The 57671-nt window shown below is 63.6% G+C and carries 48 protein-coding genes, 1 tRNA gene and 1 pseudogene (1 of these 50 cut by a window edge); 19 read left to right on the plus strand and 31 right to left on the minus strand.

What is annotated here, in order from left to right:
• Positions 1–243: 243 nt before the first annotated feature.
• Positions 244–510, plus strand: a complete 267-nt coding sequence (locus GS429_RS18850) for a DUF7520 family protein (RefSeq protein ID WP_328821487.1) — start codon at positions 244–246, stop codon at positions 508–510.
• A 68-nt stretch (positions 511–578) separates the two neighbouring features.
• Here the strand turns inward: GS429_RS18850 and acs are convergent, their stop codons facing one another.
• Positions 579–2699 carry an acetate--CoA ligase gene (acs, locus tag GS429_RS18855; RefSeq protein WP_160067061.1) on the minus strand — a complete coding sequence of 707 codons (2121 nt, stop codon included), beginning with the start codon at positions 2697–2699 and terminating at the stop codon, positions 579–581.
• A gap of 143 nt (positions 2700–2842) precedes the next feature.
• Here acs and GS429_RS18860 point away from each other — a divergent pair, with 143 nt between their 5' ends.
• Positions 2843–3757, plus strand: coding sequence for a hypothetical protein (locus GS429_RS18860; protein WP_160067063.1), 915 nt, complete (start codon positions 2843–2845; stop codon positions 3755–3757).
• A 24-nt stretch (positions 3758–3781) separates the two neighbouring features.
• On the opposite strand, the gene GS429_RS18865 is transcribed toward GS429_RS18860, so the two are convergent.
• From GS429_RS18865 to GS429_RS18940, 16 genes are all read right to left on the minus strand, one after another.
• Entirely contained in the window at positions 3782–4546 is a 765-nt protein-coding gene (locus GS429_RS18865) for an SDR family oxidoreductase (protein WP_160067065.1), read from the minus strand.
• A gap of 103 nt (positions 4547–4649) precedes the next feature.
• A complete protein-coding gene (locus tag GS429_RS18870; protein WP_160067067.1) occupies positions 4650–5456 on the minus strand; it encodes a CBS domain-containing protein in 807 nt (268 codons plus the stop codon).
• A 138-nt stretch (positions 5457–5594) separates the two neighbouring features.
• Complete coding sequence (locus tag GS429_RS18875) at positions 5595–7139, minus strand: DHH family phosphoesterase (RefSeq protein ID WP_160067069.1); 1545 nt, start codon at positions 7137–7139, stop codon at positions 5595–5597.
• A gap of 55 nt (positions 7140–7194) precedes the next feature.
• On the minus strand, positions 7195–8730 hold the full coding sequence (locus GS429_RS18880; protein WP_160067071.1) for an NADH-quinone oxidoreductase subunit N: 1536 nt from the start codon (positions 8728–8730) through the stop codon (positions 7195–7197).
• Positions 8730–10256, minus strand: coding sequence for a complex I subunit 4 family protein (locus tag GS429_RS18885; protein ID WP_160067073.1), 1527 nt, complete (start codon positions 10254–10256; stop codon positions 8730–8732). Before GS429_RS18885 ends, GS429_RS18880 begins: the two co-directional genes overlap by 1 nt.
• Positions 10253–12289: an NADH-quinone oxidoreductase subunit L gene (gene nuoL, locus GS429_RS18890; protein ID WP_160067075.1), complete on the minus strand. Its 2037-nt coding sequence runs from the start codon at positions 12287–12289 to the stop codon at positions 10253–10255. Before nuoL ends, GS429_RS18885 begins: the two co-directional genes overlap by 4 nt.
• A 1-nt stretch (position 12290) precedes the next feature.
• Positions 12291–12596: an NADH-quinone oxidoreductase subunit NuoK gene (nuoK, locus tag GS429_RS18895; protein WP_160067077.1), complete on the minus strand. Its 306-nt coding sequence runs from the start codon at positions 12594–12596 to the stop codon at positions 12291–12293.
• A complete protein-coding gene (locus GS429_RS18900; RefSeq protein WP_160067079.1) occupies positions 12593–13171 on the minus strand; it encodes a hypothetical protein in 579 nt (192 codons plus the stop codon). The genes nuoK and GS429_RS18900 overlap by 4 nt, the downstream gene beginning before the upstream one ends.
• A complete protein-coding gene (locus GS429_RS18905; protein WP_160067081.1) occupies positions 13168–13437 on the minus strand; it encodes an NADH-quinone oxidoreductase subunit J in 270 nt (89 codons plus the stop codon). Before GS429_RS18905 ends, GS429_RS18900 begins: the two co-directional genes overlap by 4 nt.
• Before the next feature lie 2 nt (positions 13438–13439).
• On the minus strand, positions 13440–13901 hold the full coding sequence (locus GS429_RS18910) for a NuoI/complex I 23 kDa subunit family protein (protein ID WP_160067083.1): 462 nt from the start codon (positions 13899–13901) through the stop codon (positions 13440–13442).
• Positions 13898–14992, minus strand: coding sequence for a complex I subunit 1/NuoH family protein (locus GS429_RS18915; RefSeq protein WP_160067085.1), 1095 nt, complete (start codon positions 14990–14992; stop codon positions 13898–13900). The genes GS429_RS18910 and GS429_RS18915 overlap by 4 nt, the downstream gene beginning before the upstream one ends.
• Before the next feature lie 2 nt (positions 14993–14994).
• Positions 14995–16653, minus strand: a complete 1659-nt coding sequence (locus tag GS429_RS18920) for an NADH-quinone oxidoreductase subunit D (RefSeq protein WP_160067087.1) — start codon at positions 16651–16653, stop codon at positions 14995–14997.
• Positions 16650–17357 (minus strand): NADH-quinone oxidoreductase subunit B, encoded by a 708-nt coding sequence (locus tag GS429_RS18925; RefSeq protein ID WP_160067089.1) that lies wholly within the window; start codon positions 17355–17357, stop codon positions 16650–16652. Before GS429_RS18925 ends, GS429_RS18920 begins: the two co-directional genes overlap by 4 nt.
• Entirely contained in the window at positions 17354–17767 is a 414-nt protein-coding gene (locus tag GS429_RS18930; RefSeq protein WP_160067091.1) for an NADH-quinone oxidoreductase subunit A, read from the minus strand. The genes GS429_RS18925 and GS429_RS18930 overlap by 4 nt, the downstream gene beginning before the upstream one ends.
• Before the next feature lie 306 nt (positions 17768–18073).
• Positions 18074–18706 carry an AIR carboxylase family protein gene (locus GS429_RS18935; RefSeq protein ID WP_160067093.1) on the minus strand — a complete coding sequence of 211 codons (633 nt, stop codon included), beginning with the start codon at positions 18704–18706 and terminating at the stop codon, positions 18074–18076.
• 55 nt (positions 18707–18761) lie between these two features.
• Positions 18762–19928, minus strand: a complete 1167-nt coding sequence (locus GS429_RS18940) for a 5-(carboxyamino)imidazole ribonucleotide synthase (RefSeq protein ID WP_160067095.1) — start codon at positions 19926–19928, stop codon at positions 18762–18764.
• A 232-nt stretch (positions 19929–20160) separates the two neighbouring features.
• On the opposite strand from GS429_RS18940, the gene ribH reads away from it, so the two are divergent.
• The 7 genes from ribH to GS429_RS18975 all read left to right on the plus strand — a co-directional run bounded on the left by ribH (position 20161) and on the right by GS429_RS18975 (position 27891).
• Positions 20161–20586 (plus strand): 6,7-dimethyl-8-ribityllumazine synthase, encoded by a 426-nt coding sequence (ribH, locus tag GS429_RS18945; RefSeq protein ID WP_160067298.1) that lies wholly within the window; start codon positions 20161–20163, stop codon positions 20584–20586.
• 2 nt (positions 20587–20588) lie between these two features.
• Positions 20589–21737, plus strand: coding sequence for a pyridoxal phosphate-dependent aminotransferase (locus GS429_RS18950; RefSeq protein WP_160067097.1), 1149 nt, complete (start codon positions 20589–20591; stop codon positions 21735–21737).
• A 212-nt stretch (positions 21738–21949) separates the two neighbouring features.
• Positions 21950–22696 carry an HNH endonuclease gene (locus GS429_RS18955; RefSeq protein WP_160067099.1) on the plus strand — a complete coding sequence of 249 codons (747 nt, stop codon included), beginning with the start codon at positions 21950–21952 and terminating at the stop codon, positions 22694–22696.
• 33 nt (positions 22697–22729) lie between these two features.
• Positions 22730–22802, plus strand: a tRNA-Gln gene (locus GS429_RS18960).
• A 757-nt stretch (positions 22803–23559) separates the two neighbouring features.
• Positions 23560–24222: a helix-turn-helix domain-containing protein gene (locus GS429_RS18965; RefSeq protein WP_160067101.1), complete on the plus strand. Its 663-nt coding sequence runs from the start codon at positions 23560–23562 to the stop codon at positions 24220–24222.
• A gap of 368 nt (positions 24223–24590) precedes the next feature.
• Positions 24591–26099: a right-handed parallel beta-helix repeat-containing protein gene (locus tag GS429_RS18970; RefSeq protein ID WP_328821488.1), complete on the plus strand. Its 1509-nt coding sequence runs from the start codon at positions 24591–24593 to the stop codon at positions 26097–26099.
• Between the two features lie 169 nt (positions 26100–26268).
• A complete protein-coding gene (locus GS429_RS18975; RefSeq protein WP_328821489.1) occupies positions 26269–27891 on the plus strand; it encodes an oligosaccharide flippase family protein in 1623 nt (540 codons plus the stop codon).
• 363 nt (positions 27892–28254) lie between these two features.
• Here GS429_RS18975 and GS429_RS18980 read toward each other — a convergent pair whose 3' ends face one another.
• Together GS429_RS18980 and GS429_RS18985 are read right to left on the minus strand one after the other, a co-directional pair.
• The gene (locus GS429_RS18980) at positions 28255–29313 is read right to left on the minus strand and encodes a glycosyltransferase family 2 protein (protein ID WP_160067105.1); all 1059 of its coding nucleotides are present in this window, start codon (positions 29311–29313) and stop codon (positions 28255–28257) included.
• Positions 29313–30586: pseudogene (locus GS429_RS18985) on the minus strand (polysaccharide deacetylase family protein). Before GS429_RS18985 ends, GS429_RS18980 begins: the two are co-directional and overlap by 1 nt.
• A gap of 187 nt (positions 30587–30773) precedes the next feature.
• Between GS429_RS18985 and GS429_RS18990 the strand changes: the two are divergent.
• The 3 genes from GS429_RS18990 to GS429_RS19000 all read left to right on the plus strand — a co-directional run bounded on the left by GS429_RS18990 (position 30774) and on the right by GS429_RS19000 (position 33646).
• Positions 30774–31763 (plus strand): glycosyltransferase family 2 protein, encoded by a 990-nt coding sequence (locus GS429_RS18990; RefSeq protein ID WP_160067107.1) that lies wholly within the window; start codon positions 30774–30776, stop codon positions 31761–31763.
• Between the two features lie 237 nt (positions 31764–32000).
• Entirely contained in the window at positions 32001–32219 is a 219-nt protein-coding gene (locus GS429_RS18995) for a hypothetical protein (RefSeq protein ID WP_160067109.1), read from the plus strand.
• A gap of 200 nt (positions 32220–32419) precedes the next feature.
• Entirely contained in the window at positions 32420–33646 is a 1227-nt protein-coding gene (locus GS429_RS19000; RefSeq protein WP_160067302.1) for a PKD domain-containing protein, read from the plus strand.
• A 248-nt stretch (positions 33647–33894) separates the two neighbouring features.
• Here GS429_RS19000 and GS429_RS19005 read toward each other — a convergent pair whose 3' ends face one another.
• Positions 33895–35220, minus strand: a complete 1326-nt coding sequence (locus tag GS429_RS19005; RefSeq protein WP_160067111.1) for a polysaccharide deacetylase family protein — start codon at positions 35218–35220, stop codon at positions 33895–33897.
• A 248-nt stretch (positions 35221–35468) separates the two neighbouring features.
• Between GS429_RS19005 and GS429_RS19010 the strand changes: the two genes are divergently transcribed.
• Complete coding sequence (locus tag GS429_RS19010; RefSeq protein WP_160067113.1) at positions 35469–37169, plus strand: asparagine synthase-related protein; 1701 nt, start codon at positions 35469–35471, stop codon at positions 37167–37169.
• A 331-nt stretch (positions 37170–37500) separates the two neighbouring features.
• Complete coding sequence (locus tag GS429_RS19015; RefSeq protein ID WP_160067115.1) at positions 37501–38028, plus strand: hypothetical protein; 528 nt, start codon at positions 37501–37503, stop codon at positions 38026–38028.
• Between the two features lie 38 nt (positions 38029–38066).
• On the opposite strand, the gene GS429_RS19020 is transcribed toward GS429_RS19015, so the two are convergent.
• Positions 38067–38654, minus strand: coding sequence for a DUF7344 domain-containing protein (locus GS429_RS19020; RefSeq protein WP_160067117.1), 588 nt, complete (start codon positions 38652–38654; stop codon positions 38067–38069).
• A 389-nt stretch (positions 38655–39043) separates the two neighbouring features.
• Here GS429_RS19020 and GS429_RS19025 point away from each other — a divergent pair, with 389 nt between their 5' ends.
• Positions 39044–40030, plus strand: a complete 987-nt coding sequence (locus tag GS429_RS19025) for a DUF1616 domain-containing protein (protein ID WP_160067119.1) — start codon at positions 39044–39046, stop codon at positions 40028–40030.
• A 379-nt stretch (positions 40031–40409) separates the two neighbouring features.
• On the opposite strand, the gene GS429_RS19030 is transcribed toward GS429_RS19025, so the two are convergent.
• From GS429_RS19030 to GS429_RS19045, 4 genes are all read right to left on the minus strand, one after another.
• Positions 40410–42389 (minus strand): glycosyltransferase family protein, encoded by a 1980-nt coding sequence (locus GS429_RS19030; protein WP_160067121.1) that lies wholly within the window; start codon positions 42387–42389, stop codon positions 40410–40412.
• Positions 42379–43341, minus strand: a complete 963-nt coding sequence (locus GS429_RS19035) for a glycosyltransferase (protein WP_160067123.1) — start codon at positions 43339–43341, stop codon at positions 42379–42381. Before GS429_RS19035 ends, GS429_RS19030 begins: the two co-directional genes overlap by 11 nt.
• The gene (locus GS429_RS19040) at positions 43338–44411 is read right to left on the minus strand and encodes a DUF354 domain-containing protein (protein WP_328821490.1); all 1074 of its coding nucleotides are present in this window, start codon (positions 44409–44411) and stop codon (positions 43338–43340) included. The genes GS429_RS19035 and GS429_RS19040 overlap by 4 nt, the downstream gene beginning before the upstream one ends.
• Before the next feature lie 199 nt (positions 44412–44610).
• Entirely contained in the window at positions 44611–46011 is a 1401-nt protein-coding gene (locus GS429_RS19045) for a nucleotide sugar dehydrogenase (protein ID WP_160067125.1), read from the minus strand.
• 343 nt (positions 46012–46354) lie between these two features.
• Between GS429_RS19045 and GS429_RS19050 the strand changes: the two genes are divergently transcribed.
• Both GS429_RS19050 and glmS read left to right on the plus strand, forming a co-directional pair.
• Positions 46355–47014 (plus strand): helix-turn-helix transcriptional regulator, encoded by a 660-nt coding sequence (locus GS429_RS19050; RefSeq protein WP_160067127.1) that lies wholly within the window; start codon positions 46355–46357, stop codon positions 47012–47014.
• Between the two features lie 474 nt (positions 47015–47488).
• Entirely contained in the window at positions 47489–49297 is a 1809-nt protein-coding gene (gene glmS, locus GS429_RS19055) for a glutamine--fructose-6-phosphate transaminase (isomerizing) (RefSeq protein WP_160067129.1), read from the plus strand.
• Positions 49298–50196: 899 nt separating this feature from the next.
• On the opposite strand, the gene GS429_RS19060 is transcribed toward glmS, so the two are convergent.
• Both GS429_RS19060 and GS429_RS19065 read right to left on the minus strand, forming a co-directional pair.
• Positions 50197–51093 (minus strand): carboxypeptidase-like regulatory domain-containing protein, encoded by an 897-nt coding sequence (locus GS429_RS19060; RefSeq protein ID WP_160067131.1) that lies wholly within the window; start codon positions 51091–51093, stop codon positions 50197–50199.
• A 516-nt stretch (positions 51094–51609) separates the two neighbouring features.
• The gene (locus tag GS429_RS19065) at positions 51610–52596 is read right to left on the minus strand and encodes a glycosyltransferase family 2 protein (protein ID WP_160067133.1); all 987 of its coding nucleotides are present in this window, start codon (positions 52594–52596) and stop codon (positions 51610–51612) included.
• Between the two features lie 316 nt (positions 52597–52912).
• Between GS429_RS19065 and GS429_RS19070 the strand changes: the two genes are divergently transcribed.
• Positions 52913–53869 (plus strand): glycosyltransferase family 2 protein, encoded by a 957-nt coding sequence (locus GS429_RS19070; protein WP_160067135.1) that lies wholly within the window; start codon positions 52913–52915, stop codon positions 53867–53869.
• On the opposite strand, the gene GS429_RS19075 is transcribed toward GS429_RS19070, so the two are convergent.
• The 4 genes from GS429_RS19075 to GS429_RS19090 all read right to left on the minus strand — a co-directional run bounded on the left by GS429_RS19075 (position 53852) and on the right by GS429_RS19090 (position 57245).
• Positions 53852–54028 carry a hypothetical protein gene (locus GS429_RS19075; RefSeq protein WP_160067137.1) on the minus strand — a complete coding sequence of 59 codons (177 nt, stop codon included), beginning with the start codon at positions 54026–54028 and terminating at the stop codon, positions 53852–53854. The two genes, GS429_RS19070 and GS429_RS19075, sit on opposite strands and share 18 nt — an antisense overlap.
• Before the next feature lie 274 nt (positions 54029–54302).
• Positions 54303–55358, minus strand: coding sequence for an FkbM family methyltransferase (locus GS429_RS19080; RefSeq protein WP_160067139.1), 1056 nt, complete (start codon positions 55356–55358; stop codon positions 54303–54305).
• 300 nt (positions 55359–55658) lie between these two features.
• Positions 55659–56552, minus strand: coding sequence for an SDR family oxidoreductase (locus GS429_RS19085; protein WP_160067141.1), 894 nt, complete (start codon positions 56550–56552; stop codon positions 55659–55661).
• Between the two features lie 81 nt (positions 56553–56633).
• Complete coding sequence (locus GS429_RS19090; protein WP_160067143.1) at positions 56634–57245, minus strand: hypothetical protein; 612 nt, start codon at positions 57243–57245, stop codon at positions 56634–56636.
• A 260-nt stretch (positions 57246–57505) separates the two neighbouring features.
• On the opposite strand from GS429_RS19090, the gene GS429_RS19095 reads away from it, so the two are divergent.
• Positions 57506–57671, plus strand: the 5' portion of a protein-coding gene (locus tag GS429_RS19095; RefSeq protein ID WP_160067145.1) for a leucine--tRNA ligase. Its footprint extends 2597 nt past the window's final position; 166 of the gene's 2763 nt are visible here — the first part of the coding sequence; its start codon is at positions 57506–57508; its stop codon lies beyond the right edge, outside the window.

Below are 57671 nucleotides of genomic sequence, written 5' to 3' on the forward strand. Positions count from 1 at the left end.
GGGGGGGGGGGGGGGGGGGGGGGGGGGGGGGGGAGGCAACGGCAGAGTAGCGGTCCGGTACCGACCGTCCTGCCGTATTCATTCATACGGAGACATCGTGGATACGACTGTCTCCAAACAAATTTGGGTTTATACCGGGCGAGAGGTCGATCGTGATACTGAGCGGTCGGTACGGCCCGAGCCAACAACACAGGCCGACACGAAAACGCAACACCCTCGTTCACGGACAGTGAACAGTTCCCTGTGATCGCTGCTCGAGAACTCGGCGGTCGACGCGTCGTCGTCGGCCTCGTCCTCGCACTGATCGTCGTGACCGCCGCCTTCGGTGCCGTCCTCGGCTTCGTCTTTCCCGCGCAGATGGGGATCGAGGAGATCAGTATTATCGATCTAACGGTACCGATTTCGCCGGTGTCGCTGGCCCTTTACGGCGGCGTGACGGTCGGCGTCTTTCTGGTGACGTTTCTGTTCGTAGTCGAGATCATTTCGCGGTTCGACGACGATGCGCTGTAGGCCGTTCGGTGCCGTTTGGAACGGCCCGAACCTCAGAATCGGTCAACAGGAATTCGGTGCCGATCCGGTCAGTCCGAGTCAGCGTCGCTGTCTTCGTCGGCGCCGTCCGAATCGGTGTCCGCGTCCTCCCCGGTCGCCTCCGAGGCCGTGCCGGACTCCGAGTCGGTATCGGCGGCCGCCGCTTCGTTCGCATCCGAAGTATCGACAGCGGCCCGCTCGGCGATTTCGTCGACGATCTCAGGATTCCGCAGCGTCGAGGTATCGCCCAACTCGTCGCCGCTCGCGATGTTCTCGAGCAGGCGGCGCATGATCTTGCCCGACCGGGTCTTCGGGAGTTCGGACGTGAAGACGACCGCTTCGGGGCGGGCGATCGGTCCGATGGCGTCTTCGACACCCTCGACGATCCGCTCGCGCATTTCGTCGGTTGGCTCGGAACCGTCCTCGAGGATGACGTAGGCGTAGACGGCTTCGCCTTTGACCTCGTGGTCGCCACCGACGACGGCGGCTTCGGCGACGCCGCCGATGCCGACGATCGCGGACTCGATCTCCATCGTGCCGAGGCGGTGGCCGGAGACGTTGAGCACGTCGTCGACGCGGCCGAGGACGGTCACGTAGCCGTCGTCGTCGATTTTCGCGCCGTCTTCAGGGAAGTAGACCCACTCGTCGGAGTCCTCGTCCGAGTACTCCTGCCAGTACTCCTGGATGAACCGTTCGTCGTTGTTGTACAGCGTTCGGAGCATCCCGGGCCACGGGTTATTGACCGTGAGATAGCCGGCGTTTCCGGGGTCGACGGTTTCGCCCTCGGAATCGACGATCCGAGCGTCGATACCCGGCAGGGGCGGCCCCGCAGAGCCGGGTTTCATCTCGTTGATCCCCGGCAGCGTGGTGATCATCATGCCACCGGTTTCGGTTTGCCACCAGGTGTCAACGATGGGACACTCCTCGTTGCCGATGTGTTTGTAGTACCACTTCCAAGCCCGCGGATTGATCGGTTCGCCGACCGTGCCGAGCAGACGCAGCGAGGAGAGGTCGTGGCGGTCCGGATACGTCTCGCCCCACTTCATGAACGAGCGAATGGCCGTCGGCGCGGTGTAGAACGTGTCGACTCTGTTGCGCTCGATGAGTTCCCAGAGTCGGTCCTTCTCGGGGTAGTCCGGCGTTCCCTCGTACATCATCGTCGTCGTCCCCAGCGCGAGCGGGCCGTAGACGATATAGGAGTGGCCGGTAATCCAGCCGATGTCGGCCGCACACCAGTAGGTGTCCTCGGGCTTGACGTCCAGAACCGCGCGGGAGGTCCAGGCCGTGTAGGCGAGGTAGCCCCCCGTCGTGTGTTTGACCCCTTTCGGTTCGCCCGTCGTTCCCGAGGTGTACATCAGGAACAACATGTCCTCGGCGTCCCGGGAAACCGGCTCGACGCTCGCCCCCTCGTGTTCCGCGACGAGTTCGCCGTAGTCGTAGGCGTCGTTGCCGAGGAAGTGCGTCAGTTCGTCGCCGAGTCGGTCGACGACGACGGTCTGAACGCCGTGCTCGACGCCGCGGAGTCCCTTGTCGGCCTTCTGTTTGTGATTCAGGGCGTCGCCGCGACGGTAGTAGCCGTCACAGGTGACCAGATACTCGCTCTCGGCCGAATTCATCCGAGTCGCGAGCGCGTCGGCCGAGAAGCCGGCGAAGACGACACTGTGTGGCGCGCCGATGCGGGCACACGCCAGCATGGCGATCGGTAACTCCGGAATCATCGGCATGTAGAGGGTGACGACGTCGTCCTCTTCGACGCCGAGATCCCGCAACGACGCGGCGAAGGCCTCGACCTCGTTGAGCAGTTCGTTGTAGGTGTAGGTCCGCGTCTCGCCGAGTTCGCCCTCCCATTTGATCGCGGCCCGATTCTTCGCCCCCTCCTCGACGTGGCGGTCGAGACAGTTGTACGACGCGTTCAGTTTTCCGTCGGGGAACCACTCGTAGAACGGCGCGTTTTCGTCATTGAGGACTGTGCCGTACGCCTCGTTCCACGAGAGCAGGTCGGCGGCGCGCTCCCAGCACTCCGGCCAGTCCTCCTCGAACTCCTCGTAGATCCCCGGATCCGTGACGTTCGCTTGCTCGACGAACGACTCGGGCGGTTCGAATGTCTCCTGCTCCTCGAGGCGCGCCTCGAGTTCGACCTCGACCTCGGGCTCGCCGGATTCGTCGCTCATAATCACCGATACTATCGGCGAAGATCGGGATAAACGTTCGGTGTGTCGGTGTTCGGTTTCGCCTCGAACCCCCGACCGTATCGACGACGGTCCGGCGGCCGAGTGTCGCGGGAATTATCCTCACCCGCACGCAACGGTTCAGCATGCCGCCAACGGACGTGATTCTCACCGGAGTCGTCGCGCTGTTCGGACTCGCGTTTCTCGGCGCCGGACTCTACGTCGCGTCTATCGGCGTCAGTCGAATTCAGGTCGCTCGAGGACTCCGTGCGGCCGGCCCGATCCCGCTGTCCGAGGTCGCCGACTCGAGCGGCCTCGTCGAATTCGAAGGCACTGCGCGGGCGACCGACGAAGGAACGCTCGAGGGACCGCTCTCCGGCGCGGACTGTCTGGCGTACACGGTGTCTGCGCGGCGTCGAGACGGCGACGGGTCTTCGGGTACGGGCGGGGATGGGGGTGCGGGTTCGAAAGGTATCAGCGGGCCCGATTCGGACGGTTCGGACGGCCCAAGCGGCCCGACCAGCCTGGAAGACACGGACGGCTCGGGCGAGTCCTGGCAACTCGACGGGCGGGCGTCGGCCAGCACCCCGTTCGCGGTCGAAGACGGGGCCGCCCGCGTCGCGGTCGACCCCACGAACGCCGTTCTGTCGCTCGACGACTGGGAGACGACACAGACGCCGTGGCTCGCTGCCGCCGACCTCGAGGCCGGCGCGCACGATCGATTGGATGCGATCGGCCTCTCCGAACTGGAGCGCGACGCGACCGCCGAGTCTTCGAACGCAACGGCTACCGTTCGTCAGTACCGCGAGCAGCGGCTCGAGCCCGGCGGCGACGTCCACGTCTTCGGCGGCTCGGTCGTCGACTCGGGCGATTCGACTCGCCCCGTCACCGTCGCCGGTGACGACTGGTTCGAGGTTTCGGTCGGCGATCGGTCGTCGGTGCTCCCGGAGCGGCGCAGATCCGGCTCCATGTACGTCGTCTTCGGCGGACTGATCGCGGTACCGGGCGCGGGGTTGACGATCGCGGGAATCGTCGGACTGGTCTCTACGCTCCTGTTGTAGGAGAGTCAACCGCCAGTACGCGCTTCAAGAGTGCAGTCGGTCCTGTTCCGTCCACTCGAGTCCGTCCAGTCGCTCGAACTCCCAGCCGACGTTGACGAGGTTTCGCGGCGTGTCAGTCAGCCCGTCGCGGCTGACGACCTCGAAGGTGCGGTTTCGCGCATCCGCGGTAAACGGTGCTGCGGCCATCAGGCGCGCGACGTCGGCTCGCGGGATCGATCCCGACACGGAGTTGCCGCCCTCGCCGACGACCGGTTCCTCGCTGGGCGGCGCGTTCGTGAGTTTTCCGGGCCGGATGATCGTGTAGTTCAGTCCCGACCGACGCAACGCGGTCTCCGCGTCTTGCTTGGCCCGCAGCGATCCTCGAATCATGAGTCGGGCCGGCAGCGAGAGTCGGGCCTTCGAACTCCCGACGCCGATCGCGCTCTCGAGAACGAAATGCGAAGCGTCAGCGCCCATCGCGGCCGTCACGAGATTGATGACGCCGGTCCGGTCAACCAGTTTGCCGCCGATCATGTGGGCCAGACCCGGCGGCGTACCGAGCGCACAGTAGACGAGATCACAGCCCTCGACGGCGGCGACCGCGTCGGCGGGTTCGAAGAAATCGGCGACGACGACCTCGTCAGCGCCGAGTCGCTCGAGGGTGTCGACGGCCGCGTACGATCGGGTGGTCGCGCGAACGGTGAGGTCGGTCGGCCGCAGGGCGGACAACAGTTCGTGTCCAGTGTCCCCGCTCGCTCCAGCGATGAGTACACGGTCGGCCGTCGACGGTCTGGATCGAGTTCCTGCCATCGACCGAGGTACCGTCCGGGTACGGATAATCTTCACCAGTATACAGCAGGCCGGACAGTCGCACTCGCCGAACGTTCGGTCCCGGACGAACGGTGCGGTCCGTCTACCCGTCCGACTGCAGCCGTTTCGTCGTCTGGACGAGCGGATGCCGTGCGTAGTCGACGACGTCGATGTCGTCGATTCGCTCTAACTCCTCTTTCGCCGCCGTGCGGGCCATCCCGAGATCGATCGTCTCGTCGATGACGATGACGTAGGCATCCATCTCGTCGATTTCCAGCCGATCCGCCGCGAGCACGCGATGGTGGCCGTCCGCGAGCAAGAGCGTTCCCGCGTTGTCGATAACCACCAGCGGTTCGGCCAGTCCGTGCTCGAGTTCGTACCGTCGCCCCTCGAGTTCGTCCGCGTAGACTCGCCCCTGCGTCGGCGTCAGCGCAGACAGCGAGACCGTGCGTCGCTCCTGTTCGAGTTCGATATCGTGAATCTGCTCGAGCGTTCGCATCAGCTTCCCCACTTTCTCGGGGGTCGCCCGCTCGATCTGGCTGCGGATGACGTCGGCGTTGGAGATGATCCCGACGAGGTTGCCGGCGTCGTCGACCACGGGAAGTTTCTGGATTCCCGACCGGAGGATAACGCGGGCCGCGTCGGTTACTTTCATATCCGGGTGTGCGACGAGCAGATCCGTCGTCATCACCTTGAAAATCGGTTCGTCGTTGTCGGCTAGCAACAGGTCGCGAGCACTGACAAAGCCTTCCACGCGCCGCCGCTCACAGACGGGAAAGCCGCTGTGTTCGTCGCTCTCGGCGATCCGGGTCGCGACGTCGCCGACGGTCGCGTCGGGGGCTACCGTCACCACGTCACGCGTCATGTACTCCTTGACCTGGGGTTTGGTTCTGTCCGACGCAACCTCCATGGCCGAGATAACGGTCTCCGCGCGCAAAAGCGTGTCCTCCTGTCCGCTCGCCTGCGAGACGGTTGTTGGTACTGGTAGTCGAGTATGTGAACTACCGAACCACCACAACTAACCGAACGCGCCTGCAGCTCCACCCCGTCAGCTGGGCAGTTCGTCGTCGTCCTCGGATTGAGCGGAACCGCTCGCGGACCGAACGGCCTCGTCATCGACGGTAAACAGCCACTCGCTGGTCTGGGTGTAAGCGCCGACGGGCACCCCCGGTCGGCTGTCGATCGCCTCGAGGAATCGGTTCGTGATCACTTCCTCGACGACACTGACGATCGATTCGACCTCGTCCTCGTCGTCGGCACTGCCCAGGATACCGATCTCGAGCTGTGCACCGGCCATGTCGGCGTGGCCGCCGGCGCTGCCGATCCGGTCGAACGCGTCCCGGAGCGTCTCGCCGAGATCGACGTCGGCCGCTCGCGACCGCGCCGAGAGAAACGCCATTTCGTCCCGGAATCCGAAGACCAGCGTCGTCTCGACGCCCTGCATCGAGAGCAGTTGATCGGCCGCCTGGGGCAACGCATCGCGGTCGTTGATCCGGCCGACGCTCGCCACGGCGACCGAGTCTCGTTGGATGCGGTTCTTGATCGCCCGAGCGATCGTCTCCAGGGTCTCCCCTTCGACCGTCGGCTGCTCGATCTGGCGCAGGACCGACGTGTCGACGTGAGGCCACAGGATCGACGCAGCGTTAAAATCGGCCGGCGACACCTCTCGAGTGAAATCGTTCGTATCGATGCGAATGCCGTACAACAGCGCCGTCGCCGTCGCCCGCCGCGGTTCCAGGCTGAACCGCTTGAGGTACTCGGTCAGGACGGTACTCGTTGCGCCCGCGTGTTCGCGCAGATCGACGAAGTCGCCGGGAACCGGACCGCGGGGCGGGTGATGGTCGATGACGATAGCGACGTGTAACTCCTCCGGCAGTTGATCGTTGACGCCGGGGCGGGAGTGATCGACCAGTGCGAACGCATCGTACCCCTCGAGCGAGTCCTCCGGCGAGAGGTTCCGGAGATCGAGATCGAGCAGATTGACCATCGCTCGGTTCTCCTGATGGGAGATATCGCCGAAGTAGCAGGCGTCGGCGTCGATACCAACCTCCGCGGCGATATCGGTTAGCGCGACGGCGCTCGCGATCGCGTCGGGGTCCGGGTTGTCGTGCATAACGACCGCCAGCCGGCCGTCGATCGCCGTGAGCCGTTTCCGAAGCCCGATCGCCGCGCCGGCAGACGCCCGCACCGACCCCTCGAGCACGTGGTCGACCATCGCGTTCTCGGCGTCGACGACGTGATCGGCAAGTTCGTCGAACCGCGTCCGATCGGCTGCCGTCGCATTCCCGCCGAGATACGCGACGATCGAGGCCAGCGGGAACCGGTCACGGGCGGACTCGAGTGCGGCCCGATTGACGTCGGTGCGATCGCTGCCGACGAAGACGACGTCCGGGGCCTCGAGGTTCGCGAGCACCGACGGATCGGTCGGGTCGGCACATCGGGCGGGGACGCTCCCGTCCCGAAGCGCCTCGACGATGCTCTCGTCGTCGGTAACGACGAGTAAACGGTCGCGTTCATCGCTGTCGCGCTCGGGGAGCTGTTCGGCGACCTGACGGCCGACAGTTCCACAGCCGAGCACGAGCCGGAAAACCATATACCGCGGTTTGCAACCCCGAGCGGGAAAAGTTACCGGGTCGTCGGTCTCGATCTCAGCCGACGATCGCTGTCGCGGCCTCGAGTGCGGTGTCGACGACCGGCCCGAAACCGGGCAGGATGACGACCGTCATCACGGCGGCGACGATGATCGCCGCGTAGAGCCCGGTTGGCTGGGCGAGTCGGTCGCGGGTCGTCGACGGCTCCTCGATCCAGAGGGCCTTGACCAGCCGCGAGTAGTAGTACAGCGAGAGCGCGCTGTTGACCACGAGCGCGGCGGCCACGGCGAGCATCGCCGTGGTCTCAGCAGAGGCCTCGATGGCGCCCATGAACAGGAAGAACTTGCTGAAGAAGCCGCCAAAGGGCGGGATGCCGGCGAGGCTGAACAGGAAGACCGCCATCGCCGCGCAGGCGACCGGCGCCTGCGTCGAGAGACCGTTGTAGTCCTCGAAGGTGCGGCCGACTTCCCAGCGTTCGGCCAGGCCGACGAACAGGAACGCACCCGTGTTCATGAAGCCGTAGACGAGCAGGTGCATCATCGCGGCACCCATGACGAACTCGCCACCGTCGGCGGTAAGCCCCGCCAGTCCGATCAGCGCGTAGCCGGCGTGGCCGATCGACGAGTAGGCGAGCATCCGCTTGACGTTGTCCTGGGTCGCCGCCGCGAAGTTCCCGACCGTCATCGTGACGATCGCGAGGATGATGAACGCGTGGGTCCACTCGACGCCGATGAGGGCGGTCGTTTCGCCAAGCGGGAAGGCGGTCGTGAACACGCGGAACGCGATCACGAAACCGGCCGCCTTCGACGCCGAGGAGAGGAACGCACTAACCGGAGCCGGTGCCCCTTCGTAGGCTTCCGGTGCCCAGAAGTGGAACGGGACGCTCGCGGTCTTGAACGCGAAGCCGCCGATCAGCATGAGGATGCCGAGTCCGAGCAGGCCGCCGTAGCCATCGACGTCGCCGCCGCTGATGACGGCCGCGATGTTCTCGAGTTGCAGGTGGCCCGTCGCACCGTAGACCAGCGAGATGCCGTAGACGAAGATCGCCGACGACAGCGCGCCGATCAGGAAGTACTTCAGGCCGGCCTCGACGCTCCCGCGGTTGTCCTTGAGGATCGCGACGAGGGCGTACGACGGCAGGCTCGCCAACTCGAGCGCGATGAAGATCGTCACGAGGCTGTTCGCGGCAGCCATCAGCGACATCCCGGTCGCGGCGAGGATAATGAGCGAGTAGTACTCTGCCTGATAGGTGTGGTCGACCAGATAGTCGTAGCTCGCGACCGTGATCAGCGCGGTAACGATCGCGACGACGATCATGAAGTACAGCGCCAACTGATCGACGACGAGTTGGCCGCCGAGGATGCTGATTTCGCCGAGACCGCCGTCGACCGTCGGCGTACCGACGCCGGCGAACGTAAACCAGACCGCGACGGCCAGCGAAACGAGCGCGCCGCCGGCCGCGGTGCCAGCGAGCAGCGAGCGGTTGGTCGAGTTCGGCGAGATGCTGTCGAAGACGAACAACACCAGCCCGGTCACCGCCAGAATCAGCGCCGGTGCAAGCGCCGTCCATCCGGGGAGTTCGAACACTGCCATTACAGCTCACCTCCGTTCTCGAGGATCGGATCGACTGCGTCAGTTATCATCTCGAAGATCAGGTCGGGAGCCACGCCGAGGGCGATAATGATCCCCAGCAACACGAACATCGGCGCGATGTCGTGAAGCGGCGCGCGGCTCACTTCGTAGTCGGTTTCGAGTCGGTACGGGCCGAAGACGGCGCGCTGGAGCGCAAACAGCAGGTAGCCGGCGACGAGCACGATGCCGAACATCGCCAGTGCGGTAAACAGCGGCGCGTAGTCGAATCCGGCGCCGAACGCGCCGAAGAAGATGAAGTACTCCGCCGCGAAGCCGGACATGAGTGGCAGTCCCATGTAGCCGAACGCGCCGGCGACCAGAATGCCCACGGCGACGGGCATCCGATCCGCCATCCCGGACATGTCGGTGACGAGCCGGGTGTGGGTCGCGTTGTAGATGACGCCGACGGCCATGAACATCAGCCCCGAAATGAGGCCGTGAGAGACCATCTGGAAGGTCGCGCCGCCGATCCCGAACTGGGTGTAAGCGACCAGTCCGAGGATGACGTAGCCCATCGACGACACTGAAGAGTAGGCGACGATCCGTTTCAGGTCGGTCTGGGCCAGCGCGAGCATCGCGCCGTAGATGACGCTGATGACCGCGATAGCCGCGATCGGCACCGCGTACGTCTCGACCTGATCCGGGAACATCGTGAAGTTGAATCGCAGCAGTGCGTAGGTCCCCATCTTCAGCAGGACGCCGGCCAGCAGCACGGAAGCGGGCGTCGGCGCTTCGACGTGGGCGTCCGGCAGCCACGTGTGGAACGGCACGACCGGCACCTTCACCGCAAAGCCGAGGAACATCGCGACGAACACCACCGAGGCGAGCGTCGTGCCCTCGAGGCCGAACAGTCCGTCCGGACCGCCGTTGAGCATCGCGTTCGCGACTTCGGGGAGTGCGAAACTCGTCACGCCGTCGCCGAGGCCGAGAACGAGCGCGATGAACGCACCGAACATCAGCAGCGACGCCACGTTCGTGTAGACGAAGAACTTGATCGCGGCGTACTTCCGGCGCGGGCCGCCCCAGATCCCGATCAACAGGTACATCGGGATCAGGACGGCCTCCCAGAAAATGAACCAGAGGAAGAAATCGAGCGCCGCGAAGACGCCGATCAGGTTCGCCTCGATGAAGAGGATGAGCCCGTAGAACTGGGACTCGCGGTTGTCGATCGGCGTCCACGAACTCATGATCGCGAGCGACGTGAGGATCGTCGTCAGGACCACGAGCGGCAGGCTGATGCCGTCGAGGCCGACGAACCACGAAATCGTGTAGCTGCCGAGGTCGATCCACTCGACCTGGGACTCGAAGGCGAGCGTGCCGTCGAGCAAGGCGTTACCGCTGCCGTCGAAGGCCGCGAACATCCACAGGCTGAGCGCGGCGGGCACCAGACTGATGGCGAACGCCAGTTTGCCGGCGATGCGATTCGGCGCGACGAACGTGACCAGTGCGCCGACCAGTGCGACTGCGAGCAGTGCTTCGATCATCATAGGAACCACCCTCCGTAGAGTCCGAGGACGAGTAGTAAGCCGATGAACCCGGCCACCAACAGCGCCGCGTAGTTCGTCACGATCCCCGTCTGGAGACGTTTCATCCAGCTACTGCCGAACAGGCTGGCGGTCGAGACGCCGTTGACGGTGCCGTCGATGACCGTCTGATCGAACCGGTCGGCTGCGCGTGCAACCGGTCGCGTGAGGCCGTTCGCGAGCCAGACCTGATACTCGTCCTGATAGTAGTTGGCTTCGGCGGCGTCGCCGACGGTTCCGAGGCGGTCCTTGTACGGAACCGGCTCCGGAACGTTGTACAGTTTCCAGGCCAATCCGGCACCGGAGAACGCGAGCAGCAAGGACAGGCCGGCCGCGATCAGGACGGTCAGCTGTTCGGAGCCGATGACGCCGGTCTCGTAGGCTACGAGTTCACCGTAGGCGCTGTAGGTCAGCCCCTCCACGGCCCCGTACTCGCCGTCGAGCCAGTGCTCGAGGAACGTGATGTCTGCACCCACGATCTTGGCGACCGGCGCGAGATTCGCGACGCCGGCGACGAGCGCGAGAACCCCCAGCGTAATCAGCGGAGCCTTGACGGCCCAGCCGATCGAGTGTGGGTCCTCGGCCGCTTCCGAGCGCGGTTCACCGTGGAAGGTCAGGAAGACCATCCGGAAGGTGTAGAAGCCGGTAAAGAAGACGGCCGCGAGCCCCATCGCGTAGGCCGCGAGAATGACGGGCTCCTCGAGGCCGACGATCATGGCGTCGTACAGGATTTCGTCCTTGGACCAGAAGCCCGAGAACGGAATGATGCCGGCGAGCGCGAGCGCGCCCGCGAGGAACGTGTAGTAGGTGACGGGAGCCTTGTCCTTGAGCCCGCCCATCTTCCACATGTCCTGTTCGTGGTGCATGAGGATGATGACGGCACCGGCACCCAGGAACAACAGCGCCTTGAAGAAGGCGTGGTTCATCAGGTGGAAGACCCCGGCGACGTAGCCGCCGACGCCGAGCCCGAGCATCATGTAGCCGTACTGGCTGATCGTCGAGTACGCCAGGACCTGCTTGATGTCGTCTTTGACGACGCCCATCGTCGCGGCGAACAGTGCGGTAAAGCCGCCGACGAACGCGATGATCGCGAGCGTCGTCGGCGAGAGCGCGTAGTAACCGAACATCCGCGCCACGAGGTAGACGCCCGCCGCGACCATCGTCGCCGCGTGAATAAGCGCGGAGACGGTGGTCGGACCTTCCATCGCGTCCGGCAGCCAGGTGTGGAACGGGAACTGGGCGGATTTACCCAGCACGCCGCCCAGCACGAGCAAGCCGGTGATCGTCACCCACGTCTGAGCGTCGAAGCCGAACAGGGTGTCGCCGTCGTTGATCGCGGTCTCCGCTGCGGCGACAAACGAGTCGTCGCCCGCGAACGCGACTGTCCCGAACGTGGCCGCGATTGCGACGACCCCGATCAGGAAGAAGTAGTCGCCGAATCGGGTGACCAGAAACGCCTTCTTCGCGGCCGAGGGTGCCGAGCGCGTGCGGAACCAGAACCCGATCAGCAGGTACGAACACAGGCCGACGAGTTCGAAGAAGATGAACGCCATCAGCAGGTTGTCCGCGTAGACGAAGGCGAGCATACTGAACGTAAAGAGCCCGAGTCCGGCGTAGTACCGCGGCAGACCGGTCTCGCCCTCGGCGTTCATGTAGCCGAGACTGAACACGTGGACGAGGAACGCGACGAGCGAGACGATGACCAACATCAGCGCCGCGAGCGGGTCGATCAGGATCCCGAAGGTAAAGTCGATGCCCTCGGTACCGACCTCGCTTGCGGCCGCGCCGGCCGTCCACTCGTACAGCGTCTCGTGATACACTTCGCCGCTCGCGACCGCCGCCAGCATCCACAGCGAGAACAGCAGGGAGCCTGCCGTCGCCGCGATGCCCGGAATCGCGCCTTTCTTCGGCAACCACTTGCCGAAGGTAAGCGCGACTACGAAGGCCACGAGGGGGAACGCCGCTATCGCCGGTGCGTAGGAGAATGCCCCTTCCATCTTACCACCTCATCGTCGTCGGTACCGTGACGTCGACGTCACGGAAGTTGCGGTACAACACCAGAATGATCCCGAGCCCGACGGCGACCTCCGCGGCGGCGAGCGCCATGGTAAACAGCGCGAACACCTGCCCCGTGAGATTGCCGTGATAGAACGCGAAGGCGATCAGGTTGATGTTCGCCGCGTTCAGCATGAGTTCGACGGACATCAGGAACATCAGTGCGTTACGACGCGTCAGTACGCCGAACAGGCCGATACAGAACAGGCCCATCGACAGCAACACGTAGTACTCGATTCCGATACTCATCGATCGTCACCTCCCGCCGTCTCGGTTTCGGTGTCGGTGTCGGTATCGGCTGGTCCGTCGTCGGACCCCGTCGACTCTGCGTCGACACCGGAACCAGCGTCACCGTCACTGCCACCGCCACTGCTACTGCCATTACCACCGCCACCGTCCGTCACCGTCGGCTCGGAGTGACCGAAACCGCTCGAGTCGGGTGCCGGACCGGCACCGACACCGGGACCGGAGTCGCCGGGCCCCGTACTCGAGAGCGCGGCGACCGGTTCGCCCTCCTCCTCGCGCTTTGCGAGGACGAGCGAGGCGTCGAGTGCGGCGTCGAGCGTGACCGCGATCAGCAAGAACGCGGCGAGGAACGGCTCGGTTGCACCCATGTTGCCGTCAGTCGAACTCAGCGCATCGAGATCGAACATCGCGTAGCCGATTTCGGACGTGATCGAAATCCCGTCCGGAAAGCCGGCGTCCGCCATCGTGGTCGTGAACGACGTATTCAGGACGACGAGCGCCATTATTCCGAACAGGGCGACGGCCAGAAGCCCGGGCAGTAGCGTCTTCCCGAGCCGGAGCTGTGGGCCGCTCGTCATGCCTGTACCACCTCTTCGGACGCCTCTTCTTCACGCTGGGTGAGCATCACGGCGAAGGTGATGAGGATGAGTACCCCGCCGACGTAGACGAGGATCTGCATCATGGCGACGAACTCGGCCGCCAACATCACGAAGTGTACCGCGATGCTCATCAGCGCCACGCCGAGCATGAGCGCCGAGTGCCACGGATCCTTCAGCAGGACCACGCACAGCCCGCTGGCGAGCGTCACGAACGCAAACAGCGCGAACGCGATCGTGTACATCATTGTTACTGGTAGTCGACCTCCCCCTCTCCCTCGCCGATCCACGCGCCGCGGTCGGGTTCGCGTGACTCGAGCGGGTCGATATCCTTGTACCACGGTACTGCCTTCAGCTGCTCTTTGTTGTAGACGAAGTCGTGTTTCGTGTCAGCAGTAAATTCGAAGTTCTGCGTGAGCAGGATGGCGTCGACGGGACAGACTTCCTCACAGAGCCGACAGTAGATGCACTGTCCGATGTGGAGGTTGTACTGTTCGCCGTTTCGCTGGTCGTCCATCACGATCTGGATCGTATCGTTCGGACAGACGTTCTCACACTGTCGACACCAGATACACCGCTCCTGGCTGAACTTGTGGACGCCCCTGAACCGCGGCGAAACGTCGGGTGCGGTCTCCGGATACTCGACGGTAAACGTCGAACCGTCCAGTGCGTGTTTCATCGTCGTGGCCATGGATTTGAGTATGCCGATCATGTTATCAGCCCCACAATTGCTGCGGTGAGGAGAAGGTTAGCAAACGAAAGAACGAGCAGTCCTTTCCAGCCGATTTCGATCATCTGGTCGATTCTGACACGCGGCACCGCCGAGCGGAGCCACTGAGTCAGCAGGAACACCGCCCAGATCTTGATGAGGAACCAGACGATACCGAGTTCCGCCGGTCCCGGTCCTGCCGGACCGCCGAGGAAGATCGTCGCGATAATCGCGCCGCCGAGGAAGATATGGAGGAACTCCCCGAGGTAGATCAACACGAAGTACACGCTCGAATACTCGGTCTGATAGCCGGCGACGATCTCGGTCGGCGCCTCCGGCATGTCGAACGGATTCCGCCCGACTTCGGCGAAGTTCGCGACGAGGAAGAGCACGAACGCGAACGGGTTGACCAGCGCGTACCAGGCGGGAATGTCGATCGGGCCAAGCGGCACGAGCGTCGCGGCCTGGGCCTCGACGATCGTACTCATCTGCAGGGAGCCGGCGAAAATGACGACTGACAACCCGGTGACGACCAGCGGAATTTCGTAGGCGATGTTCTGTGCCACCGCGCGCAGGCCGCCAAGGAGCGAGTACTTGTTCGACGATGCGTAGCCGGCCATCATCAGTCCGATGCTCGCGATGCCGGCGATCGCGAAGACGTACGCCAATCCGACCTCGGGATCGGCGAGATGGATCCCGCTGCCCATCGGGATCACGGCGAACCCGAGTAGCGCCGACGCGGCGACGACGATCGGTGCGAGATCGTAGGCTGGCCGGTCGGCCTGTTCGGGAATGACCAGTTCCTTCGAAAGCAGTCGTACGGAGTCGGCGACGATGATGAACAGTCCCGCCGGACCGAGCCGATTGACCGCGATCCGGTCGGTAAACGCGGCGGTGATCTTTCGTTTCGCCCACGGACCAGCGACGCCGGTCATCGCCAGCATCAGGTTCCCGACGATAAACGCGGCCAGAAACGCCGCGAGCAGTTCGCCGCCGACGCCGAACTGATCGAGCCCCGTCAGGTCGCCGATACGCTCGGGGAGGAGGATGGTCTCGTCGTTCTGGAGTGCGATCGGTGTGATTGCCTCGACCATACTTACCGATCCACCTCTCCGAGAACGATGTCCAAGCTACCGAGCGACGCGATCAGATCGGGGATGTACTCCCCTTCGCACATTTCTTCGAGCGCCGAGAGGTTGTGGTAACACGGGCTCCGGATCTTGAACCGGGCGGGCTTGTCCGTTCCGTCCGATCGAATGTAGATCCCGAGTTCGCCTTTCGCACCTTCGACGGCACGGTAGATCTCCGCGTCGGCGTCCGGTTTCAGCGTCCGCGGCACGTTGGCCTGGACGGTCCGGTCGTCTTCGGGCCAGTCCTCGAGCAAGTCGAGACACTGCTCGATGATCTTCGCGGACTCCTCGACCTCCTGCATCCGACAGAGGACTCGAGCGTAGTTGTCACAACCGTCCTTGGTGATGACGTCCCAGTCGAGGTTCTCGTAGTAGCCGTACGGATCGTCGCGTCGGAGGTCGTAGTCGACACCCGAGCCGCGGGCAACGGGCCCCGTACAGCCGTAATCTTTGGCGGTTTCGGGCTCGAGAACGCCGGTGTTGGTACAGCGGACCTGGAAGATCTCGTTGCCGGTGATGAGGTCGTTGTACTCGTCGACCTTCGCCGGCAGTTCGTCGAGGAAGTCCCGCGTCTTCGCGATGAATTCCTCGCGGGGTTCCGGCAGATCCCAGGCGACCCCGCCGAGCCGGAAGTAGTTAAACATCAGTCGCTGGCCGGTGAGGTCCTCCAGAATGTCCTGGACGACCTCGCGGTCGCGGAAGGCGTACTGGAAGACCGCGGTGAAGTCGCCGTAGACGTCCAGTGCGAACGTCCCCAGCGCGAGCATGTGAGAGGCGATCCGACACAGCTCGGCGCCCATGGTTCGGATGATCTGGGCGTACTCGGGAACCTCGATATCCGCCAGATCTTCGGCCGCGCGGGCGTAGGCCCACTCGTTTAACAGCCCCGCGGAGACGTAGTCCCAGCGGTCGGGGTAGGGCATGATCTGGTGGCGGTAGGTGCCCTGCTGACACATCTGCTCTTCACAGCGGTGGAGGTAGCCGATGTCGGGATCGATATCGACGACCGTCTCGCCGTCGAGGACGGTCTTTACGTGGAGGACGCCGTGTGTCGCGGGATGGTGTGGCCCGATGTTGAGAAACATCGTATCCGACTCGGCGTCGTGGTGGTCGGGCTGAATCGGATTGGCGTGCTCGGAAAGCGTGACGATCTGTGGCTTCTCCTGATCGTAGTCGAGCGAGAGCGGATGGCCCTGCCAGGTCTCCGGCAGGAGGATCCGCCGCGGATCCGGATGGCCCTCGTAGTCGATCCCGACGAGGTCGAAGGCTTCGCGTTCGTGCCAGTCTGCGGTCCGAAACACGGGCTCTGCGGACTGGCTGACGGGGTCGTCGATCGACGTCGGGACGACGATGGAAACCTCCTGGGTCGGATCGGCGTACTTCTTCATGTGGTAGATCGATTCGTACCGATCCTCGTACTGCTGGGCGGTCAGACAGGACAGGTGATCGAACCCCGCCTGCTCTTTGAGATCGGTGAGGACCGCCTGGACGTCGTCCGGCCGAACGACGAAGCCGGGGGCGTTCAGGTGGTCGTCGCGTGCGAGCGCGCGATCGCCGATCAGCGCCTCGAGTTCGCCTTCGGTGACTTCGACCGGTCGTTGTTGGCGCTCGAGTTCCGTGCTCATGGTGAATCAGCCCAGTTGTAGCGCATGACGAGGTCGTCCTCGTCGATGTCGTTTGCGAGTTTCTGGACGAGTTCGTCTTTCGGCAGGTCGCCGAACTGCTCGAGTTCGTACGGTTTGACGACGACGGGCGACGATTCGCCGTTCTGGATCCGCTCCTGTAGCTTTGCGACGCCGTAGATCAGCGCCTCCGGTCGCGGCGGACAGCCCGGAACGTGGATATCGATCGGAATGATCTCCTCGGCGCCTTTGACGACGTTGTAGCCCTCCTGGAAGGGGCCGCCGGAGATCGTACACGATCCCATCCCGACGACGAACTTCGGCTCGGGCATCTGGTCGTAAACGCGTTTCATTCGCGGTCCGAACTTGGAGACGATCGTCCCGGGGACGATCATCACGTCGGCCTGTCGCGGCGATGCGCGGGGGACGCCGGCACCGAAGCGATCGAGGTCGTGTTTGATCGCGTACGTGTGGATCATTTCGATGCTGCAGCAGGCGATTCCGAACTGCAGCATGAACATCGAGTTACCCCGCACCCAGTTCAAGAACTTATCGAACTTCGTAAGGATAAACGGCGACGCGCCGAACGCCTCCCGTAGTTTGGAGTTGAAGCGGTCGTCGACGCCCTCGCCGATCCGCGAGTCACGCGTATCCGTCGACGGTGCGGTGCTGTCGTGGATCGATTGCCGTGGATTGTTGCTACTCATTGTCGATCAGTGTCGGTCGCTGCCTGACGCGGTGTCTGTGCCCACTGTACTGCACCGTTGCGCCACGCCCACGCGAGTCCGACCAGAAGGATGCCGACGAACAACAGCATCGGGCCGAGAATCTCGAGCAACGAGATAGCGTCCGATTCGACGGCATCCAGGTACACGACCGCCCAGGGGAACAGGAAGACGGTCTCGATATCGAAGACGAGGAACAGAAGCGCGACCATGTAGTACTGGATGTTGAACCGAACGCGTGTCCCGCCGGTCGGAATCTCACCGCTCTCGTAGGTGGCACGTTTGCTCGTTTCGGGAACGGTCGGTCGCAGGAGGTACGATACCGCCATCATGCCGAACGGTATCAGCAATCCTACGAGCGCCAGCGCCCCGATAGCGATCCAATCATTCATCTCCGTAACGTTCGGGGATTCAGACCGCACGCATATAAGGGTTGATTGTTCGTTTTGCGGCCGCAGACGGGCTACAGCGCCGACTTCTCTCGCACCGATCCATACTGAATAATCACTGGAAACAATAGATATTGGTTTCAGGGGCCAGCGAACTGGTATCGGACGATTACTGTCGGATGAAAACCACGGGACGGCGGCGCGAAACCCGTGTCTGTGCCAAGGAAGTACTGTCTCGAAGCCGCGACTACCCACCCCGCTTCCTGTTCGGAGTGTGAGTACGCAAACTCGATCGCGGCGTCCGGCCCGCTACTGATCCGTGAATTCCATCGTCCCCCGGTCGTGAAGGTCTCTAGAGACGGTCCCAACGCCCTCGCGAAGGCCGTCGTGGTAGGCGACCAGTCGCTCGCGAACCTCATCGTGCTGGCGAGAGAGGATCTGTGCGGCCGAGAGCGCGGCGTTGAACGACTTGCCGGCGTCGACGGCGACCAGCGGCGCGCCCGCGGGCATGCCGATGACGCTATCGACGGACTTCTCCTGTACCGGGACCCCGATCACTGGCAACGGGTACGCGATCGAAGCCGTCATGTTCGGCAGGTCCGCGGACTTCCCGCCCGCACCGGCGATGACGACCTCGAGACCTCGCTCTTCGGCAGTTTCGGCGTAAGCCGTCATTAAGTCCGGCGTGCGGTGGGCCGAGGTGACGTAGGTCTCGAACGTAAACCGCTCGTCGGGCGCGCTCTCGTAGTCGGTCTGCTCGGCGAAACCGAGTTCGTCGACGAACGCGTCGTAGGCCCCCCGGCGTTTCCCGCCGGTCATCATAACCTCGAGATCCGAGTCGCTGCCCATGACGACGCCGACGTCAGGGGTCTCCTCGTCCGGCCGATCCTGGTCGGCCTCGCGGTGGAGCCGATCGATCAGGTCGCGTACGCTGTCGCTCATAGCTGTTGGTGGTCGGGCGACTGACTTCAATCCGCCCGCTTTACGCCGCGGCCGATCACTCCGTCGCGAACGTCACGGCGTCCTCGAGTTCGCGTGCGGTCTCGAGGAGGGCCTCGACGTCGGCGTTCTGATCGGCCGCCGACACCGTCACGTGCCCCATCTTCCGCCCCGGGCGCGCCTGCCGCTTGCCGTACCAGTGAAGGTTCGCGTCGGGGGTCTCGAGGACGCGGTCGATATCGTGCAATTGGGCGTCCTGCGTCTCCTCGACGTCGGCCAGGAGGTTCGTCAACGCCGTCGGCGATCGGAGGGCAGTCGACCCCAGCGGCCATCCCAGCACCGCTCGCACGTGCTGTTCGAACTGCGAGCTCTGTGCCCCTTCGATCGTCCAGTGACCCGAATTGTGCGGACGCGGGGCGATCTCGTTGAGTAGAATTTCCTCCTCTGGCGTTTCGAACAGTTCGATCCCGTAGATCCCACGCCCGTCCATAACCTCGAGGACATCGCGCGCGACCTCGTAGGCGCGCTCCGTCGCGGCCTCGCTCGAGCGGGCGGGCACGATCGTCTCCCGCAGGATCTCGTCCTCGTGGATGTTCTCCCCCAGCGGGAAGGTCGCGACCTCGTCCGCTCCCTTGACGGCGATCACCGAGACCTCGCGTTCGAACTCGACGAAGGCTTCGACCATCGCGGGGCCGGCGACCGACTCGAGGGCGGCCTCGGCGTCGACTTTCGACTCGACGGGGACGTTGCCCCGGCCGTCGTAGCCGCCGGTCCGGGCCTTGAGCATCACCGGCGCGCCGTAGTCGTCGATGGCGTCGCGAATATCGTCGGCGTCGTCGACCGCGCGGAACGGCGGGACCGGGATGCCAGCGGCCTCGAGTTCGCGTTTCTGGACGAGTTTGTCGTGGATCGTCCGCAGCGTCGACGGCTTCGGGTGGACCGGCGTGCCCGAGTCCTCGCTAATGCGCTCGAGAACGTCCTGATCGGCGAGTTCGATCTCGAACGTGAGAACGTCTGCGCGCGCGGCGAGTTCGCGGATCCCCGCCTCGTCGTCGAAATCGGCGACGATCTGGTCGCGAACGACCGGTGCAGCCGGGCAGTCCGGCGTCGGATCGAGGACGATGATTTCGACGCCGAGCGGCGAGGCCGCCTCGGCGAGCATCCGACCGAGCTGTCCGCCGCCGACGACCCCGAGCGTCGGGCCTGGCGTCCGTAGCGTTGTCATTGCGCGCCGGTTGTTCTCGCCCGCGCATAAGGATTACTTACCGAGACGTCCATCGAACTCGAGGCGAAACCAGGTGCCAGGTGCCGCCGTCGCCGCGATCGGAATCGTGACGGCGATGACGACGGCACAGCTACGAACGAACGTAACCGCTGCCGGTGAACCCGACATCAGTGACGCCGCGTTCCTCGCCGAGAACGGTACCTCTTTTACTCACCCTCTCCACCGCTGGCATATGACCACGCTCGGACTGGTGGTCGCGGAGTTCAACCGTCCGATCACCGAGCAAATGGAGCAGGAAGCACTCGAGGCAGCGCAATCAGCGGGTGCCGAGGTGTACGAGACGGTCACCGTTCCGGGCGTGTACGACGCGCCCCTCGCGGCGGACCGACTCGCCCGACTCGAGGCCGTCGACGCCGTAGCCGTCATCGGGACCGTCATCACCGGCGATACGGATCACGATCAGGTGATTACAGACGCAGCCGCACAGCGGCTGTCCGACGTCAGTCTCGAGCGTGATACACCCGTTACACTCGGCGTGACGGGTCCCGGCATGTCCGCCGCCGAATCGCGCGAACGCGTCGAGAACGCGGCGAAAGCCGTCGACGGCGCGCTCGACCTCGTCGATCAACTGCCCGACCCCGATCCGCACTCAGCGTAACAATGTCCATGGAATTCACCGACCGCTTGACCCGAGTCGAACCGTCCGCAACGCTTGCAATTTCTGCACTTGCCACTGAACTCGAGAACGACGGCGCCGACGTCGTCGACCTCTCCGTCGGCGAACCCGACTTCCCGACGCCCCAGAACATCGTCGACGCCGGCCAGGAGGCCATGGACGCCGGCCATACGGGCTACACGACCTCCGCCGGCATCCTCGATCTCCGCGAGGCGATCTCGGACAAGTTGGCCGACGACGGCCTCGATCACGGTCCCGATGAGATCATCGTCACGCCCGGCGCGAAGCAGGCGCTGTACGAGATCGTCCAAGCGCTGATCGGCGAGGGCGACGAGGTCGCGCTGCTCGACCCCGCCTGGGTCTCCTACGAAGCCATGGTGAAGATGGCCGGCGGCGACCTGACTCGCGTCGACCTCTCCGATTCCGACTTCCAGCTCGAGCCGGCTCTCGACGACCTCGAAGCCGCCGTCTCCGACGAAACGAAGCTGTTGGTCGTCAACTCCCCGTCGAACCCGACCGGCGCAGTCTACTCCGACGCGGCCCTCGAAGGCGTCCGCGACCTCGCCGTCGAGCACGACATCACCGTCATCTCCGACGAGATCTACAAGGAGATCACCTACGGCGTCGAGCCGACGAGTCTGGGCACCCTCGAGGGGATGGCCGACCGCACGATCACGGTCAACGGCTTCTCCAAGGCCTACTCGATGACCGGCTGGCGGCTGGGCTACTTCGCCGGCCCCGAGGACCTGATCGACCAGGCCGGCAAACTCCACAGCCACTCCGTCTCCTCGGCCGTCAACTTCGTCCAGCACGCCGGGATCGAGGCGCTCGAGAACACCGACGACGCGGTCGCAGAGATGACGGACGCGTTCGCCGAGCGCCGCGAGTTGGTCGTCGATCTGCTCGAGGACCACGACGTCGACGTCGCCGTCCCCGACGGGGCGTTCTACATGATGCTTCCCGTTGCAGACGACGATCAGGAATGGTGTGAGGGTGCGATCGAAGACGCCCACGTCGCCACGGTGCCGGGCAGCGCGTTCGGCACCCCCGGCTACGCGCGGATTTCCTACGCCGCAAGCGAGGAGCGACTCGAGGAAGGGATCGAGCGACTGACCGAAGAAGGGTATCTCTAAGACGGACTGCTGTAGTCAGTACCGGCGACTGCGAGCAATTGCGGCCGCTTTGACAACCACAGCAGACCGTATCCATCCCTGCACGGTAGGCGTCGCCGTCGGATGCCTTTCTAACGATTTACTCGCGATGGAACCGACACCGATAGCCTCGAGTCACACCGCTCGCAATGATCTGCCTCGAATTTATCCGGGATAGCGGGGCCACTCTCTTCATGGACTGCCCTACGTGTGGCAAAACGCTGCAGACGGAGCAGGGGATGCGACAGCATCATACGAAGGTACACGACGAGTCACTCCCGAATCGGACGTGTAAGGGGTGTGAATCCGAGTTCTACGACTCAAAAGCACGCCGAAGATTCTGTGAGGAATGCAATCCAAACGCCGGCGAGCACAACGGCAACTGGAAAGGTGGGAAAGAATCAGCGGCGTGTGAACGCTGTGGGTCGAACTTCACTTACTATCCATCGGACAAACCAGGCGTCTACTGTTCAAATTGTGTTACAGACACAGACACGTTTCTCGGAACACCCTATTATGAATACCATGACATCAATCGAGTGAAAAGGGTTTGCGAGTGGTGTGGCCGAATTTCAACCGTTCTCGAGTCCAGAGCAAAACGAGAACCTGTTCGATTCTGCAGCCAAAACTGTCTCAGCCACTGGTTATCCGATCAATGGGAGGATGCTGATAACGTATACAATGGGCGGTGGAGAGAAATAAAACGAAAAGCCTTGAAACGAGATGATCATACCTGCCAACACTGTGGTATTTCTCGTGAAGAGATCGGACACGAACCGGATGTACACCACATCAGGCCTGTACGGGAGTTCAACGACCCACAACTTGCACACACTCTCGATAATGTCATCTGTCTTTGCCGGAGTTGCCACCGGTACGCTGAAATTGAGGCAATCGACGAACTCACTCCCTCATCTTCGGCGGTAAACAATAACTCATAAGCCGTTCTATTGCCAACACGGAATTGAAGATGAAGTTCCGTGGTGTAGTGGCCAATCATATGGGCCTTTGGAGCCCATGACGGCGGTTCGAATCCGCCCGGAACTATACTATTTTTGACGCTTTCACAGCTGTGGATTACTCTGATCGGCCGATATTGGCTAAAATCGCTCGAGGTGCTTTGTTGTCGCTGGATACGAGAACGAGTGTCCGACTGATTGCTGTATACGGGGACTCGAGTAGCGACGACTGATTCTCGAGTTACAGCCGTCCCATTCCGTCTTTTCCAGAACAGCCAGTCTGTCGATATATCGGTCGTTGTTCGGTCTAACTGACCGATACTGAAGTAGGTGCTCTCGCTCGCAGGACAGAGATGGGCGACAGAACGACCACCGCTGCCGTCGGTGTTGGGCCCCTGGGAACGGTCGAACGGGACCACTGGCGACAGCCGCGGATCACCGAACCGACGACTCCGACGTGTCGCGGTGACGGCACTGCATCGACTGAAAACGCCGGAACCGAATCGGGCTTTTAGCGGGTTGGACATGCTGTGTATCGGTATCAACGCGGCGTGTCTGCCCGTCTCCGAACGGCTCTTCGAAGATAATTGGGTTCCGACGATCGGGCGGCGCAGTGACTCTCGGTACAGCACCGCTCGATCGTCGTCAACGCGCCGGTCACCCACCCGCCGGAGGAGTTCGACGGCGGACGAGCAAGCGAGGGGAAGCAACCGGCGGCGGTTGCACCGGTACTGACCGAAGCAGCTCGTGGCAGAATGTGGATGTTTTCCCGGATGCAACCGACTTAGCCGCGCGATAAGTATGGGCCGCCGAACCCGACGGCGGAGTACAACACCGATCACCAAATGGGATTTATCACAGAAATCCACCTCGTTCACGACGACCTCCCGCTCGTGCCGACGATCGAGCGCCGTTCGGACGTGACGTTCAGGTACGAATACGGAGCGACGAGCGGCGGGCGACGCCTGCAGTTCGTCTCCGCGCTCGGCGGCGACGCCGAGACGCTCGAGCGGACGATACGCGCCGATCCAACCGTCTCGAACCCGACCCGCATCGCCGCGTTCGAGAACCGAGTGATCTACCGCGTCGACATCGACACTGATCTCGAGATCGTCCCCGGTCGGTGTGTCGAGGCCGGGTTGTTCATCTTCACGCTCAGGAGCGCCGACTGGGGCTGGGTCGCACGCGTGTACGTCCCCGATCGCGACGTGTTGTCCGCGTTTCGGGCCCGCTGTCGCGACCACGACGTCTCGTTTCGCGTGACCCAGCTCTACGATTCGTCAGTGACCGACGACCGGACCGACTTCCTGACCGCACAACAACGGGAAATCCTCACGATGGCGTACTACGCGGGTTACTTCGACATTCCTCGGGCGGCTACACAGGACGATCTCGCCGAGCGACTCGACATTACGGATTCTGCGGTGTCCCAGCGGCTTCGACGGGCGATTTCGGAACTGGTGGCGGCGACGCTCGAGACCGATTGTACGCCGGATCGATACGGGTGAGCGCGGCAGACGGTCTGGCCCGTATTGGTTTACGTGATGTCTCCGGATTATCGGAAACGAAACTCTCCGCGCTGGGTCGACACCTCGAACCGCGCGATCGGCACAGCAGTGGATCCGCGGCGGTCGTCTCGACTACCGTGGGGTGGACTTTACATTTAAAAGCTTGCTATCCGAATCCGTAGTTACTGAACCCCTTCATTACTCACAAGAAACGACTTTCAATGTCGGAACGAATCGATATGCAGTGCTCGAATCGTCGCGGTTCTCGTCGTTCTCAGTCGACCGATAGGAGTGATGATCGATCATCTCACGACCTCGATAAATCGAACGCGGGGAGCCGTTCGAGACGCCGGTTCTTGCGGGGAACGGTGGCCGCGTGTGCCGCCGGGATGGGGGTGGCGGCGACCGCAAGCGCGTCCGCGAGCCCGTATGGACAGTACGACGACGAGTACGAGAACGTCGTCGACATCACGGACGCCGGTGCGGACAACACCGGACAGGAATCGATCACGCCGATTCTCGAGACGCTCCGTGCCGACGACACCCTCCTCGTGTTTCCCGAGGGACGATACTACATGGACGAGCAGTTCAGGTTCACTGGGTTCGAGAATGTCGGCCTCGTCGGCGAAAACGCGACGTTGGTCCCGGCGAACTTTCACGAATTCGACGGCCCGCAGTACCGACTGTTCCGTCTCGGCGTGTCGTACAACCCCGGACGAACGCTTCGCTTCGGAGGATTCGATGTCGATCAGACGGCCCCAGAGACGGGAATCCGGACGATCGAGGCGTACGTATCCGATCGACTCGAGGTTCGAGATATCACCGTCCGCGGCCAACACGACAGCGGGACGTGGGGTCCCGGACTGTTCAATATCACCGACCCCGACGGGGTGGGGATCGTCGAACGGTTCCGGGCACCAGATGGCGGTGCATGGATCGATAACACACCGAACGCCGGGAACCGGTGGCGTGGCCCTATCGGAATCGAAGCAAACCAGAACCGTGGGACGCTCGAGTTCAGACGCTGTGCGCTCGGCGGGTTCCCGAACAACGGCCTCTATGCGGCCGGGGGCGACGGAACGGTCGTCGTCCACGGAGGACTCTACAAGAACAGTAACGGTGCGAACGTCCGCGTCGGGGGACAGGACAGCGAAATCCGGTGGCCGACCGTCGTCGTCGACGAGACGCGACCGGAGGACCGCTCTCAGCGCGGGATCCGAGTCGAGTCCGGCCGCAATATCGAGATCTACGGGGCCGCCGTCGAAAACACCTCCCCGAAACCCACCAGCCACGCGATTTCGCTGATGAACTCCTGTGAAAGTGCGCGTGTCGAAAACACTCGGATCCAACTGAGCGGATCGGATGTCAACCACGGGATCGTGATCTCACCCGACTGCGGCGAAGCCGTGATCGTTGATACGTCGATCAACCACGAGACCGCGGGCGGCTACCCGCTGTGGATTCGCGACAGTGACAGACCCGACCGAGTCCTCGCCGAGCACCTCACGATTTCGGGGCGAGCGGGTGACGGCGGCGGCTTCCGTGACGGGGTTCGGTGTGAGCGAGACAACTGTCGCTTCAGCCACGTGGACATCGATCAGCCCGGTCGCGACGGCGTCGAGCGAAACGCGATCGTCAATACGGGTTCGGATCTTACCGTCTATCGGAGCGAGTTACGGGCCAGCCAGTATCCGTACGTCGACCTCGGCTCAGACGCGCTCGTTCGGGATTCGGTGCTCGAGTCGTCGGGCGGCGACGAGGCCGTCTGTCTCTATCCCGCCGCCGAAAATCCGGCGTTCAAAAAGAATCGGTTGGTTGACGGCATCCGGAATCTCGGCGCCAGCGGCGTGACGACCTGGGAGAACAGCTACCAGTAGCTCCGGTCGCCACAGAACCGGGTACCGCGGCGTTTAACACCCGTATAATAACGTCTTGCTCGCGCCACCGGTACGATACTGTGAGTCCGTCGGATGCCCTCCGAGCGGTAGCGTTGGCAGCGAGGATCGCCGACCGTTGGCTCGAGTTCGACTCCTCTCGGGTGAGACCGTGAACAGGAGCCTCGCGAGCGGGGTAGCGTCGGTCGTCAGTGCGAAGGTCGTCGTACTCGTCCTCACTCTCCTCTCGACGCCGCTTTTGTACCGGTTTCTCGGCGCGTCGGCGGTCGGCGAGTACGCGTTCTTGCTGTCGATCTTTGCCATCTACATGATCTTCGTCAGCTCCGGCATCACCGACGGGGTCCGGAAGTATCTCGCCGAGGACCGCTCTGTGGCGACCTGGAGCGAACACGTCGTCGGCTTCTATCTCCGATTGGCGATCGCACTCGCGGTCGTCGGCGGTTTGGGGCTCGTCCTCGCCGCCGAGAGTGGACTCGTCGCGCTCGCGTTCGGCGACGAGTTGACGCGCTACTTCTACGTCCTCGCCGCGCTCGTGGTCACGGCCCAGTTTCGCGACTTCGCTCGGAAGACGCTCATGGGTTTTGGCCTCGAGCGCTACTCGGAGCCGCTGAAGATCCTCGACAAGGTCGGCTTTGTCGCGGTCGCGATCCCGCTGGTCTACCTGGGTTTCGGCGTGACAGGTGCGCTCGCCGGCCACCTGATCGCGAGCGTGCTCGTGGCCGGCGTCGGACTGGCCCTCGTCCATCGAAAGCTCTCGTTAGCGTGCGTGTTCAGCCGTCCGGCGGATCGGTTCCCGCGGACGGAGATGCTTACGTTCAACACGATGAGCATCCTCCTCGTGTTCCTGCTGATGTCGCTCTATCACATCGACATCGTGATGCTCCAGCAGTTCAGGGAGAGTTCGGACGTCGGCAACTACCGAGCCGCACTCCAACTCGCCGAGTTCCTCTGGTTCGTCCCGCTGGCGATTCAGACCGTTTTCGTCCACTCGACGTCGGAGCTGTGGTCCCAGAACCGCCATCGCGAGATTTCGGAGCTCGCCTCCCGAACCACGCGGTACACGTTCCTGCTGACGGCAGTTATGGCGGTCGGTCTCGCAGCGTTGGCCGACGTCGCCGTGCCGCTGTACTTCGGCACCGAGTTCGAACCGGCGATCGAACCGTTGTTGTTGTTGCTCCCGGGAGCACTCGGGTTCGCACTCGCGCGGCCGATTCTGGCTGTTTCACAGGGTGAAGGAACGCTCCGGTATCCGGTCGCGGCTACCGGCGGCGCGGCGGCGATCAATCTCGCTCTTAACGCCGTTCTCATTCCGCGCTACGGAATGCACGGCGCCGCTATCGCGACCAGCGTCGGCTACGGAACGATGTTCGTTCTGCACTGCTGGAGTGCCAGACGCGTCGGCTTCGACCCGCTTACCGATGCGCGGATCGGTCGGACGACGCTGACCGCCCTCCTAGCTGCCGTTCCCATCTTCACGCTGGCGACCGCGGTTTCGAATCCGTGGCTCGCACTCGCCGTCGTCCCCCCACTCGGATTCGGACTCTTCCTCGCCTTCGCGCTCCTCGTCGGCGCGCTCGATCCGACGGAACCGTTCGAACTGCTGTCGCTGTTTCCGGAGCCGATCGGTTCGAGGGCTGAAGCAATTCACGGTCGGCTCGAGGGACGGCTGAACGAAGGATCGGCCTGGAACTGGTACCAGCAACTGCTGTTCGTCGCCGGCGTTTCCCTGTTCGTGTCGGGGCTTGCACTGGGTGTACTCGATCCTGGTGTGTGAATCGCCTCGGGGTCAAGCCTCAGGATTCGCCTCGGCCGCCCGTAAAGCGTTGCTCCGTGAGCAAAACGAGGCCGGGGATTCCGAGCGTCGGCCCCCGCTACTGAAAGACGGTGTCTTCTCTGTTGCGATCGGCCTCTTCGAACCGAAAATGGGTTATCCACACCGGAAACGCAATCGGTCGAGTGTACGTTGTCTCCCGTGTGACCTCCTCCTCGCCGTGAACGGAGAAGGCGGTCGGGCACAACCCGACGACGGCGAAGTGCATCTTGTGCCCGCTCTCTCGTATCCGCTCACTTGCAGCGGCGGCTTCGACGCGCTGAAGACGAAACGGTGACCGGCGTACCGACCCACGAAACCCCGTAGCTACCGAATTTGCGTCTCGAGGTGTTCGCTCTCGCCCATATCGAACACCATCGCGAACAGCAGGAACGCGAGGCCGGCGACGAGCAGAAAGAGGATCGTCGAACCCTGGGCGAGCGCGGGAACGAGACTCGAGACCGACGCGATCAGACCCGCGCCGGTGGCCAGAAGGCCCGCGCCGGCCATCCCCGCCCCGAACAGATAGAACAGCGCGAGCGGGTGGAAATCCAGGACGAGGTACTTTCTTCGCAGTCGCCACAGGAAGTTCCGTAACAGCATCGTCGAGACCTTCGGAACGTAACTCGAGTACCGGATGCTCGACTCTTCCTCGCCGTAGACGGCCGGCATCGCGACGTCGGCGACCCGCATCCCGTGGACATTCAACTTCACCAGCAGGTCGTTGCAGTAGCCGTAGTACTCGTAGAGGTTCTCGAGGTCGATCGTCTCGAGTGCGTTACGGGAGATCGCCGTGTAGCCGTTTTGGGGATCCATCGTCTTCCAGTAGCCCGACGCGATCTTCGTCAGCCCGGTAAGCGTCGCGTTCCCGAGGAAGCGAAATCGCGGCATCGACGCCCGGTACGTTCTCGACAGGAGCCGGTTGCCCTTGGCGTAGTCCGCCTCGTCTTCGACGATCGGATCGAGCAACCGCGACATCTCCGTCAGATCCATCTGGCCGTCCGCGTCGACCGTGACCGTCGCGTCCACGCCGTCGGCGAGGGCGGCGAGATAGCCGGTTTTGATCGCACCGCCGGCGCCGAGGTTCTCGCGGTGTCGAATCGGGACGACCCGCCCGATACTGTCCCGTACTGAAGCGCGCGTTGTGAGCGCAGAGGCACCGCCATCGGCGACGATCTGGGGCGCACTCACCGCATCGTCGGTCGAATCCGCGCTCGCGTCCTTCCTGGCAGCCTCGCGGATCTCGTCCCAGGTGTCGTCAGTCGATCGATCGTCGATCACGTAGATCCGATCGACGTAGTCCGGTAGCCCGCGGATCACGTCGCCGACGAACCCCGACTCGTTGTACGCCGGGATCACGACACCGACGGTCGCTTCCCGATACATCAGACAGCCTCCAGAAGGTCCGTCGGCGTGACGACCTCGACGTCGGCGTCGTCGATGTACGCGAGCAGATCCGCAAACGCCGTCTCGGAGAGGCCGTCGTCGCCGATGTGTTCGAAGTGTAAGACCGCGAGTTGGCCGTACTCGGCCGCGTGATCGACGTAGGCTCTCGTCTCGGCGCCGGCGGCACCGGAGAACGAACCCACGTTGTGGGGATCCGTCAGCGGTACCCCGTTCGGCGCCCCGCCGTAGCGAAACGCCAGTTCGTGGTGCTCTCTGACGAGGTCGATTGTGTTCGGTCCGAGCACGTTTCGCGGCGTGACGAAGTGGTTCGCGCCGGCTTCGAAGCCACGGTTCTCGAGGAACGCTTTCGTTCGCCTGATCGCCCCCGCTTGCTCTTGGGCGGAGAACTCGTGGAGAAACTGCGCGCCGGTTCGCGGTCGCGCCGCCATCTCCCAGCCGGCGTCACCGAGTCGTTGAGCCGGGCAATCGTGAGGCGGCCGCTTTCGCCGACCGCTTCGGGGATCACCGCCTCGACGCCGGGAACACCGTACGCCTCCGCGTGTTCGAGCGCGTGCGTGTAGTGACTCTCGAGGGTGCCATCGAAGAGCAATACGACCCGTCCCGTCTCGGGTCGGTCCGCGGCCCGTAGATCGTCGATTCGGCAGTCGATCGAGCCGGTCCGATCGCCGCGGCGGTGAACGGCCAGGCGAATCTCGGTGACGGCCGAGAGATCCGTCTCGGCGTCGGCATCGATCGTGCCGAAGTCGACGCGAACCCAGCGGTCGGTCGGTCCGGTGAGCGTCCGGCCGACGGTGTGAACGGCCCCCGAGTTCGGCGCGAACAACTCGAGCGTGAGTTGAAGCTGCTCACGGCCGGTAAAGGAAACCGCGAGCGAAAGGGTCCGTTCTCGCAGATCCATCCCATCGGAAAGCGTCGTGTAGATCGCCGCGCGATCAGTCCCCTCGTCCGCCGAAAGACGGGCGGACTGGGACCCGACGTACGGATCGTTCGTCTCGGCCTCGATCGTCCCCGCGTCGATCATCGACACCCAGCCGTCGAGGTCTTCGAAGCGCTCGAGCGATTCCCCGGGAAGACCCGACAGCGTGGCGGTTCCGGCTCCGTCGTCTGAACGCCCGTTGCTCGAGGGTGGCCGGGTCGTCGGTTCGTCGTCCGCTCCGCGCCGCTCGCGGACGCCCGAGAGACACCCGGCCAGCCCGAGCGTTCCGGTCGCTGCAACCGTAGTCACGAACGATCGTCTGGTTCGGTTCGTCATCGACAGCGTCGACGGATCGGTCGCTCTTTCTTATACAGCCGTTAGCGACCGTCCCGGTCGGTCGAATCGGACCGATCGACTCGTCCGCAGGTGCTTCTCGACCGGGCCGCTCATCGCGGCGTCGGACGCCAGCGCGCGGCGCTTAGCCACGCGATAATAATCCCGCCCGAGCCGCTACGACCGGGAAATGACTCGCGTCAGCGTCATTATCCCGACGTACAACAGAGCATCGACGCTCGTTCGCGCGATCGACAGTGCGCTCGAGCAGACGATCGACGACCTTGAGGTAGTCGTCGTCGACGACGGCTCGACCGACGACACCGCCTCGGTGCTGGCCGCCTACGACGAGCCACGGGTCCGACCGGTCGTTCACGCGACCAACCGCGGTGCGAACGTCGCTCGAAATACGGGGATCGACCACGCTCGCGGCGAGTACGTCGCCTTCCTCGATTCTGACGACGAGTGGCATCCCGCGAAACTCGAGCGACAGTTGGCGGCCCTCGAGGCGCGCTCGGGCGACTGGGTCGGCGCTTACTGCGATACGGCCTACGACCTGTCGGGACCGAGCGGCGGGCTCCGATCGGCCGCCGCGGCTGTGCTCGCCCGCGGGGACGAGGAACCGACGAGGAACGGCGACGAGGAACTGGTCGGCGAGATTCTGGCGGACAACGTCCAGCCGGGTGCGGGATCGACGCTGCTCGTCCGAACGGACGTCGCCAGAGAAGTCGGAGGGTTCGACGAACGGCTCGACCGATTTCAGGATCCCGAGTTCTGTCTGCGGGTGCTCGAGGAGGGAAAGCTCGCCTACGTCGACGAGAAACTCGTCGTCCGCGAGGAGACCGGACATCCGCCGGCCGACGTCGTCAGAGAGGCCGACGAGCAGTATCTGTCGATGTACGCGGACGAAGTCGACCGATTCGAAGCGGCGGGCTACCGGATTCGGGCGACTCACCGACTCCTCCTCGCGAAGCGGTACTTCGCGGAGGGGCGACTCCTTCGGGGTGCCTGGCACGTCCGTAACGCGTCGGTCTCGCCGCGACACGTTCCGGGCGTTTGCTGGGCTGTCGGGACCGGCATTCGGCGCCGACCGGTGGCGATCGTGGCGCTGGCCGTAACCCTCTTCGTCGCGACCGCTCTCGGCCGGTATTCGATTGCACGCCGCGTTCTCACCGAGTAGTCGCTTCTTCTCCGTGGGTCCGTCGCTGTAGTTGTAGTGACGACTGAAGCCGCCGACACGGCGATCACACGGCTGTCGAGCGATCACCGATACCGAACGATAACGGACCGTCTCGGTTTCAGCAGTTGCTTCGCAGACGCTCATCGAGTATACGTCCGACACCGTTCCCGTCGCTCTCGCACCTGCAACGGTCTCGGCTGATGGGTAACTAACACGATCCGAACGGCAGGGGTCGTCGTGAACTGCCGATCGCTCTATCAGACGGGCAAAGGACCGCAAGGGTTTGCTGCGGCCGAACGCGAGTCGTCGGTCTCGCGATCGATCGGTCGTCGACTCCGGCTCTGGCGTCGCGGCTTCGTCAGCGAGTCCGACGCCGTCTACGACCTCGAGGAGTACCTCGTCTGCAAGCGTCACGACGTTTGCTATAGTAGCCACTGGAAGTCAGTGCACACCTGATCGCACGACTGCTGTGTGATTATGTGCAAACAGCTCCAGTTGTTACTACAGAACGATCGGCTCATCGCGACGGTTGTCCGTACGAAACGGTCTCACAGGGGACCGACGCTATGGGAGGGACCGTTTCCGAACTGCAAGCAAACCGGCTCTCCGTTACCGTCGCGATAGTAAACACGACCGTCTCCGAAGTCGGTCGTGGAATGCAAGGCGATAGGCTTTCACGAAGATCGGTACTGACTATCACGGCCGGCTGTGCGCTCACGAGCGTCGGCGTCGCCGCGACTGGCGGCCCGGGCGGCGACGAGCCGACCGAAACCGACGCGGGAATCTCCAGGGACTCGTTTCCGATCATGGCCGGAACGGACCGAGAAACGACGGTCTACGCGGCGGTTGCGGACGCGGACGGGCCGACGGTCGTCGTCGTCGGCGGCGTCCACGGCAACGAAGTCGCGGGCTACGTGGCCGCGAACGAGATCGCCGACTGGACGATCGACGCCGGCACGCTCGTCACGATTCCCGAGGCGAACGCGGTCGCAGTCGAGCGCGGGACTCGGACCGACGACGAGGGCGTGGATCTCAATCGACAGTTTCCCGAGGGGGATGATCCGGAAACGGCGCTCGCACGAGCCATCTGGGACGTCGTCAGCGAGTACGACCCGGACGTCGTCGTCGACCTCCACGAATCGACCGGCATCTACGCAGGCGATCCCGTCGACGGCGTCGGCCAGGCAGTTTTCCACTCCGAGGGCGACGACGCGGCCGAGACCGCGGCGGACGCTACCGAGTACGCCACGCAGAACTACGTCGACGAGCCCGAGTACGCGTTTCAGACCGGGTCGTTTTCCGGCCCGGAGAACGACCCGCAGGGACTGCTCGTCCACAAGGCCGCCCGAGAGCTGGGTGCCGACGCGTTCCTCGTGGAGACGCTCTCGACCGACGTGGATCTCGAGACCCGCGTCCAGTGGCAGACGGTGCTCACCGAACAACTGACGGGCGACGAGCTGTTTCCCGAGGACGAACCCGACAACGGACACGCACCCGGGGATCCGGACGAGCCAGAAGTGCCGGACGAGCCGGACGGGGACGATCCGGACGAACCCGATGCACCCGACGAAAACGAGCCTGACGACCCCGAGTCGCCGATCGCTACGATCAGAACGATTCCCGAAGACGCCGACGAACTGGCGCTCGAGCCGGGTCAAACCGTCGACCTCGACGGCTCGTGTTCGTCCGTTCCGGACGGCGAAATCGGCCGTTACGAGTGGGGCGTGGGCGGGAACGGCTGTTTCGACGAAACTGGAGAGACGATCACCGTGACGATCGGTGCGAACGGTTCGCACTCGGTCGTCTTGCGCGTGGTCGACGACAGCGGACGAACCGGCACCGAATCGATCACGCTCTCGGCTGGCCGAAATCGAGAGCCGTAATTCGTCAGAGGGACCGGTTGCGAAACCGCTTCCCACGGGCCCGTAGCTCCACGGGCCCGCTTTCCGCTATTGCTCGCGTGCGCTCTGGACAGGTGACGCCGCGACAGAGCGCCGCCCTTTCGTACGGCTTCAGCTGGATCGTCACCCTCAGACAGCCGCTGAACGGCCACTGTCGTACGTGTCCCCACGGTCGGTACGCAGAGAACAATCCGTCGACGGATCGGCGGGGATCGACGACCGCAAAAAGCCTAGTAGTGCTGGTCGGTTCGGAGTTCCCACAGGTCGTCGAAGGTGATGACCTCGATATCGGCGTCGTCGATGTGCTTGAGCAGGTCCGCGTACTCGTCCTCGGCCATCGTATTGTCCGCGTCGAACGTGTGGAAGTTCAGGATCGTACACTGGTTGTGCGCCGCGGCGAGGTCGACGCAGCGTTTCGAGATATCGAGGTCGTGTCCGATCGTTCGGGGGAGCGCAAGCGGATCGAAGCCGTAGACGTTCGTCGTGTTGACGGTGCCGGCCTGATTGAAGCCGCCGCAGTAGTGGTAATCGGTCGTGTACTCGAGGCTGGTCCGATCGTAGCTGTTGTGGGGATAGACGATGTAATCCGCGCCCTCGAACCCGTTCTGGATGTACCACCGTTTATCCTGTCGGAGGCGGGGCTCTACGTTCTCGTCGTCATACTGGTGGATCGGGTCGTGCGTGCCATGGACGACGATCTGGTCGCCTTCGTCCTGCCGGTCGAGGAGTTCCGAGGTGGACATGATGCCGTCTCGACCCTGTTCAGTCCACTGAGGGACCGGGGCCTGGACCGTCCGAAAGCCGTACTCGTCGTGAAGCGGCGACGCCGTCTCGTAGTAGTCGCGGAACCCGTCGTCCCAGGAAAGCATGACGTACCCCTGGTCAGGCCGGTCGTGGGTCCGCAGGTCGTCGATCCAGACCTCTGCCTCGGTCATCGAGTGAAGGACCTGAATTTCGAGCCGATCGAGGGCGTCCAGTGCGGGTTCGTACTCGCTTTGCTGGAAGACGCCGGGACTCGAGCGGAACCAGCCGACGTCGGGTGCGCGGTACGTGATCTCCCGAAGCGAGTACACCGTCTCGCTGCCGAACTGATCGACGAGACGCAGGTTGACCGTGAGGTTCTGTGGCGTCGTCGTTCGGATCGCAAACGAAAGGTCCGTCTCGCGCAGGTCTTCGCCACCGAGGGGGCGCTCTGCGACGATATTCTCGCTGCTGTCCGAAGTGAGTTTGAAGCTCTGGTCGCCGTCGAAGACGACGTCCTCGTCCGCCTCTCCGGAGCCCTGAACGACCGTCCAGTCGTCGAGATCGCTGAAATCGTCGAAGGACGATCCCGGTTGGCGATACCGCTCTCGGCTGTCGTACTCGGTTTCGAGCGGTGGAACGCCGTCCGCGAGCGCCGCGGCGGTCGTCGACTCCGTTTCGGGCACCTCGGGCGAGTCGTCGTCGGAACGGTCGGTCGCCGACTCAAGTCGGTCGGCACAGCCGGCCATTCCGGCGATTCCGGTCGCACTCGAGAGAGCGAGAAACCGTCGTCGCGTCGGTCGCTGCTGTGACATTGGCGGGTCGGATCTACCGACAGCGACCCCATTATTATGCGTTTGATAGTCGAAACCGGACGCGGTTCAGATCATCACTCGAGGCCGATTTCAGGACTTACCGATGTCATAGTAATTGTCTGGTCGGCCGGAACGTCTCTGAGAGAGGCGGGCGTGAGCGCGGCTGGTCAAACGTGGAACGTGGAACGCGGAACGCAGAACGCGTGAACTCAGCCCCAATCGCCCCGCAGCCGCAATGGTCTTCGACGATGAACAGGGAACTCTTCGGTGTATTCGGCGGTATCGAGACGTTCGAACGATTTAGAGACGGTGACGAGTTCGACGAGGTCCTCGCCGGCTCGACCGTTACGGTCGGCATCAGCGACGCCGATCTCGGGACGCCCGGCTGGAGCGCTAGCTATGCCGGGGAGGACGGCTACTGCGTGCTCTGGGGGGAAGTGTACGTCCCCGCCGACACGGCAAACGCCGCACGCTGGCTCCTCGAGCGCTACGAGCGGGACGGCCGCGACGCGCTGTCGGCGCTGAACGGCTCGTACGTGGTCGTTCTCGACAGCACGGCGAGCGACGATAGCGAGACGTTCGTCGCCACGGACCCGGTTCGGTCTCGAGCGTGTTTTTACACGGACGAGCCCGGCGCTCGAGTCTTCGGAACCGACGGTGCCGCAGTCGGCCGCACGATCGCGGACCCGGCCGTGGATCGCGATGGCGTCCTCGAGTTCCTCCATCTCGGCGTGACACTCGGCGAGAAAACGGCTCTCGAAGACCTGCACCGGCTTCCGCTCGACAGTCGGCTCAGATCGACGTCGGTCGAGTCGCTCGAGCGGTTCGTCTACCGGCCCGAGACGTTCGACTACGTCGGCGAACTCGCGGAGCGACTCGAGCGCGCGCTCCGACGCCGTTCGGCGCTTCCCGGACCCAAAGGCGTGCTCCTCTCCGCGGGGTACGATTCGCGGATCATCCTCTCGCAGATCGACGATATCGAGGAGAGTTACACCGTCGGCGCGCCGGCCGCACAGGAGGTGCGCGGCGCAAAACGGATCGCCAATCAGTACGGCGCGGATCACACCGCGTTTCCGCCGGACGAGCGGTATCTCCGGGCCGACGAGTCGAAAATCCGGTACTCGCACGGGATCAAAGAGTCGCTGCACATCCACCACGCCGGTTACGCGGACGAGATCGAGGTCGGGACGATGTACCACGGCCTCCTCTGTGACACGTTCTTTCGCGGGCACTTCACCGCACAGGAGACGGTCGACGTGCTCGGTAAACGCGTTCCGACCGGCCGACTCGATCCGGATCCGGATCCCGTCGACGCGCTACTCGAGAAGTTCGGCTACGACCGAGCCGCCAGCTTCGACCTCGCCGATCGGACGTCGTTCGACGTCGCTCCGAACGCGTTCGTCGAGGGGGCGATCGACGACGAGTTCGACTCGAGGCGGTCGCGTGCGGCGTCGGTACAGAACGCTCTCACGTGCGTCGGCATCGCCAACCAGCCGTCGATGCCGTTTCACGACCACCTCTCGGACCGGTTCCTGACGTCGTTTCTGGCGACCGACCGCGAGTTGATCGACTGGCACCTCCGAACGCCGCCGAAATACCGGACGACGGACACCTTCCTCGAGGCCTGTGAGCGCCTCGACGGCGATCTGTTGCGGCACAGACCACCCGACCGGCCGTACGACACCACACTGCTCAACGAAGCCGAACGGTTCGTTCGCCGGAAAACGCCGTTTCTCTCGTCGTTTCAGCCGTCGTGGCCGGATCGCCGGACGCTCTTCGAACGCCACGACCTGGATCGGCACCTTCTGGGCGATCTCGAACACGTCCACGCGCTGCCGGCCAGACACAAACTCCGACTCGTCGATCTTCGGGGCTGGCTCGAGTGTTGTTCGGGCCCACAGGATCGACTACTCCCGTGGCTGGAGCCGCCTGCGCCCTCGATAACATAACCACCGGGAGAACGGCCACAGATACCGTTAGCTTCTGCAGGTCGTATCGTTCTCGCGGCGACTGTACTCATACGGTTTACCGTAGTCAATTACCGCCGATCGCCGACCCCGTTCTGGCGATCGGCGATACATAGTTACAGCAATCCGTACCAGTGCACAGCCGATCACACGCCGACTGTGTGAGTAGTGTATACACAGCCTCGATCAATGGGATATCTGTCACGTATTGACCGACCGATGACTCACTGAAACAGCGATAATAACCGGATATATCGGTTGCGGTAGCCGAACCGAGAGAATACTTATATGCCAAGAGGTTATAGCGCGGAATATGCGTCTGACGCCGTCCTGGGTCCGCTCGTCGTCGGCCGATTCCGAGAGGGATTGCGCCGGCGATCCCGAGACGACGTCGGGAGTGACGGTCTATCACTCGCCGGGTGAACTCTCCGACGACGGCCCCGGGTCCGACGAGCGAATAGCGGCGTTCGTGCCGGACGCCGACGCCGAACTGCTGGCGATCCTCGCAGAGATGCAGACACCGGCGACCGTCGACGAAGTTACCGATGAGTTGATCGAGCCCGAACGACCGCCGGTCGAAACCTGGGCGGCCGTCCACGAACGACTCCACGAGCACCGGCTTCCGGAACTCGACGCGTCAGACGACATCCAGTTCGACGCGAGTCAGGGTATCGTCGACTGTCCGACGCCCGCCGCGAGGATTGAAATGCAACAGTCCGCAGGTGTTCTCGGAGCGGTTTCGATTGATCTCCGGTTTGTACTCCGTGTCCTGCTCTCGGCTGTACTACTGGGTGCAGTGGCGTTCGTGGTCGCCACGACCGCGTTCGGGCTCGGATACTGAGTTCGGCTCGAGTCAATTCACACAACTGGTAGTCGCTATCAGTTGATGATCCGACTCACAGTGAGGACGGTAAAGAGAAACAGTATCAGCGCACTCAGACCGATCCCCGAAAGGAACGAGGTAAAGGGCAGTTCCATTACTGCGCCGATCAAGACGGCATAACAGACGACTGTCGCACCGATATAGTAGTCGTTCCAGGCCGGATCGGACTGCTGTTCGTCCGTCGACTCGTCCTCCGGATCCAGATTGAGGTACCGATCGATCCGGCTGGCGAGCGGTCTTCGCTCGACGATTCCCCGGTTTTTTTGATACTCGATGATCCCCGCTTCGTCGAGTTTCGAGAGGTGGGACTGATAGAGCGGGATGTAGACGCGTTGACGCTGGGTGGACGTGAGCTCTTCGACGGTGGTATCGTGTTCCCACGCAGCGACCTGTTCTGCGACATCACGCATGCGAACGGGCTCGTCGGTACCGCGAAGGTACCTGAGGACCATCCGTCGACGCTCGTTTTGCAGCAGATGGAAGATTTCGTCTTTCGAGAACGTCGTCGCTTCGGAGGGATGGTCAGACTCGTCATCTTCGTGCTGTCCATCCTGTTCTTCATATCTGATATGTTCTGCTTTCATTGCGCCAGTCTTCCCTAAACAGAAGGGGGTAATAAAGTCTCCAAACCTTACATCCGAGACGTACACAGTTTCAGTTATTTCACGAATTTCTGAATTTGTTTTTCGCGGTTTTAAAACCGCTGAAAGTGCATTCTAAGACGCTCTATCGGCAGCTTGGGAAATCGGGATCGGAAATAATTTCGCGCGATTTCGATCGATAGATACCGCCATATTGAATTCGAGTTTTCGATTATTCTATTTCCGGAACAGTGTCAAGCCGGCAGCAGCCACGGACGGGAATACCAGTGTCGAGATACACATACTTCTGCGTCAGACGGACGTCAGATCGCCCCCGAAGATCGGGCTTATCGGGGCGATAATAAACCCTCGCCGTGCCCACCGTCGAGGAAATGAGCGATACTCACTGGTGGTTTTTCGATTTAGCGGTCGTCATCGCAGTCGCTGGCGTCGTCGCATTCGGCGTATTTTCTGGAATCGACGGTGCTGTAAGAATAGTGGCGATGATTCCGCTCGTCGTCTTTCTTCCCGGGTATGCCCTCGTTTCTGCGCTGTTTCCGGACAAGCCTGACGACGACTATCAATCGTTCGACGAAGAGAAAACGGGCCTCGGAAATCCACTGCTGGTCACCGGCGGACTCGAGACGATCGAGCGGTTCGTTCTGTCAGTAGTGTGTAGCGTAGCACTCGTTTCGTCGATTGCCCTTCTGTCGTCCGCAACCCCTAGGGGTTTGACCCTCGAACCGGTGCTTTCCGGGATCTCGTTGCTCACGGTTATTCTAACACTCATTGCTATCGGTTGTCGCTATCGGTGTTCACCGGAGCGACGATACGCACCATCGTTCTCGTTCGGGTCACTGTTTTTCGGCCGGGATGGGCCGAATATCTACGCGCAAACGAATCCGCGACCGTACAACGTCGCAATCGTACTCGGCCTGGTGCTGGTGGTCGCGACCGCCGGCTTCGCGGTCGCGAACCCGCCGGAACGCAACGGGTTTACCGAATTTTCGGTCGAAACGGAGCCCGTTACTGGGGACGTAGAGACCATGTACGAGTCGACGTACACCGCTGGGGAGTCTCAGGAGCTACAGGCCGCGATCACCAATCAGGAAGGGGACGAACGCACGTACACGACCGTTGCGTTGCTCCAGGAGGTGAGTTACGAGGACGGTGTGACCGTCCGCGAGACCGCGGAGATGGATCGTCGGTCGACAACGATCGCAGACGGCGAAACACGCGAGCAGACGCTCGAGATTACGCCGACGACGGATGGACCGGAGTTCCGGTTGACACTGTTACTCTACGAGGACGAGCCGCCGACGGAGCCTACGGCGGACAGCGCATATCGCGTGATTCAGCTGCCGATCGACGTCGAGTAACCGATCTGGCGGAGCCTCCGCCACTCGAGTCCCTCGGTGATAGCGTATTGGGTTATAATGTGGGGGTCGGCCTTGCTATCGAGTGCGGTTTGTGTTATAGAGTGTCCGCTTCCTCCACGAGGTCAAGTCGTTCGAGAATCACCGATTCCTGTGCGCAGGGAAATCGCAGATTTGCGGACGGCCTCGTCACGTCCGGTTCGCAGTTCTGTGAACGGAGATCACTGATCGGCCGAGATCGAACATTGGTTGTTGGTGTTTGCGTACGCACGTGATCCGTCGATATCGGCTACCCGTCGGCCGTCTCGAGCTGGTCGAGTGCGGCCGCTACTCACCGAATCGGCGAGAGCGCCACGAGAAAGAGCGGGCGGTGAAACGACGACTACCCGGATACTGCCGAGGCCGTACACATCGTGACGTCGCCGTTCGTGTAGACGGTCGCTTGGTCCGGGGTACAGAGCCGGTCCTGTGAAACCGGCTCGAGTCGCCCGTTCCCGTCGGCGTCGGTGAAGTACGTCCCGCCGGTCGACTGCGTCGATCGGGCGACGGCGTACTCGTGATCGGCGACGCCGTCGTCCGGGACCGTTGCGGTCGTCGTCGACGGATACGCCCCGGTTCGGCTGAGCAGCGTCTGGTACGGATGGTCGGTGTGGAGTTGCTGATCGGGACGGATCTCGCCGCCGTCCGGCGAGCCGGTCAGTTCAGCGATCGACTCGGCTGCGGCGAGTTCCGATTCGTCGTACGCGAGTCGTTCGTGGCGGTCGTCGAAGACCGGATTGTCGACGTTGCTCTCGGCCGCCAAAATCATCGCACCCGGATAGACGAGCACGAACACCAGGAGGACGGAGAGGACGAGCGACGGGTTGAGTCCCCGGCTCAGCGTCCGCAAGCCGATCGCCCCGAGGATCGCCATCGGAGCGAAGAGAAACGCAAACCACCGCGTCGGGATGAAGTTTCGGATCCCGAACATCGGCAGTCCGAGGACGAATACCAGCATGAAGGCTGTCGCCAACAGGAGTGTAAACACCGACTGCTCGGCGCGGCGACGGTGGACGACGTACAGACAGCCGACGAACGTCGCGCCGAGTAAGAACAGAAAGCCGAGCGCGTCCACGTACGGAACGGCCTGCTCGAGCAGCGTCGGTGTGGCCTCGGCTCCCCCTTCGGCCGCGTCCGACGAGGAGTCACTGGCGATGTTGAGAAAGCCGGCGCTCTCCTCTAGCGTTTGGTTGAAGAAGCTCAGGACGGTTGCCAGAAACGACTGCTGGCGGTACGGCGTCAGCGACCAGACGAAGATCGTCAGCCCGAAGTTGAAGATGACGAGACCGACGAGGTTGACGGGTTTTTTCGCCCGGAAAACGCTCGTGTCGAGTCGGCTCAGGCCGAGCGGCCCGATCTCGAACAGGAGTTGGGCGATAAACGCTGCGAGCAACAGAACGAGCATGATGAACGTCGACACCTGGTGGGTCAGGATGACGGCGACGCTCAACAGGAGCAGCAGGGAGAAGTCCCGGAACGTGTACTCGATCCGCATCACGCGGATCAGTGCGTACAGCATGCCGAGGAAGAAGACCAGTCCAAGACTCGTCGGGATGAGATGCATCCCCCACATCGCGACGTGACTGGCGAGGGCGTAACAGGCCGTCGCCAGCGTCGCCCACCGCGGCGAGACCAGCAGGTTCGTCGTCGCGTAGACGAGCAAGACCGAGAGCGGCATCACGAGGCCGACGGAGAGGACCACTGCGGTGCGGATCGAAACGTCGTACAGCAACGACGACGCGGCGACTAACAGGTGGTAAAACGGCGAGGCGTAGTGTTTGTCGTCGGCGATTCCGCTCACGGACTGCTCGGCGAGAATCGCGCGTGTGAGTTCGGCGTGCGTCCAGATGTCGATTCCGATGTAGCCGGGGGTTGCATACAGCGCGGTAAACCGAAAGACGAACGCAAAGCAGACGATCTGGACCAACAGGAGTCCGACGTGAAGGTCACGGTCGTCCGCGAAGACGATCTGACCGATCACGAGCGTACCGACCATACCTGCCAGTCCGAAGAAGAGCGGCGTTCGCGTCCCCTGTGCGACGGTCAGGGCGATGAGTCCGGCGAGACCCGACAGGACGATGCTCGGGAGGGCCATCGACACCGCTGAGGGAAGCGTCGGGACCGCCCGCGACTGGTCCCGTTGATACAGGGAAACGAGATACAGCACACACGCGGTACCGAGGATCGGCGGGACCGTGTTGAGGTAGATCTGGGAGGCAAACAGCCGCAGCGGCAACAGCGCCAGCGCGATCAGGAGGCCGCCGATCGCCGCGACGGTATCGAGTCGCAACGGTCGCAGTTCCGACAGCGATCTATACTCCATGGCCAACCCCCGTTCGACGGGCCGCCGACCCGTCTCGCTCGAGCACCCGACGGTACAGTCCGTGGAGGTTCTCGCCGAGCGTCTCGAGGGCCAGTCCATCGATCGCGTCGCGGCCATCGGATCGACGACCGGGTTCGACGACGGACTCGAGGCCGTCGACCAGTTGGCTATCGTCGTCGCTGACGAGACAGTCGGTAACCCCTTCGATCGTCTCGCGGACGAACCCGACGTCTGTCGAGACGACCGGCAGGTTACACGCGGCGGCCTCCTTGACGACCATCGGCCCGCTTTCGCGTTTCGAGGTCACGAGGAGGACGTCGCTCGCGTTCATGTAGTACGGCATCGCCTCGTGGTCCACGCCGGTGATCGGCCGCAGTTCAATATCGATATCAGCCCGTTCGACCAGGCGGCGAGCCCGGGGGAAGTCCTTGACAGCACGGCTGCGATCGTACGGGAACAGCGCGACCGGCCGGTCCGTATCCCAGCCGACACGTTCGCGGGCCCGCCGGCGGGAAATCGGCCGGAACAGGTCGGTGTCGACGCCGAAGGGGATCAGTTCGTGCTCGGTCTCGAGCGCTCGTGACAAGGTCCGGTTCGGAACGACCGCGGCGTCAGCACGGCGGGCTCCGTACCGACTGATCGCTCGGAGCCAACCCAGATCGCTCATTAGATCCGTCCCCCACAGAGACACCACGACCGGTCGGGTCGGCTGGGCGAACGCGAACGGGACGACGAGCCCGTAGTTCGCGTGAATAAGGTCGTACTCCGCGGATCGGACCGCCGAGAGGACCTTCGGATAGAACCGCGCGTAATCCAGGGCCGACCGGTCCGAATTGCCGCCGTGAGAGCCGGGGACGCCGAGGACGGTGCAGTCGACGCCCTGCTCCTCGAGAGCCGCCACCTGCTGGTCGAAAAACGGCCGCGGCGAGGTAACCAACTGGAGGACCTTCATCGGTAGCTCGTTCCGGTCGCGGGCGTCGATCGGTTCGCGGCGTGCGAACGAGCGAGCGTCCCGATCCGGCGGACGACGAATGCCGCCACATCGATCCGGTCGTCGAGGAGTCGGGCCCGGCGTCGCTCCCACGTGCCGGGTGACGTCTCGACGACGGCGTCGATCTGCTCGAGCGCTCGCCCGTGTCGATCGGCCCCGTCGAACCCGAACAGCAGTCCGTATTCGTCCTCGAGTTCGGCCGTGTAGCCGAGCGACGCCGGGTTCACGTAGACCGCCGGCGTGCCGAGGACGGCCGCTTCGGCAGCGGTCGTCGCGCCCTCGCTAACGACGATATCGGCGTAGGCGAGCAGATCGTGCATGCACTCGGGCGGCGTCGTGAACTGGTACGGTTCGAGGTCGGCCGGCGGCGTTCCCTCTGCCGTCAGCAGGACCTGCAGTCCCGCCGCCTCGAGTCTGTCGATGACGTCTCGCGGGTCGTCGAACCCTCCGTTTCCGACGTCGTGTGAGGCGTCCCAACTGCTGAGTCGAACGACGGCGAACTCGTCGTCCGGCGACAGGCCGGCTTCCTCGATGACCGACGGATCGGGGTCAAACCGGTCGGGGTGGAGATAGGCGAGTTCGTGATAGCCAGGGTACCGCTCCTGTCCGGAGTCGAGCGTCTCCCGATAGCACGCCGGGGTGCAGATCACGTCCGCGAACGGGTAGGCGAGTTTCGTGATGAGCGTCGCGTGTTCGGTGTCGTAGAAGACGAGACTCTTCGTGCCCAACACCGTGGCGACGTGGGCAGCGGCGACGCCGCCGATGGCCGCGATCACGTCCGGACCGATCCGTCGGACGCGACGCAGCAGTCGCGTCTCGTAGGTCGCCTGTACGGCGGCGAGCGAGAGCAGCGAGTCGGACTCGGCGGCCAGCACCTCGTGGTCGATCCCGTAGGCCTCGAGGAGGTCGATCGCCACGTCGTTCTCGCGGGCGAAGACGTGGACCTCGTGCCCGCGGGACTCGAGTTCGTTGATCGGGTGGCGAAAGAAGTGGACGTGTCCGGGATGCTGGACCGTGATCACTATTCGCACGGTCAGCCCACCTCCGCGATGCCGTCGCCGTTTCGGCCGGTACTCGGAACGGTCGGGTGCTCCAGTCCGCTCCCCCCGTACGGATCGGTACTGCGCGGTCCCGGTGATCGCCCGAACAGGGCAGCGATCGCCGGGGCCGAACGACGACGGGCCGTACCAGTCCCGTCGTTCTCGGTATCGAACGCGTGACTCCGGCCCATCATACCCTCCGGTAGACGAACCCCGCCTCGGTGGCTGGTGCTTCCTCGAGCGCCCCCGTCACGTCGATCAGCGCCGGGTCCGCCGCGAGTTGGCTCGCCACGGCCTCGAGATCCAACTGCTCGAACTCCGCGTGGGGCGTCGCGAGCAGGACGGCGTCGAACCCTTCGAAGGAGAGTCGGTCCTGAACGTCGATGCCGAGCGATTCCCGGACCGCATCGTCGTCCGTAAACGGATCGAACCCCTTGACGTCGATATCGTACTCCCGGAGCGTGTCGACGACGTCCGTGACCTTCGAGCTTCGAATGTCGCCGACGCCGGGTTTGTAGGCTAATCCCAGGACCAGCACGCGGCTGTCTCGAAGCGTCTTGTGACACTCGTTGAGCGCCTTAATCGTCAGTTCGGCGACGTAGTCAGGCACCGACTCGTTTACCTTGCGGCTCGTCCGCATGAGTTCGGGGTCGAACCCTTCCCGGGCCGATCGATACGTCAAAAAGTACGGATCGACCGGGATACAGTGACCGCCGACCAGTCCCGGCCGGTAGTCGTGGAAGTTCCACTTCGTCCCCGCGGCCTCGAGAACCGCCTGACCGTCCACGTCCAGCCGCTCGAGGGCCATCGAGAGCTCGTTGACGAACGCGATGTTGAGGTCGCGTTGGGTGTTCTCGACGACCTTACACGCTTCGGCGACCTCGATCGACGGCGCACGGTGGACGCCCGCGTCGACGACCGACTCGTAGAGGCTTGCCACGTCCTCGAGTACCGCCTCGTTCTGTCCGCTAACGACTTTGACGACGTCCGCGAGCCCGTGTTCCTCGTCCCCGGGCGTCGCCCGCTCCGGCGAGTAGCCGACGAAGAAGTCCGATCCCGCGGCGAGATCGGACGCGTCCTCGAGCGCCGGCACGAGTACCTCGCGTGTCGATCCGGGGTAGACGGTCGACTCGAGAACGACGGTCGTTCCGGGCCCCATCTTCGAGCCGACGGTGGTCGCCGCGCTCTCGACGTAGCTGAGATCCGGCTGCTCGTCGCCGTCGATCGGCGTCGGCACGGCGATGATGACGTAGTCCGCGTCGCGAATCTCGGCCGCGTCGGTAGTGTAAGTAATGTCGTCGTCCTGTACCGCCTCGTCGGAGAGGTCGCCGGTCGTGTCCGTCCCCGCTCGAAGCCGTTCGACCGTCGATTCGTCGACGTCGTACCCGATCACGCGGTAGTTCGACCGCGCGAAGCCGACCGCGAGGGGCAGGCCGACGTAGCCGAGTCCGACGACGCAGACCGTCGCCGTCTGAGCGACCCCGTCCTCGGTGTGCTCGAAGGTCGTTCCCCGCTCGCTCGATCGCAGTGCGTACCGATCGCGCTCTCGTTCATCTGCCCGGTTCTCAGTGTCGGTGATTGTCGTGGTCATGGGTTGATACGGTGTCGTTGGGCCGCCACACAGCCGCGTGCGACGGTATCTGACCGACCGGTTCGGTTCGCGGTCGTCGATCCAGCCAAGACACGTCGGGCGGTTTACTATAGCGCGGATAAACGGTTTCAGCGCGCTCATTCGGCGACGGAAGCGGTTCACAGGATGGCTACTCGAAGATCAGTACAGACTCGTCCGATCGCCGAGACGGCAGCTTAGAACGGTGTTAAATCCGGCTATACACATCCATAATGAAGGTTCCGCGGAGCACAGGACCAGTGCGGTCGGCGACAGTGCGTTCGCAGTGCTCCGTTGACACGCCGACCGCACACACCGCAAATCCATGGCGCCCACTTCCCACCTTGGAGTCAGAACCGTGCTCGCGTCGATCCAGTCCGCCGTATCGACCGACGGGGTTCCGGCTTCGAGTCTCCAGTTCGACGGACACGTGATCGCATCGACGCTACTGCCGAGGATCAGCGATCGATCCGGTGGACCGATATCCTGGCCGTCGATCGTCCGCGGCCCGTCGTTCTGGGAGGGGGCCTTGATCGTCGCGTTGTTCCTGTTGATCAGCGGACTCGTCGGAATCCGTCTCGCCGAGTTCGTGTCGGATCGCGACCTCGAACTCGAGCGTCCGACGCTCCCGCCCGAAGCCGAGACGTCGGTCGAAACGCCCGCGACGGACGAAAGGGATCGCTCACCCACCGCGGATCACCGGCCCTACGAGCAGTACCTGTCGCCCGACACGCCGCCCGAACTCCTGAGCGACGACGGGAAGGTGGTTCGGCTGCTCGTCGAGAACGACGGCCGCATTCGTCAACACCGGATCGCCGACGAAACCGGCTGGTCGAAGTCGAAAGTCAGTCGCATCTGCTCGCAGATGCACGCCGATGGGACGATCGAGAAACGGTCTGTCGGCCGCGAAAACCTCATCACCCTGTCCGAACGGCAGGCAGACGAGACGACGGAGTCGGACGATATCGAGAACCCCGCTGCGTAACGGCCGTTCCGTCGAGAAGACGGGTATTTTCCGGGAGCGTCATCCGATTGTCACACGTCGTCGGGTCCTGCTCGGACGGCGACTCGAGCCGACGACCTGTCGACGCGGGCGCACGCGTTCTACGTTCGAGTGAGGTCAACCGAGCCGGCCGGGCGTGAGACTGACGCGACTGGCCGCCGAAACGATTGTTGTACACAGCGCAATCGAACGCGGCGTCATACGGGCGACGGCGTCGGGCTTATTCGTGGTATAGTAATGGCCCGTACCGCAGTTGGGATGGGTAGCGGCCCGCCTCCGTCGCGTCGACGGCAACGGGCCGGAGACAACAATGATACGCACCAGCACTGTTCCGCAGGCAGCCGTCTCGCACCGACCGGATACGACCGACCCGAACGTGGTCCGTCGCGTCGCACGCCGTTCGTTCGGCAGTGGGTCGTGGCCGACAGCCGTCGCCGGGACGAAGGTGACCGGCTGATGTGCGGAATCATCGCGCGTATCGGCCACGGAAACGCGACCGAAACGCTGCTTTCCGGCCTCGAGAACCTCGAGTACCGAGGCTACGACTCGGCCGGAATCGCCGTGCAAAACGGGTCCGGCGTCAAGGTCCACAAATGCTCGGGCCAGGTGTCGGACCTCAAGTCGTCGCTCGAAGGGCGTCCGCACGGAAATATGGGCATCGGCCACACCCGCTGGAGCACGCACGGTCCGCCGACCGACGAAAACGCCCACCCGCACACGGACACGGCGGGCGACGTTGCAGTCGTCCATAACGGCGTCATCGACAACTACGACGAACTCAAAGCCGAGTTGCGGGCGCTGGGTCACGAGTTCGAAAGCGATACCGACACCGAAGTCATCCCGCACCTGATCGATGAGTACCTGGGGACGTGCGACGACACCGAGCGGGCCGTCCGGCGGGCCGTCGACACCCTCGAGGGAAGCTACGCCATCGCCGCGATCGTCGACGGCGAAGAACGCGTGTACGCCGCACGGAAGGGCTCTCCACTCGTGCTGGGCCTCGACGACTCGGAGTGGTTCCTCGCCAGCGACGTCCCGGCGTTTCTCGATTACACTGACGAGGTTATCTACCTCGAGGACGGTGATATCGTCGTCCTCGAGCCGGATTCCTACTGGATTTCCGATCTCGAGGGGAACCCGGTCGACCGGTCGGTCGACACCGTCGACTGGGATCCGGAAGACGCGGGGAAAGGTGAGTACGACCACTACATGCGCAAAGAGATCGATAGTCAGCCGACGGCTCTCGCCAACACGATCGAGGGCCGGATCGACGGCGACGATGTCGTCTTCGAGAACCTCCCGCCCGGGTCGTTCGAGGAAATCGAGACGGTCCAGTTCGTCGCCTGTGGGACGTCCTATCACGCGGCGATGTACGGCGGTCAGCAGTTGCGGGAGGCCGGCGTTCGAACGGAAATCCTCCGTGCGACCGAGTACGGTGCCACGTCCGGTCCCGTCGACGAACGCACGCTCGTCGTGGCGGTTACCCAGAGCGGCGAAACGGCGGACACGCTCGATGCGGTCCGACGGGCGACCGATCAGGGTGCCCGGTCGCTCGCCGTGACCAACGTCGTCGGCTCGACGGCCGCTCGCGAAGCCGACGAGGCGGTTTACATCCGGGCCGGGCCGGAAGTCGGCGTCGCCGCGACGAAGACCTACTCCTCGCAGTCGGTGACGCTCGCCTTGCTCACTCAGCGTATCGCCGCGGACGTTCCCGACGCGACGCCCGTCGCCGATCGAGCGGAGATGCTCGAATCCCTCACGGCCCTCCCGGATCACCTCGAAACCGTCCTCGAGACGAGCCAGGCTGAGACGCTCGCTCGAGAGTATCTCGACAGCGAGTCGTACTTCTTCATCGGGAACGGGCTCGGCCACTCGGTGGCTCTGGAGGGTGCACTGAAGTTCAAGGAGATCACCTACGAACACGCCGAAGGCTTTTCGTCTGGTGAACTCAAACACGGCCCGCTCGCGCTCGTGACCGAGGAATCGCCGATATTTGCGGTTTCGACGGGCAGCAACGACGAGAAGACGAAAACAAACGCGATCGAGGCCCGGTCTCGTGGCGCCCCGATCGTCGCCGTCGGTCCGGAAAACGCCCCGCTAGCCGATGTCACCGAAACGCAGCTGTCGGTGCCCGATACCCATCCCGTCTGGGCGGGCCTTCTCGCGAACGTCCAGTTGCAGTTACTCTCCTATCACGCCGCGGAGCTACGCGATCGGCCGATCGATAAGCCGCGCAATCTCGCGAAGAGCGTCACGGTCGAATAATCGGGACGGCTCCGTCTCGAGGACTGATCGACGCGTCCGTTCGATAGTTCGAACCCGGTGTCGGTACGACCGTACTGGCCGTTTCTTCGATCGATTATCAACGAACCAGACGACAGCGGCGCGGCTCTCGAGCGCCCCTCGCGAATCCGCTCGAGACGGAACTCGGACCGGCGGTAGCCACCCATCGTCGCGGCGTCCCCCGAACGGCCGACGAGCGGAGACCGGCGTTCAAACGCTTCGTCCCAGAGCGTGTCGCACGGGTCGTCGAAGGGAGCGCCATCCCCTCGAGAGGGCGCAAACGATGACGAACTGTTCGAGCGAATCGCCGACACCTACGAGGACGTCGGTCACCACCAACCCGAAAGGAACGGAAGCGATTCGTCGACACCGATCGTTCGTACTCCGCAACCTCGGCTACTCTGGACGTGTCGTTTCGCGGACGGACGCCTCGGCCGGAAGGGAGCCTCGAAACCAACCGTCGACTCATCTCCATCGCCGCCGTTCTCGTCGATCGGCAGCCGGGTATCTGGAGCGGATGTAACGGTATCAGACGGGGACGGTACGGGTCGCGTGTCGGTTTCGGAACGTGTGACGTCGGGACCGAAGCGTCATCGATATTCGTCGATCGAGTCGGGAAGAACGGTGCTGAACTGACAGTCGCTCCTGAAACGCTTGACACACCAATGAGAACGCGATCCTGCGGTCGGATGTGTATTGTGGCAACCGCTACGCTAGTTTCGTTCCGGGCGTCGACGGCAGGATCGAACCAGATCGCGGGGACCGGTTCGACCCTTCCGTTCAGGCCTGGGGAGGAACGAGCGGCCTCTCGTGCGTGAACTGCTGAGCGAAGTCGTGCGACGGGTGGCGATTTCGCTCGTCAGTCGAGGCTTGGGAGGGTACTAGTCGTCCGTCTCCTCGAGCGTCAGCGTGACCGTTTCGTCTCCGCCGTCGATCTCGACCGTTTCCTCCGTCTCCTCGTAGCCGTCCGCTTCGGCGATGATCACGTAGTCGTCGTCCGCGAGGTCGAACTCGATCTCGCCGTCGTCGTCGACCGAGTCGGGCTCGCTCGAGCCGGAGTCGGCCTCGACCACGACGGTGGCTTCGTCTATCGGATCACCGTCGCCGTCTTCGACGATCGCCGTCAGCGTGTGGGTTTCGGTGCCACCATCGCCGTCGTCACTCTCGTCGTCTGCGTCCTCGAGCGTCAGCGTGACCGATTCGTCGTCGCCGTCGACTTCGACCGACGCTTCGGTATCTTCGTAGCCGTCCGCTTCGGCGATGACCGTGTACTCGTCGTCCGCGAGGTCGAACTCGACCTCGCCGTCGTCGTCGACCGAGTCGGGCTCGCTCGAGCCGGAGTCGGCCTCGACTACGACGGTGGCTTCATCTATCGGATCGCCGTCGTCGTCTTCGACGGTGGCCGTGAGCGTGTGCGTGTCGGTGTCGTTATCGGCGTCTCGAGAGTCGTCGGTGTCATCGCTTTCATCACCTGTATTCTCGTCGTCGCTCCCGGTGTCGTTCTCGTTGTCACTCTCGTTGTCGTTGTCGCCGTCTTCATCGTCGCTTCCGCCCCCGGCACCGTCCGCGTCGTCGGTGGCGTCGACATCGCCTTCGCGGGGCTCCCCCTCGCTCCAATCGTCGCTGATCGAGCCGATCGCGCCGCCGACGGACGCCCCGCTCGCCGCGAGAACCAGTCCGGCCACCAGAAACGCGATGCCACTGACGGTGAGCAAGAGCTGAACGCTGGTCTGAATCGATCGGTTCTCCGCCTGCCGTCGTCGGATGTTGGGGCCCATTGTGGTACTGAGAGTGGCTGCGGTCGTTGATCGGTTACGGACTCGCCGTTCTACCTGTTCTCGAGGCGACGGGATCCGACCCGGCGGTGGCCGAGGGGCGGGGAGTTGCCGCTCGGTCGAGGTCCGCAACCTCCAGCGTTCCGCAACCGTTTCCAGTCGTCGAGGGACGCCGATCCGGCGGTCGGTTCGGGCACCATCGCTGGCACGAGAATCGGTTCGGGCTCCACTGCCGGCGCTGTCGTCTAAATCGCAGCGGCGTGGACGGATACATTACGCGGCAGTTGTTCCGCTCGGCGGTTCACTATACGGTGGATAAAACGGTTTCACCGGCCGAAACGGTACCGAAAAGCGTACCGCTGCGTTCCGTCATCGAGACGCTGGACCGGTGGCTCGAGCATATCCCGTCGCTCGAGACCGGGTCCGTTTGAAAACCGTAACCCGATCGGACTGAGCGGTTCCAGTCAGCGCCGGCGGAGAACGCGACCAGTGTCTCCCGTCGCGGCTGACCCCCGTCGGTTACGCTCTCGGATCCAGTTTGGTCTCGGCCGATTGATCGAACTGCGAGTCGACGACGGTATCGCGGACGGAGCGAACGAAATCGAGTGCCGCCGGTCCGAGGAGCGCGAAACAACAGACCGCGAGGCTGGCGACCGACGGCCCGAATTTCGTCGCTTTCCAGCCGTATTTGAACGCGCGCTGTCGGTTGTTGCGGTCGATTTCGGTCCAGCCGTAGGAGACGTGGCGACTGTACCGCAATCGGCGTTCGATCTCCGGATACCGTTCGATCTCCTTGCGGTACTTGGACCAGAGTTGTCCCGAGATATCCATCGCCTTGTCGAGATCGAGGTGTGGCTGTTCGACCTGTTCGGCGAACCCCTGACTGACGTTCTGTTCGTGAAACTGCCGAACGACCAGCGGTTCGTCGACGTACTCGTACTCGTACTCGCGGGCGAGTCGAATCGTGTGGTCCCAGTCTTCGCCGCACTCGAAGTCGGTGTCGTAGCCGCCGACCGTCTCGAAACACTCCGCACGGATCATGTGACTCGAGTACGGTTTGAGGCTGAACCCCGCGAGTATTTCCGGGTAGATATCACCGCGCATCGACGGCGAGTAGGTGCCGACGATCCGACCGTTCTGGCGAACGAATCCGCCGGTGTAGACGACGCCGCAGTCCGGATTGGCGTCCATCACGGCCAGCTGTTTCTCGACCTTGTCCGGATCCCAACGGTCGTCGTCGTCCAGAATACAGAGATACTCGCCCCGTGCGTGCTCGATCGCGCGATTCCGGCTCGCCGCGATCCCGAGCCGCTCCTCGTTGTAGATCGGGCGCACGCGATCGTCGTCGTCGTATCGCTCGAGAACGTCCCGCGTTTCGACGGCCGGCGGATCACAGACGATCACGACTTCGAGTTCGTCGTGGGTCTGGGCGAGCGCCGTCTCGACCGCTCCCTCGATGAACGCTGGCCGATCGTAGGTGGGAACGATTACGCTGACGAGCGTCATGGCCGAAGTTCACCTGTCGGGCCGATCTGGCGAGCGAGGGTGTGATTATGCGCGACTGTACACATATCCGGAGCAATCAGTCTGAGATACTTATTCTTACAGCGGATTCTCGTTGTTTGATGACTACTATGGAGAGCTAGCCGTGTCGTTCGATCGAGAGATTTCGATCGCTCGCTCAAAACGCGATATATGGCATCCTGGCGTGTCTTACGGTAAATTAGCGGTTGGTTTCGTACCGGTTACGATCGAGATTCGGTGACCGTCGGTCGGGGAATGCGGTCGCTACTTTTCCCGATCCGTCTCGGGACCACAGGGGATGACAGCGGAAACCGAGGCCGGCGACGGGAACCGAGGCGAGGACGAGTGGCCCGTCGTCTCGGTCATCGTCCCGGTGTACAACGACCCGGAAGGACTCCGAGACACGCTCGACGCGCTGATGGCCCAAACGTATCCGGGAACAGCCCACGAGATTCTGGTCGTCGATAACGATTCGACCGACGAAACGCCGGCAGTTGCCCGAGCCTACGCCGCCGAGCACGACCAGGTCACGTTTCTGGTCGAAGCCGACCGACAGAGTTCCTATGCGGCGCGAAACACGGGTATCGAGAACGCACGCGGTGACGTGTTCGCGTTCGTCGATGCGGACATGCTCGTCGACGAGACGTGGCTCGTCGACGCGATTTCCGCGTTCGAGCGCAAGGACGCCGAATACATGGGTTGTAACGTCGAGATGGTTCCCTCGGAGGGCGGCGACTCCCTCGCAGAACGCTATAACCGGCAAACCGGCTTCCCGATCGACTACTTCATCGAGGATCTCGGCTTTGCGCCGACCTGCTGTCTGTTCGTGCGCAGGTCCGTCCTCGAGGACGTCGGTTCGTTTGATTCGCGACTGATCTCGAGCGGCGACCGAGAGTTCGGTCATCGGGTGCGCGATTCGGGACGAGAACTGCAATACGCGGCAGACGTGACGATGTACCACCCCACGAGATCGACATCCGAAGCGCTGATACGGAAGTCCCGGCGGATCGGTCGGGGGCTCTACCAGCTGCGGCGGTTCCATCCGAATCGATACGACGATCCGGTGCCGGTTGCACTCAATCCGTGGCCGTATCTCCCGCCGCGACCCGCACAGATTCGAGGCATCGACGGCTGGGATACCCTCTCGCGTCGCGAAAAGGCGGGGTTCTACCTGCTGTCGTACGCTCGCGGCGTGTCGAACGGACTCGGCCGGATCGAGGAGACGGTCCGTCGGCATTTACCGACGAGAGCCTAGCCTCGTCGTCTCTCTCCACCTCGTCGGTCGAGGACGTTCGAACTCCCGGAAGCGAACGGCCTCGATCGGGAAGTAGTACCTGTAGCTCTGCTGTTCGTCTCCGAGTACTTCCTCGAGGCGGTCGACGACGAAACGACCGAAGCACCGTTCGCCGTTCACGCCGGAACACTCCGGTCTCATTACCGAGGCGTGGCGGTGTACTCGCTGTTCGGATATCTCGTGGTCGTCGTCGGAGCGGTGCTCTGGGGATCAACGCCCGCGGTCACGGGGATGATTGTCCTGACGCTGACCCTTCCGTTGCCGGTACTCTGGGCTGCACGACGGGCGCGCTTTCGGACGGACGACTACGCGGGCGATGTCGCCGGCAGGGAGACCGTCGCTCGGACGGCGGATCGCGCGATTGAAAGGCGGATAACGGGGGAGCGGCCGTCCGCTACTTGCGCGCGATGAGTTCGATCGAGTGATCGCTCTCGACCATCGCCCGCCGCAGGTCGTCGAAATCGTCGACGTCACACTCGAGGCCGTGCCAGCGACGCTCGTCGTCGACGCCGGCCGCGGCGTCCGTTCGAACGGCCGAGACGACCTCGAAGTCGTTGTCCGCAAACCGATCCACGAGCTCCATTTTGGCGGCTGCGGAGAGCTCGAGCGGGTGGAGTTCGACGTAGACGACCGTCGGTCCGGGCGCGGCCAGGACGTCCGTCAAGCCCTCGAGTACCTCGCACTCGTAGCCCTCGACGTCGAACCGGACGACGTTGACCGACGCGGGGTCGATATCGCGGTCCGCGAGGTACTGGCTTCCGGTGGTCTGCTCGACGGCGAGCGTTTCGCGCGCGTCGCCGTCGTCGCTCGAGGACCGTCCGGTGGCCCCGGACCCCGAGGAATCGAGAACCCGGTGCTGGTTCGAGTGGGTACTCAGTTCCATCTCGACCGGCGCCGTCGCGTCGCCGATAGCGAGTCGCTCGATGTCGACGAGGTCCGCGTAGCCGTTTCGCTCGACGTTGTGCTCGAGCAGTTCGACGTTCGAGGGGATCGGTTCGACCGCGTGGATTCGAGCGCGGTCGCCGAGGATCCCCGCCTCGATCGTACAGAAGTAGCCGATGTTCGCGCCGACCTCGAGGACCCGGACGGGGCCCTCGACGACCTCGGTGAGACGCTCGAGTTCGCGCTCGAAGGCCGCCGTCGAGCAGTACTCGTGGACGCCGTAGGCGAGCAGGGTTCGGGAAATCCCGGCGTCGTCGGTGTCGACGACCAGTTCATGACCGTTGGTCTCGACCAGTTGGTAGCGTCCGTCCTCGAGCCGGTACTCGTAGTACGGGTTCCGGCCGGTCAGCAGTTCGGCGACCGAGCCGGCGACCGCACCGGGTCGACCGGCCCGCAGTAAGCGCTCGAGTTTTCGCCCCTCGAGTGCCAGATACCGGGCGACCCGCGGTGCGGTGTCGGTCGCCGAGCGGAGCCGTTTCGCGGGGATCCGTATCCGTGACGTCGTCATCGGTCGTGGAGTGAAGCGGATCGGAGACGTGTTTGAAGCGCTCGGGTACCCATATGTAAGGAGCCGATAGTTCGGGAACGGGAATAAATCCGGAGTCGTCTTTCGATTCGTGAGAGCGCGTGGGAAAGTCGTCCGTCCAAGCCCGATTCTGAATCTGCGGTCCGGACCGAGACGCGAGTAGTCCGTACGGCCTCTGCACCGGTTTTCGACGATCCGAAGACGGGACAGCGGCGAGTCCTACCGACTCGAGGAGCCCGATTCCGATGTCGATTCCGATTCGAAGTTCGATTTCGGTTTCGATCACGAGTCGGGGACGCGACGCTCGAGCAGCGACAGAACGGGCTCGCTCGCGACGATTCGAACGGCGAGCCGCGAAAGTCGATCCCGAACCGCACCCGGAACGAGCGTGCCGTACAACGAACCGAGCAGCGGGAGCGGACCCACGCGGTAGTGCGTGGACGGCTTTCGGACGGACGCGGCCCGAAGGATCGTCCCGGCGACGCGGTCGGGTTCGTTGAGCAACGGCCCGCCGCCTTCGACGGCTCGGAGGCCCCGAAGGGCGCGGTACAGATCGGCGTAGTGAGTCGGCGACGCCGTCGCCTCGGTGTCGTCGAGTTCCGCGCTAACGCGGTCGTAAAACGACGTCCGTACGACGCCGGGTTGGACGGTCACGACGTCGATATTCGTCCCGAAGAGATCCTGGCGAAGCGCGTCGGTGAGTCCGGCCATCGCCCATTTCGAGGCGTTGTACCCGCCGATCCCGGTGAGCGCGAGTCGATCCGCCGCGCTGGTTACGGTGATGATTCGGCCGCGGCCTCGCTTGCGCATGTCGGGAAGGACGGCTCGAATCAGCCGGTGGGGACCGAAGCAGTGGACGGCGAACTGTCGCTCGAGTCGGTCCGTCGGGACGTCTTCGACGGGGCCGAACTGGCCGTAGCCCGCGTTATTGACGAGACAGTCGACGCCGCCAGTTTCGGACCGAATTCGGCCGACGACGCGTTCGATAGCATCCGGATCGGCGAGATCGAGGGCGGCGAGTTCGGCCCCGCGGGCCTCGAGTTCGCGGAGTCCGTCGCAGTCTCGATCTCGAGCGGTGGCGTACACCCGCCAGTCTCGATCGGCGTCCAGAAACGCGCGAGCGGTCGCGAAGCCGATGCCGGACGAACAGCCGGTGACGAGGACGGTTTCGGTCATACGGCTTCAGACGGGGGTGACGGTGAAGAAAGTCGGGCTCGCTGGCGCGACGACGGTGCTCGAGGCGCTGCCGAGACGGATTCACGGCGGGCCGGCGTCGTCCGGCGGCCCTGCATCACTCGGCGCGCCAGCGTCGTCGGGTGGGCCGGCGTCGTCGGGTGGTCCGGGTTCCTCCTCGTCCACGTCGTCATCGGTATCGTCATCGTCGGCCGGCCCGGTATCATCCGCTGAATCAGCATCAACCGAGTCGTCAGCCTCGTCGCCGTCGAACGGATCACCGACCGATTCGCCGGCCGGGTCATCGTCGTCCGTTTCCGTCGGCGAGTCCGATGGATCGTCGTCCCCAGTCGATTCGTCGGCCGACTCAGCCGGCTGGTCATCGTCTGCGTCATCCGCTGGTGGCCCCTCGTCGTCACTCTCCTCCGACTCGGACGCAGTCGATTCGTCGTCGGTCGATTCCGCCTCGGAATCGTCCCCTGGGTCCGCGTCGTCATCAGCACCGGCCGTCGGTATTTCGTCGTTCAGGTCGTTCGCCGACGGATCGCCCTCGGCGTCCCCGGCCTGTCCGAGCGGGTCGGGACCGATGGTTGGGACGAAGACCAGCGCGAGGGCGGTGAAGGTTAGCAACACAACTACGAGCGTCACGAGCACGGTCGTCGTCGCCGGCTCCGGGTCGTCGCGTGAACGAGCCATTCGGTCGACCCGTGTTTTCGTCCCCACAGGCTTTGTTAAGCTCTGCCCACAGCCGGCGGGAGCGCTCGAGACTGATACGGGCTGCTGTCAGCCGGTGCCGGAACGACTGCGAGCAGTCTTGCCATCGCTCCGGGACACGATGGCAGTGAACGGATGCGAATTCGGGCTCGCTCGCGGCCGTCACTGCGACGAACGTATCGCGAGCAGCCGAACAATGATATAGCCGGCACACCCAGTACTCGGCAAGACCGCTCGCTACAATGACGACTCACTACGATCACGCGCAGGTCCAGGAGTTCTGGCAGTACGTCTGGGAGCGCGACGACGTCTACGCGCTGCCGGCGGACGCGACGGACCCGACCTACGTGCTGGGCATGTTCCCCTACACGTCGGGAACGCTGCATATGGGACACGTCCGTAACTACG

The sequence above is a fragment of the Natronorubrum halalkaliphilum genome (genome assembly GCF_009834785.1).
In the GTDB taxonomy this organism is placed as follows: Archaea; Halobacteriota; Halobacteria; order Halobacteriales; family Natrialbaceae; genus Natronorubrum; species Natronorubrum halalkaliphilum.

Bases quoted from the DNA above. Each gene is read 5' to 3' on its own strand.
- GS429_RS18915 (WP_160067085.1), bottom strand. From the start codon at position 14,992: ATGGTCGAGGCAATCACACCGATCGCACTCCAGAACGACGAGACCATC.
- GS429_RS18900 (WP_160067079.1), bottom strand. From the start codon at position 13,171: ATGACGAGCGGCCCACAGCTCCGGCTCGGGAAGACGCTACTGCCCGGG.
- GS429_RS18875 (WP_160067069.1), bottom strand. From the start codon at position 7,139: ATGGTTTTCCGGCTCGTGCTCGGCTGTGGAACTGTCGGCCGTCAGGTC.
- GS429_RS18860 (WP_160067063.1), top strand. From the start codon at position 2,843: ATGCCGCCAACGGACGTGATTCTCACCGGAGTCGTCGCGCTGTTCGGA.
- GS429_RS18935 (WP_160067093.1), bottom strand. From the start codon at position 18,706: ATGAGCGACAGCGTACGCGACCTGATCGATCGGCTCCACCGCGAGGCC.
- GS429_RS19030 (WP_160067121.1), bottom strand. From the start codon at position 42,389: ATGGAGTATAGATCGCTGTCGGAACTGCGACCGTTGCGACTCGATACC.
- GS429_RS18870 (WP_160067067.1), bottom strand. From the start codon at position 5,456: ATGGAGGTTGCGTCGGACAGAACCAAACCCCAGGTCAAGGAGTACATG.
- GS429_RS18955 (WP_160067099.1), top strand. From the start codon at position 21,950: ATGGACTGCCCTACGTGTGGCAAAACGCTGCAGACGGAGCAGGGGATG.
- GS429_RS18925 (WP_160067089.1), bottom strand. From the start codon at position 17,357: ATGAGTAGCAACAATCCACGGCAATCGATCCACGACAGCACCGCACCG.
- GS429_RS18865 (WP_160067065.1), bottom strand. From the start codon at position 4,546: ATGGCAGGAACTCGATCCAGACCGTCGACGGCCGACCGTGTACTCATC.
- GS429_RS19010 (WP_160067113.1), top strand. From the start codon at position 35,469: ATGAACAGGGAACTCTTCGGTGTATTCGGCGGTATCGAGACGTTCGAA.
- GS429_RS19065 (WP_160067133.1), bottom strand. From the start codon at position 52,596: ATGACGCTCGTCAGCGTAATCGTTCCCACCTACGATCGGCCAGCGTTC.
- GS429_RS18920 (WP_160067087.1), bottom strand. From the start codon at position 16,653: ATGAGCACGGAACTCGAGCGCCAACAACGACCGGTCGAAGTCACCGAA.
- GS429_RS19050 (WP_160067127.1), top strand. From the start codon at position 46,355: ATGGCGCCCACTTCCCACCTTGGAGTCAGAACCGTGCTCGCGTCGATC.
- GS429_RS19025 (WP_160067119.1), top strand. From the start codon at position 39,044: ATGAGCGATACTCACTGGTGGTTTTTCGATTTAGCGGTCGTCATCGCA.
- GS429_RS18910 (WP_160067083.1), bottom strand. From the start codon at position 13,901: ATGATCGGCATACTCAAATCCATGGCCACGACGATGAAACACGCACTG.
- GS429_RS19035 (WP_160067123.1), bottom strand. From the start codon at position 43,341: ATGAAGGTCCTCCAGTTGGTTACCTCGCCGCGGCCGTTTTTCGACCAG.
- glmS (WP_160067129.1), top strand. From the start codon at position 47,489: ATGTGCGGAATCATCGCGCGTATCGGCCACGGAAACGCGACCGAAACG.
- GS429_RS19020 (WP_160067117.1), bottom strand. From the start codon at position 38,654: ATGAAAGCAGAACATATCAGATATGAAGAACAGGATGGACAGCACGAA.
- GS429_RS18905 (WP_160067081.1), bottom strand. From the start codon at position 13,437: ATGATGTACACGATCGCGTTCGCGCTGTTTGCGTTCGTGACGCTCGCC.
- GS429_RS18885 (WP_160067073.1), bottom strand. From the start codon at position 10,256: ATGATGATCGAAGCACTGCTCGCAGTCGCACTGGTCGGCGCACTGGTC.
- GS429_RS19000 (WP_160067302.1), top strand. From the start codon at position 32,420: ATGCAAGGCGATAGGCTTTCACGAAGATCGGTACTGACTATCACGGCC.
- GS429_RS18880 (WP_160067071.1), bottom strand. From the start codon at position 8,730: ATGGCAGTGTTCGAACTCCCCGGATGGACGGCGCTTGCACCGGCGCTG.
- GS429_RS19005 (WP_160067111.1), bottom strand. From the start codon at position 35,220: ATGTCACAGCAGCGACCGACGCGACGACGGTTTCTCGCTCTCTCGAGT.
- GS429_RS18940 (WP_160067095.1), bottom strand. From the start codon at position 19,928: ATGACAACGCTACGGACGCCAGGCCCGACGCTCGGGGTCGTCGGCGGC.
- GS429_RS19060 (WP_160067131.1), bottom strand. From the start codon at position 51,093: ATGGGCCCCAACATCCGACGACGGCAGGCGGAGAACCGATCGATTCAG.
- GS429_RS18980 (WP_160067105.1), bottom strand. From the start codon at position 29,313: ATGTATCGGGAAGCGACCGTCGGTGTCGTGATCCCGGCGTACAACGAG.
- GS429_RS18990 (WP_160067107.1), top strand. From the start codon at position 30,774: ATGACTCGCGTCAGCGTCATTATCCCGACGTACAACAGAGCATCGACG.
- GS429_RS19070 (WP_160067135.1), top strand. From the start codon at position 52,913: ATGACAGCGGAAACCGAGGCCGGCGACGGGAACCGAGGCGAGGACGAG.
- GS429_RS19045 (WP_160067125.1), bottom strand. From the start codon at position 46,011: ATGACCACGACAATCACCGACACTGAGAACCGGGCAGATGAACGAGAG.
- GS429_RS19085 (WP_160067141.1), bottom strand. From the start codon at position 56,552: ATGACCGAAACCGTCCTCGTCACCGGCTGTTCGTCCGGCATCGGCTTC.
- nuoL (WP_160067075.1), bottom strand. From the start codon at position 12,289: ATGGAAGGGGCATTCTCCTACGCACCGGCGATAGCGGCGTTCCCCCTC.
- GS429_RS19080 (WP_160067139.1), bottom strand. From the start codon at position 55,358: ATGACGACGTCACGGATACGGATCCCCGCGAAACGGCTCCGCTCGGCG.
- GS429_RS18930 (WP_160067091.1), bottom strand. From the start codon at position 17,767: ATGAATGATTGGATCGCTATCGGGGCGCTGGCGCTCGTAGGATTGCTG.
- ribH (WP_160067298.1), top strand. From the start codon at position 20,161: ATGACCACGCTCGGACTGGTGGTCGCGGAGTTCAACCGTCCGATCACC.
- nuoK (WP_160067077.1), bottom strand. From the start codon at position 12,596: ATGAGTATCGGAATCGAGTACTACGTGTTGCTGTCGATGGGCCTGTTC.
- GS429_RS19015 (WP_160067115.1), top strand. From the start codon at position 37,501: ATGCGTCTGACGCCGTCCTGGGTCCGCTCGTCGTCGGCCGATTCCGAG.
- GS429_RS19090 (WP_160067143.1), bottom strand. From the start codon at position 57,245: ATGGCTCGTTCACGCGACGACCCGGAGCCGGCGACGACGACCGTGCTC.
- GS429_RS18950 (WP_160067097.1), top strand. From the start codon at position 20,589: ATGTCCATGGAATTCACCGACCGCTTGACCCGAGTCGAACCGTCCGCA.
- GS429_RS18965 (WP_160067101.1), top strand. From the start codon at position 23,560: ATGGGATTTATCACAGAAATCCACCTCGTTCACGACGACCTCCCGCTC.
- acs (WP_160067061.1), bottom strand. From the start codon at position 2,699: ATGAGCGACGAATCCGGCGAGCCCGAGGTCGAGGTCGAACTCGAGGCG.